The organism is Pseudomonas thivervalensis (assembly GCF_001269655.1).
GTDB classification, from domain to species: domain Bacteria; phylum Pseudomonadota; class Gammaproteobacteria; order Pseudomonadales; family Pseudomonadaceae; genus Aquipseudomonas; species Aquipseudomonas thivervalensis.
This window is the reverse complement of sequence record NZ_LHVE01000007.1, coordinates 402,030-459,700: the sequence shown is the minus strand read 5'-3', so window position 1 is coordinate 459,700 and position 57,671 is coordinate 402,030. Positions and strand designations below refer to the sequence as shown.

Below are 57,671 nucleotides of genomic sequence, written 5' to 3'. Positions count from 1 at the left end.
TCGCCATTGAAACAATCCTCATAAGTAATAACGGCCGGCACTTTACCAGTTTGGCGCGTCGAATGCCCGACTCATCGGGCATGTCTGCCTACCGCCGGTAAAAAAATACCGCTTCGCTGGGCTTGGGCACGGCACATGCCGTTGCGCCTTGGGGCATAATGCCGACACTTTCATGACCGTTGAGGACGTTCATTTTCATGTCCTCGTTTTTTTCCCCCTCGCCCGTAGGGTTTTATTTCAAATGATCAAATCTTTGCGTCCACTGCTTCTGGCCAGCCTTCTTCTTCCCCTGGCCCTCCCTGTCACCACCCATGCCGCCACGATCAACACTGCCCTGTCGCCCAATGTGCAAAAGGCCCTGAAGAACAGCAAACTGCAGGACGACGCCCTGTCCCTGGTGCTGGTACCGCTCAACGGCCCCGGCACCCCGACCCTGTACAACGCCGACGTTTCGGTCAATCCGGCTTCCACCATGAAACTGGTGACCACCTACGCGGCCCTGGAAATGCTCGGCCCCAATCACCAATGGAAAACCGAGTTCTACACCGACGGCACCCTCAGCGGCGGGATCCTCAACGGCAACCTGTACCTCAAGGGCGGCGGCGACCCCAAGCTGAACATGGAAAAACTCTGGCTGCTGATGCGCGACCTGCGGGCCAACGGCGTGCAGCAGGTCACCGGCGACCTGGTGCTGGATCGCAGTTTCTTCATCCAGCCGCAACTGCCCGAGTTCAACGACGACGGCAACGACGAAAACAAACCGTTCCTGGTCAAGCCCGACTCGCTGCTGGTCAACCTCAAGGCCCTGCGCTTCGTCGCCCGCAATGATGGCGGCCGGGTGCTGGTGTCGGTGGAGCCACCGATTGCCAGCATTCGCATCGAAAACGTGGTCAAGGCCGTCAACGGCAAGCAATGTGCCGGCGGCGTTCGCTACAACCCCGTAGCCCAGGCCGATGGCAGCATGACCGTCACGGTAAGCGGCCAGCTCGGTGAAGGTTGCAGCTCCCAGACCTACCTGTCGCTGCTCGATCACGCCACCTACACCGCGGGCGCCGTGCGGGCGATCTGGAAGGAGCTGGGCGGCAGCATCCAGGGCCAGGACCGCCTGGCCACGACTCCGAGCAATGCCAAGGTGCTGGCCCGGGCGTTCTCCCCGGACCTGGCGGAGATCATCCGCGACATCAACAAATACAGTAACAACACCATGGCCCAACAGTTGTTCCTGAGCCTGGGCGCACAATTTCGCAACGAAGCCGACGGTGACGACGCCAAGGCTGCGCAACGGGTGGTGCGCCAATGGCTGGCGAAGAAAGGCATCACCGCGCCGCACCTGGTGATGGAGAACGGTTCCGGCCTGTCCCGCGCCGAACGGGTCAGCGCCCGGGAAATGGCGGCGATGCTGCAAGCCGCCTGGCGCAGCCCGTACTCAGCGGAGTTCATCAGTTCGATGCCGATTGCCGGCACCGACGGCACCATGCGCAAACGCCTGAAGACCACCGCCATGGCGGGCGAGGCCCACGTCAAGACAGGGACCCTGAACACCGTCCGCGCCATCGCCGGCTACAGCCGCGACATCAATGGAAACACCTGGGCGGTGGTGGCGATCCTCAACGATCCGAAGCCATGGGGCGCTTCGTCGGTGCTGGACCAGGTGCTGCTGGACCTGTACCGCCAGCCGAAACTGCCGCAGACGGCTTCGGTGCTCTGAGCCAGCGCATACCCAATGCGGGGGCCTGCTCGCGATTCGGTCGGTCAGTTGATAGGAATGTGACTGACCTGGCGCCATCGCGAGCAAGCTCGCTCCCACACTGGATTTTCAGTGGGCACAACATTTGTGTACGACCAGATCCAATGTGGGAGCGAGCCTGCTCGCTCCCACATTTAGCTAGCGTGAAGCCTTTAGCCCAGCTGCGTCTCGACCCGATCCCGCCCGGCCTGCTTGGCCGCATACACACCCGAGTCGGCCCTTAGCAGCAGCGCATCGGCGCCCTCCCCGGCGCGCCAGGTGGCAATGCCGAAGCTGGCAGTGACAACCCCAACATCCTCGATAGGCGCAGCCCGCAAGCCTTCCCACAGCCCCAGCGCCAGGGAATAGGCGCTGTCGCTGTCAGTGTCCGGGCACAGCACCACGAACTCTTCCCCGCCCAGCCGGCAGAACACATCGGTGCGGCGCAGTCGTTGCACGATGCGCTGGCAGACCGCCTGCAACACACGGTCGCCCACCGCATGGCCGTGTTGGTCGTTGATGCGCTTGAAGTGATCGATATCGAGCATGATCACCGCCAGCCCTCCAGAACCGCGCTCGACCCGGGACATTTCCGAAGTCAGGCGCTCCTGGAAATAGCGGCGGTTGCGAATGCCGGTCAAGGCGTCGGTCACGGACAGCGCCCGCAATTCTTCTTCCACGCGCTTGAGATCGGAAATATCCGAGATATAGCCGTGCCACAACACCCCGCCGCCAGGCAGTTCCTCGGGCGTGGCCTCGCCGCGTACCCAACGCAGGCCGCGCAAGGGCAACTGCACCCGGTACTCTTCCCGCCACGGGCTCAAGGTATCGGCTGAAGCACGAATCGACGCACGGACGCGGGTACTGTCCAACGGATGAATACGGGAAAAAATCGCCTCGGCGTTCTGCACCAGCACATCAGGTTCCAGTTCATAGATGTCACGAATGCCGTCGCTGGCATAGATCACGCTGAAGCGGCCATTGAAATCCATCTTGAATTGATAGATCCCCCCAGGCACATGGGCGCTGAGTTTTTTCAGCAGCAGGTCCCGGGCGGCCAGTGCTTCGTGGACACGCTTGCGTTCAGTGATGTCGATGCAGATCGCCAGGTGCCCGACCCACAGCCCCTGGTCATCGAGCATCGGCGTGGCCAGCATGTTCACGGTCAGGTGGCTGCCGTCACGGCGCACCAGGGTCCATTCCCGCGCCTGCTGCCCACCCTGTTCGCCGCCTTCGAGCAACATCGCATGACAGGTGGGGATCGGCTTGCCAAAGCGCGCGCCAAGCTGGGCGGCCCGGGCCTGGAGTTCGCGCGGTACATGCAGGCTTTCCAGGGTCATGCTTTGCAACACCTCGCACCCCTGGTAGCCGAGCATCTGTTCGGCGCCAGCGTTGAACGTGGTAATGACGCCGCGCAGGTCGGTGGCGATGATCGCGACCTGGGTCGCGGCATCCAGCACACCGCGCAACTGGCCATGGGTACCGCGCAATTCCTGCTCCCGAGCGCGCAATTCACCGGTGCGTTGCTCGACCAGTTTCAAGGCCCGCTGGCGCTGGCTGACCAGCACATAGAGCAAGGCACTGAGCAGCAGGCTGAGCAGGCTGCCCAGCACCACCAGGCTCGTCACAGAAGAGTGATTGGAGGACAGGAACATCCGGCTGGGCCGCAACTCCACTCGGTAGCTGCGATCGGCCAGGCGCAACAGGCGGGTCGCCGACAAATCACTGTCGCCTGGCGCGTCGAGGGAATCGAACAACACTTCCTCCCGGTCGTCGGTGGACAGATCCAGAACACGCATCGACAGGTTGTCATGACCTGCGGCCGGCAAACCATCGCCGACCAACTGACGCATGTTGAGGCCCGCCACCACGTAACCGAACGGCTCCTTGGCCGAGGCTCGGGTGACCGGCGCAACCAGCAACACCCCACGCGCGAAATCCGGGCCCACCCCCATCAGGTCCAACGGCTGCGAAACCACCACCGTGCCCAGCGAGCGCGCCTGCTCAAGTGCGGCCCGACGCAATGGATGGGACAGCAGATCGAACCCCAGGGGTGACATTGAGAGCGGCTGGCTCTGGAGGTATAGCACCGGCACGTATTCGTCCCGCTCGGCGGCCTGCCGCAGGCCGCCGCCATCGCCGGTCTCACGGATGCCAAAGGAGTCGTCGCCCTGCTCCCGCGTCGCTTGTTCGAAGGATTGTCGTTGCTCCCGGGTGATCCGTGGTGCCCAGGCGAAGGCCAGGGTGCGCCGCAGCAACGGTTCGACGTAGCCATGAAATTCCGCGTTGGAAACCCCTGCCGAATTGGCAAAGAACCGCCGTAGGCCATCGAGACGTTGTTCCTCGTCCTGGAACCGTTCTTCGGTGCGGCTGAAGCGCTCCTCGGCTTGCAACTCGAAACGCTGGCGCAATTGCTGGTTGATCAGGTTCATCATCGCCCAGCTCAGCACGCCGGTCAGGCAGGTACCGGCCAGCAGCACCAGCGAAGCCACCAGCCAGGCCGACACGTCTTCGCTGATAAAGCCCAGGATCCTGGGGCGCACCTGATGCAATGCCATAAATACAACTCGCAAAGGTACCAGGCATAGGCACAGCCCTGGACACAGCCTAAGTTATAGCTATTCGCCATCACTTTGGCCAGTCCCCAAATGAGGCTAAAAGCCTTGAATTACAAGGCTCCGTGGATCCAATCGGCCTCGATCAACGCGCCATGATCTTCCAGGCACGGTGGATCTTCCCGTTGCGAGCGAAATCCGGATCGATGGTCTTGGCGGTGATTTCTTCTACCGCATAACGCTCGCCGAGGTTGTCCTCGAGCTGGAACTTGCGGAAGTTGTTGGAAAAATACAGCACACCGCCCGGCGCCAGGCGCGCCATGGCCAGGTCCAGTAACTGGACGTGGTCGCGCTGCACATCGAACACGCCTTCCATGCGCTTGGAGTTGGAGAAGGTCGGCGGGTCGATGAAGATCAGGTCGTACTCGTCACGACTGGCTTCCAGCCAGGCCATCACGTCGCCCTGCTCCAGGCGGTTCTTGTCGGAAAAACCATTGAGCGACAGGTTGCGCCGCGCCCAGTCCAGGTAGGTCTTGGACAAGTCGACGCTGGTGGTACTGCGCGCGCCGCCCTTGGCGGCGTGGACGCTGGCGGTCGCGGTGTAGCAGAACAGGTTGAGGAAGCGCTTGCCGGCCGCCTCTTTCTGGATCCGCAGGCGCATCGGCCGATGATCGAGAAACAGCCCGGTGTCCAGGTAGTCGGTGAGGTTGACCAGCAGCTTCACGCCGCCTTCGTTGACCTCGGTGAACTTGCCCTGGGCGCTCTGGCGCTCGTACTGCTTGGTACCGCTCTGACGCTCGCGGCGCTTGATCACCACGCGGTTCTTGTCGATGTTCAGTGCCTGGGGAATGGCCGCCAGGGCGTCGAACAGTCGGGCCGAGGCCTTTTCCGGGTCGATGGACTTCGGCGCGACGTATTCCTGGACGTGAACCCAATCGTGGTAGAGGTCGATGGCCATGGAGTATTCCGGCATGTCGGCATCGTAGACCCGGTAGCAATCCACGCCTTCACGCTTGGCCCATTTGCTCAGCAACTTGAGGTTCTTTTGCAGGCGATTGGCGAACATCTGCCCGCCTTCGCTCAACCGCGCCTGCTCGACCACAGGGGCTGGCGCCGGGGCAGGTTTGATCGGGTTGCCATTCTTGTTGTACTGGCGCTCTTGCGGGACTTCAGGGGCCTGATCGTAAATGGCCTGTTCACGCTCGGCCTGGCGTTGTTCCGGGGTGCGACGTTCGCCGGTGACGAACTGGTCCGGCAGGACCTTGATCAGCAGCAACTTGCACGGCAAGGCGCCGTTCCAGAACGAATACTGCTTGTGGCTGCGAATGCCCATGCGCTTGCCCAGGTCCGGCGCGCCGGTGAATACCGCCGCCTCCCAGTTCAGGCACGCCTGGCGCAGGCGCTCGCCGAGGTTCTGGTAGAGGTAAAGCAAGCTCGCTTCATCGCCCAGACGCTCGCCATACGGCGGGTTGCAGATCACCAGGCCTTTCTGATTCTGGTCCGGACGCGGTTCGAAGGTGGCGACTTCGCCTTGATAGATCTTGATCCACTCGCTCAGGCCCGCACGTTCGACGTTGTTGCGGCCCGGTTGGATCAGCCGCGGGTCGGCTTCGTAGCCGCGAATCCACAACGGTGGCTTGGCCAGCCCGGCGGCGGCGCGCTCGGTGGCTTCTTCGTGGAGTTTCTTCCACAACGCCGGCACGTGGCCGAGCCAGGCGGTGAAACCCCACTGCTGACGACGCAGGTTCGGCGCCATGTCAGCGGCGATCATGCCGGCTTCCACCAGGAACGTGCCGACGCCGCACATCGGGTCGGCCAGCGCCCCGCCTTCAGCGGCAATACGCGGCCAACCGGCACGGATCAGGATCGCGGCGGCGAGGTTTTCCTTCAGCGGCGCGGCGCCTTGCTGCAAGCGATAACCGCGCTGGTGCAGGCTATGGCCGGAAAGGTCGAGGGAGAGGATCGCTTCGCCGCGGTCCAGGCGCAGGTGAATGCGCAGGTCCGGGTTGAGCTTGTCGATGGATGGCCGCTCGCCCGATGGCGTGCGCAGCTTGTCGACGATGGCGTCCTTGACCTTCAAGGCACCGAAGTGGGTGTTGTCGATGCCCGAGCCATGGCCGCTGAACTCCACGGCCAGAGTGCCATCGGCCAGCATGTGGTCTTGCCAGTCGACATCCAGCACGCCGTGGTACAGGTCTTCGGCGTCCTTCATCGCAAAGCGCTTGAGCACCAGCAACACGCGGTTGGCCAGGCGCGACCACAGGCACAGGCGATAGGCCGTTTCCATGTCGGCCATGCCGCGCACGGCGGAGGTGTGCTCGCGCGCCTCTTCAAGGCCAAGCCCGACGGCTTCCTCGATCAGCAGGCCTTCGAGGCCCTTGGGACAAGTGAGGAAGAGTTCGAAACGATCGGACATGGGATTTCCAGAGCCTTTGGCTAAGTGGACCGGGCAACGCATTGCCGGGCCGGGTTCAGTCAGGTGCTTTTCTCAAGAGCACCCGCGTGGCACGAAAGTGTGCCGTGCCGCCCTCGCCGCTCAGGTTAAAAGAGCTTAGATGCGAAGGCAGAAAAAAAATTCTGTGCAACAAATTGTGAAAACTCGACCCTTTCGTCGAATAGTACCCGAGTGCAACGGGAGGACATTCTCATTCGAGGGAGGGCAGCCCCCTTTGGCGCAGGGCCGATCATACAGGGGTCTCGCTCAAAAGCGGTCAACGAACATCAAGTTACTTATCTCCCTAACATCTTTATTGTTACGTGCTTATGACAAAACGATCATTCCATCCCTGCGACGCTTTGGTTAGAACTCAACACAGGTTGACGTCGCAACGGCGTCAACACCTTGGCTCGTCACGCCGGCAACGAGCCCCCAACGGCAGAATGATTCTGCCCCGGCCTCGATAGAGGTCGACGCTAAGCAACAGTCAACAAGTGAGGGCAACACCCTATGAGAAGACTTAAGCGTGATCCGTTGGAAAGAGCATTTTTGCGTGGTTACCAATATGGCGTTGGTGGTAAATCCCGTGAGCTTTGCCCCTTTACTCTACCGTCGGTACGTCAAGCCTGGATCAATGGCTGGCGAGAAGGACGCGGCGACAACTGGGACGGTATGACCGGCACTGCGGGTATCCACAGACTCAACGAACTTCACGCCGTCGGCTGACACAGGGCTTAATACTCAAGAACTCGACAATTTGACATCCCTATCGATTTAACCACGCACGTCCCATCCGGACGGCGGGCTACGGCCCAGGGGGCTCCTTCGAGGAGCCCTTTTTAATGGACATCTCAAAGACAACATTCTGTGGCGAGGGAGCTTGCTCCCGCTGGGCTGCGCCCTGTAGGAGCTGTCGAGTGCAACGAGGCTGCGATCTTGTCCCAGACAATTGAGCCAAAAGCGAACGACCAAGATCAAAAGATCGCAGGCTACGCCAGCTCCTACAGAGTCCAGCGGGAGCAAGCTCCCTCGCCACAATGGATCAGCGCCGAACTTTAACCTTCGCTTCAACCCAACGCAGCAATCGCATCCACCGACTCACGAATCAACGCCGGCCCTTTGTAGATGAAGCCTGAATAGACCTGCACCAGGCTCGCCCCGGCAGTGATCTTCTCGGCGGCGTGCTTGCCTTCGGTAATACCGCCCGCCGCGATGATCGGCAAGCGCCCCGCCAATTCGGCGGCCAGCACCTTCACAGTGTGGGTGCTCTTGTCACGCACTGGCGCGCCCGACAAGCCACCCGCCTCGTCACCGTGCTCCAGCCCTTCGACGCCTTCGCGCCCCAGGGTCGTGTTGGTGGCGATCACCGCGTCCATGCCCGTCTCGATCAGGGCCTGGGCCACCTGGGTGGTCTCCTCGTCGGTCATGTCCGGGGCGATCTTGATCGCCAGTGGCACATGCCGGCCGTGGGTCAACGCCAGTTCCGCGCGACGCCTGGCCAGGTCGGCCAGCAGTTGCTTGAGCGAATCACCGAATTGCAGGCTGCGCAGCCCCGGGGTGTTGGGGGAGCTGACGTTGACGGTCACGTAGCTGGCGTGGGCGTAGACCTTGTCCAGGCAGATCAGGTAGTCGTCGACTGCGCGCTCCACCGGCGTGTCGAAGTTCTTGCCGATGTTGATGCCCAGCACGCCCTGGTACTTGGCCGCGGCCACACGGGCCAGCAGATGATCGACGCCCAGGTTGTTGAACCCCATGCGGTTGATGATCGCCTCGGCTTGCGGCAGGCGAAAGATCCGTGGCTTGGGGTTGCCCGGCTGCGGTCGTGGGGTGACGGTGCCGATTTCCACGAAACCGAAACCCAACTGGGCGAAGCCGTCGATGGCCGCGCCATTCTTGTCCAGGCCCGCCGCCAAACCGACCGGGTTGGGAAACGCCAGGCCCATGACCGTCACCGGCAATTTCGCCGGGGCCTTGCACAGCAAGCCGTTGAGGCCGAGGCGTCCGCCCGCGCCGATCAAGTCCAGGGACAGGTCGTGGGAAGTTTCCGGGGAGAGTTTGAACAGCAGTTCACGGGCCAGGGTGTACATGGGCGGCTTTGACTCGGGCGACGAAATGAGGCGGCGATTATAGCCGGGCAACGGCGGCTCAAGCGAGGCGCCCGCACAAAACGATAGCGCTGGCATATGCCTTGCACCCTTTTGGTCATCAGCACCCATGCCAGCGACGGAATGAGTGCCACACTGTTTTAAGGGACAACGGCGTCGTCGTCCGGTCTCCTGAGCCCGGACACGGCGCTTTTTTATGCGGAAGGTGATACCGATGAATGAAGTTCCAGCCAATCCCCTGGCCTGGGTCAACGGCAGCGATGCCCCGGAAAAGAGCGCGGTCAACCTCGGTTTCATGGCCTTGAGCGACTGTGCCCCGGTGGTGGTGGCCGCCACCCAGGGCTTCGCCCAACCTTACGGCCTGACCTTGAACCTCAAGCGCCAGGCGTCCTGGGCCAATCTGCGGGACAAACTGGTCAGCGGTGAAATCGATGCCGCCCACAGCCTGTATGGCCTGATCTACGCCGTGCACTTGGGCATCGGCGGGGTCGCCCCGACCGACATGGCGGTGTTGATGGGGCTGAACCAGAATGGCCAGAGCATCAACCTGTCCCATGGCTTGCAGGCCCAGGGCGTGACCAGTCCTGAAGCACTGGAACGGCACGTGCACCAAACTCGCCCGAAACTGACCTTCGCCCAGACCTTCCCCACCGGCACCCACGCCATGTGGCTCTATTACTGGCTCGCCGCCCAGGGCATCCACCCCTTGTCGGACGTCGACAGCGTGGTGGTGCCGCCGCCACAAATGGTCGCGCACCTGCAAGCCGGGCGCATCGACGGGTTTTGTGTGGGCGAACCCTGGTGCGCCAGCGCGGTGAAGCAAAACCTCGGCTTTACCCTGGCGACCACCCAGACCATCTGGCCGGATCACCCGGAAAAAGTCCTCGGCTGCACCCGTGCGTTCGTCGAGCAATACCCCAATACCGCCCGGGCCTTGGTGATGGCGATCCTCGAAGCCAGCCGCTTCATCGAGCAAAGCAACGAGAACCGTCGCAGCACCGCGCAACTGTTGAGTGCGCCGGAATACCTCGACGCCCCGCTGGACTGTATCGAGCCACGCCTGCTGGGCATCTATGCCGACGGCTTGGGCAACAGTTGGCAGGATCCCCACGCCATGCGTTTTCATGGCGGCGGCGAGGTGAACCTGCCGTACCTGTCCGACGGCATGTGGTTCATGACCCAGTTCCGTCGCTGGGGCCTGCTGCGCGAAGACCCGGATTACCTGGCCGTAACCCGGGACGTCCAGCAGCTCACGCTGTACCGTGAAGCCTGCGCGGCGCTGGACATTGCGTCCCCGGTCCAGGACATGCGCAGCAGCCAGTTGATCGACGGCACCACCTGGGATGGCTCGGACCCGGCCGGGTACGCCCGCAGCTTCAAACTGCACGCCTTGAGCGATGCGGCTCCCCTTCTCGCCAGCCGCTGACAGGAGCCACGACCATGCTGCGTATCCTGCTGATCAACGACACCGCGAAAAAAGTCGGCCGCCTCAAGGCTGCGCTGATTGAAGCCGGCTTCGAAGTGATCGACGAGTCCGGCCTGACCATCGACCTGCCAGCGCGCGTCGAAACGGTGCGCCCGGATGTGATCCTGATCGATACTGAGTCACCCGGGCGCGATGTGATGGAACAAGTGGTGCTGGTCAGTCGCGACCAGCCACGACCGATCGTCATGTTTACCGACGAGCACGACCCCAATGTGATGCGCCAGGCGATCAAGTCAGGCGTCAGCGCCTACATCGTCGAAGGCATCCATGCCGCGCGCCTGCAACCGATCCTCGACGTGGCCATGGCCCGCTTCGAAAGCGACCAGGCCTTGCGTGCCCAGCTCTTGGCCCGGGACCAGCAACTGGCCGAACGCAAGCGCATCGAACTGGCCAAGGGCATGCTGATGAAGATGAAGGAATGCAACGAGGAACAGGCCTACACCCTGATGCGCCGCCAGGCCATGAGCCGCCAGCAGAAGCTGATCCAGGTGGCGGAGCAGATCATTGCCATGAACGAACTGCTCGGCTGAAAGCCCTGTAGCGCCTGCCTTGCCCCCTACTAATGATCGTTCCCACGCTCTGCGTGGGAATGCCGCCAGGGACGCTCCGCGTTTCGCTTCACAAGGTGACGCAGAGCGTCACGGGATGCATTCCCACGCAGAGCGTGGGAACGATCATGACAGACCTGGCACAGATCTCGCTTAAGCAACCCCACAGGTAACCAACGGCGGTTGCCCCACCTACGACAAAGACGTCGCACACCCTTCTTGCCTCTCTGGCGATCCGGGTTGCGGCGTTTTTTTGTTTTGGCTCTTCGGGGCCGGTGGTGCGACCACAGGCGGCGCACTGCTCTAAGCACTGACTCATTTCTCGAGACTTTTACAGCTGAGGTGCGCGATGAATTCAAGCTTCTGGAAATCCGGCCACACCCCGACACTGTTCGCGGCCTTTCTTTATTTCGACCTGAGTTTCATGGTCTGGTACCTGCTCGGCCCACTGGCGGTACAAATCTCCGCTGACCTGCACCTGACCACCCAGCAACGCGGCCTGATGGTCGCTACGCCAATCCTGGCCGGTGCCGTGCTGCGCCTGTTCATGGGCCTGCTGGCCGACCGGATTTCACCGAAGACCGCCGGCATGGTCGGCCAGGTGATTGTGATCGGCGCGCTGTTCTGCGCCTGGAAGCTGGGCATCCACAGCTACGAACAAGCGCTGTTGCTGGGCCTGTTCCTGGGCGTGGCCGGCGCCTCGTTCGCCGTGGCCCTGCCACTGGCCTCCCAATGGTATCCGCCACAACACCAGGGCAAGGCCATGGGCATCGCCGGGGCCGGTAACTCGGGCACCGTACTTGCAGCATTGATCGCACCGGTCATGGCGGTGGCGTTCGGCTGGACCAACGTGTTCGGCTTCGCGCTGATCCCGCTGGTGCTGACCCTGGTCCTCTTCGCCTGGCTGGCCAAGAACGCCCCAGAGCGTCCAAAAGCCAAATCCATGGCCGACTACCTCAAGGCCCTCGGCGACCGTGACAGCTGGTGGTTCATGTTCTTCTACAGCGTAACCTTCGGCGGTTTCATCGGCCTGGCCAGCGCCCTGCCCGGCTACTTCAACGACCAATATGGCCTGAGCCCCGTCACTGCCGGCTACTACACCGCCGCCTGCGTCTTCGGTGGCAGCCTGATGCGTCCCTTGGGCGGCGCCCTGGCGGACCGTTTCGGTGGCATCCGCACCTTGCTGGGCATGTACACCGTGGCGGCCGTCTGCATCGCCGCAGTGGGCTTCAACCTGCCAAGCTCCTATGCGGCCCTGGCCTTGTTCGTCTGCACCATGCTCGGTTTGGGTGCGGGCAACGGTGCGGTATTCCAACTGGTGCCACAACGCTTCCGTCGCGAAATCGGCGTGATGACCGGGCTGATCGGCATGGCCGGCGGCATCGGCGGCTTCGCCCTGGCGGCAGGCATGGGTGCGATCAAGCAGAGCACCGGCAGTTATCAACTGGCGCTGTGGTTGTTCGCCAGCCTCGGCGTCCTGGCCTGGTTCGGCCTGTACGGCGTCAAGCGTCGCTGGAGAACCACTTGGGGTTCGGCCGCTGTCACCGCTGCTCGGGTCTAACCTGCAACCATGAGCCTGCAATTGAGTTTCGCCGAAGCCAGCGCCATCGGCCCACGGGAGGAAAACCAGGACGCCCTGCGCCTGGTCACCCCCGCCCCGGCCCTGGCCGCCAGCAAGGGTTACCTGTTCGCCATCGCCGACGGCGTGAGCCAATGCGCCGATGGCGGACTGGCCGCCCGTTCGACCTTGCAGGCCCTGGCCCTGGACTACTATTCCACGCCGCAAACCTGGGGCGTGGCCCAGGCACTGGACCGGCTGTTGCTGGCCCAGAACCGCTGGCTGCAGGCCAACGGCGGTGGGCAACCGCTGCTCACCACTGTCAGCGCCCTGGTCCTGCGGGGCCGGCGCTTCACCTTGGCCCACGTCGGTGATTGCCGGGTCTACCGCTGGCACGCCGATCACCTGCAACGGGTCAGCGAAGATCACGTCTGGGAACAGCAGGGCATGCAACATGTGCTCAAGCGGGCCCTGGGCCTGGATCAACACCTGATCCTCGATTTTCTCGACGGCGAATTGCGCACCGACGAAACCTTCGTGTTGCTCAGCGATGGCGTCTGGGCGGTCTTGGGGGACACGGCCATCGCCGGCATCCTTCGCGACCAGCCGGACCTGAACCTCGCCGCACAGACGCTGGTCAACGCCGCGCACCTGGCCGGCAGCCAGGACAATGCCAGCGCGTTGTTGGTGCGGGTCGATGCCCTGGGCGAGTCCAGCATTGGCGATGCCCTGATCCAGTTGCAGCAATGGCCCCTGCCGCCTGCACTGAAAGCGGGCCAAGTATTCGAGGGTTGGCAGATCGAAAGCCTGCTCGGCCAGAGCCAGCAATCGTTGCTCTACCGCGTGCGCGACGGCCAGGGTCAACCCTGGCTGCTGAAGACCTTGCCCGTGCAACTACGGGACGACAGCCGCGCTGGCCAGGCCTTGCTCTCGGAGGAATGGTTTCTCAAGCGCGTCGCCGGACGGCAGTTTCCCGAGGTGCATGGCGTTCCCCAACGTCAGCACCTGTACTACGTGATGCGCGAATATCCCGGCGCGACCCTGGCCGAGCTGTTCAACCAGGGCGGGCCGTTGCCCCTGGCCCAATGGCAGGACCTGGCGCAACGGCTGGTGCGGGCGGTGGGTCTGTTGCATCGACGGCAGATCTACCACCGCGACATCAAGCCGGAAAACCTGCACCTGGGCGACGACGGCGAATTGCGCTTGCTGGACTTTGGCCTGGCGTACTGCCCGGGCCTGTCGGAGGACCAGGCCAACGTGTTGCCCGGCACTCCCAGCTACATTGCCCCGGAAGCCTTCGGTGGCACCGCCCCCACGGCGCAGCAGGATTTGTACGCCGTCGGCGTGACCTTGTACTTCCTGCTGACTGGGCATTATCCCTACGGCGAAATCGAAGCCTTCCAGCGACCGCGCTTTGGTGTGCCGGTCAGTGCCAGCCGCTATCGGCCGGACCTGGCCGAATGGCTCGGGCAAAGCCTGGAACGTGCCGTCGCGGCAGATCCGGGCCAGCGCTTTGAAACCGCCGAGGAATGGCTGTTGCTGCTGGAACAGGGCGAGCGCCGAAGTTTGAGCGTACGGCCCAGGCCGCTGCTGGAACGAGAGCCGCTGAAGGTCTGGCGGACGTTGGCGCTGGTGTCGTTGGTGATGAACGTTGCGCTGCTGTTCCTGGTATTCCACTCATGACCGTGGCGAGGGAGCTTGCTCCCGCTCGAGCGCGCAGCGGTCGCCGTTTTTTTGGGTCTGCTTCGCAGCCCAGCGGGAGCAAGCTCCCTCGCCACAAAAGCTTTTTCTCTAGCCCTTGCGCGCTCCATTACCGGGCAACACGCTTTGATTCGGTGCAATAAATCCCCCTCCAACGCCCCCGCCCCGCGCTAGCCCCAATAAATCCGCGCCCCCGAAGCACTTGGCACAACCACTGCATAACCTCTCTCACCATACATAAAGCAACGCCTCCAACGATGAAGGCGGTGCTTCCCGAGAGAACGGGACCAGGACAAAGGCGTCCTCGCTAGCTTGTGCTAGCGGGACGCCTTTTTTTGTTTTCGTAAAAATTGCCGAGCCAGTCCGATCGCCGTGATGAAACGGACATGAGCTTGCGGAGAACCCTGATGAAAAAACTCAAACTGGTGATGATCGGCAACGGCATGGCCGGGGTTCGCACCCTCGAGGAATTGCTCAAGCTGAGCAACGAGCTGTACGACATCACGGTGTTCGGCGCCGAGCCCCACACCAACTACAACCGCATCCTGCTCTCGCCGGTGCTGGCCGGTGAGCAGACGTTCGAAGAGATCGTGCTCAACGACCTGAGCTGGTACCTGGACAACAACATCAAGCTGCTGCTCAACCGCAAAGTGGTGGAGATCGACCGGGTCAAGCGCCGCGTCATCGCCGAAGACGGCAGCGAAGCCGAATACGATCGCCTGCTGATCGCCACCGGCTCCACACCCTTCATTCTGCCGATCCCCGGCAACACCCTGGACGGCGTGATCGGCTACCGTGACATCGCCGACACCCAGGCAATGATCGACACCGCCAAGACCCACAAGCACGCCGTGGTCATCGGTGGCGGCCTGCTGGGCCTGGAAGCGGCCAACGGTTTGAAACTGCGGGGCATGGACGTGACCGTCGTCCACATCGGCGAATGGCTGTTGGAACGGCAACTGGACAAGACCAGCGGCCAACTGCTGCAAACTGCCCTGGAAAACCGTGGCCTGAAGTTCCGCCTCTGCGAACAGACCCAGGCCCTGCACGACGCCGGCAATGGCCGGGTCGGCTCGGTCCAGTTCAAGAACGGCGACATCATTCCCGCCGACCTGGTGGTGATGGCCGCCGGCATCCGTCCCAATACCGAACTGGCGGAAAAATCCGGTATCCCGTGCAACCGCGGGATCCTGGTCAACGACACGATGCAAACCTACGACCCGCGCATCTACGCCATCGGCGAATGCGCCAGTCATCGCGGCACCGCCTACGGCCTGGTGGCACCGCTGTTCGAACAGGCCAAGGTCTGCGCCAACCACCTCGCGCAACTGGGCTTCGCCACTTACAAAGGCTCTGTCACGTCGACCAAGTTGAAAGTCACCGGCATCGACCTGTTCTCCGCCGGCGACTTCATGGGCGGTGAAGGCACCGAGACCATCACCCTTTCCGACCCGATTGGCGGCGTCTACAAGAAATTGGTGATCAAGGACGACGTGTTGGTCGGCGCCTGCCTGTACGGCGATACCGCAGACGGCGGCTGGTACTTCCGCCAGATCCGTGAGAACCACGGCATCAGCGAGATCCGCGATCACCTCATGTTTGGTGAAAATGCGCTGGGCGACGTCGGCCACCAAGGCCAGGACAAAGCCATGAGCATGGCCGACACCGCCGAAGTCTGCGGCTGCAATGGCGTGTGCAAGGGCACCATCGTCAAGGCGATCCAGGAACATGGACTGTTCAGCGTCGATGACGTGAAGAAACACACCAAAGCCGCCAGTTCCTGTGGCTCCTGCGCTGGCCTGGTGGAACAGATCCTGATCAACACCGTCGGCGGCGCGGCGGACGTCAAGCCGAAAAGCGAAAAAGCCATCTGCGGTTGCAGCGACCTCAACCACGGCCAGATCCGCCAGGCGATCCGCGACCAGCACCTTTTGACCATCGCCGGGACCATGAGCTACCTGAACTGGCGCACCCCGAACGGTTGCGCCACCTGCCGCCCGGCGTTGAACTACTACCTGATCTCCACCTGGCCTGGCGAAGCCCACGACGACCCGCAGTCGCGCCTGATCAACGAACGCGCCCACGCCAACATCCAGAAAGACGGCACCTACTCCGTGGTCCCGCGGATGTGGGGCGGCGTGACCAACCCGTCCGAGCTGCGGCGCATCGCCGACGTGGCCGACAAGTACAACGTGCCGATGGTCAAGGTCACCGGTGGGCAGCGCATCGATTTGCTGGGGATCAAGAAGCAGGACCTGCCCGGCGTCTGGAAAGACCTCGACATGCCGTCCGGCCACGCCTACGGCAAATCCATCCGCACCGTGAAGACCTGCGTCGGCAGCGAGTTCTGCCGCTTCGGCACGCAGAACTCCACCCAACTGGGCATCGAGTTGGAACACGACCTGTTCAACATGTGGTCGCCACACAAAGTGAAGCTGGCCGTCTCCGGCTGCCCACGCAACTGCTCGGAAGCCGGCATCAAGGACGTGGGAATTATCGGCGTCGATTCCGGCTGGGAGATGTACATCGGCGGCAATGGCGGGATCAAGACCGAGGTCGCCGAGTTTTTCGTCAAGCTCAAGACCGCCGAAGAAGTGCGTGAATACAACGGCGCCTTTCTGCAGCTGTACCGCGAGGAAGCCTTCTACCTCGAACGCACCGTGCATTACATGCAGCGGGTTGGCATGGAGCACATCAAGAAAGCTGTGCTGGAAGACCCCGAGCGACGCAAGGCTCTCCACGAACGCCTGAAGTTTTCCCTGTCGCTGGAACAGGACCCTTGGAAGCAACGCCTGGAACAGCCTCAGTTGAAGAAAGAGTTCGAAGTCATCCCCGTGAAGAACCTGGAGGTGCCGGCATGAACTGGTTGGATATCTGCGCACTGGAAGAGATCAATGTCCTCGGTTCGCGCATCATCAATGGCCCCAAAGGCGATATCGCGATTTTCCGTACCAGCGACGATGAAGTGTTCGCCCTCGATGACCGTTGCCCGCATAAAGGTGGCCCGCTGTCCCAAGGGTTGGTCTACGGCAAGCGCGTGGCCTGCCCGTTGCACAACTGGCAGATCGACCTGGAAACCGGTCTGGCCCAGGCCCCTGACGTGGGCTGCGCCCATCATCATTCGGCCCGGGTCGAAAACGGCCGGGTGCAACTGGCCCTGCGGGACGCAAGCTGATGAACCGCCAGATCACTGCCTCGACCTGCTGTTATTGCGGGGTCGGTTGCGGCGTCCTGATCGAGCATGACGGCGAGCGCATCCTCGGCGTCAGCGGCGATCCCGCCCACCCGGCCAACTTCGGCAAACTGTGCAGCAAAGGCTCGACCCTGCACCTGACCGGCGACCTCGCCGCCCGCGCCCTGTACCCGGAGCTGCGCCTGGGCAAAGGCCTGGCCCGGGCCCGTACCGACTGGGCCAGCGCCCTGGATCATGCCGCCAGTGTCTTCGCCGATACCATCGCCGAGCATGGCCCCGACAGCGTGGCGTTCTACATCTCCGGGCAGTTGCTGACCGAGGATTACTACGCCTTCAACAAGCTCGCCCGGGCCTTGGTGGGCACCAACAACATCGACAGCAATTCGCGGTTGTGCATGTCCTCCGCCGTGGTGGGCTACAAACGCAGCCTCGGTGCCGACGCCCCACCTTGCAGCTACGAAGACTTGGAGCTGAGCGACTGCGTGATGATCGTCGGCAGTAACATGGCCTACGCCCATCCCATCCTCTTTCGCCGTCTCGAAGAGGCCAAATCCCGCCGGCCGCAGATGAAAATCATCGTCATCGACCCCCGGCGCACTGACACCTGCGACTTGGCGGACCTGCACCTGGCGATTCTGCCGGGTACCGATGTCGCCTTGTTCCATGGGATTTTGCACCTGCTGTTGTGGGAAGACTGGGTCGACCGCGACTTCATCAAGGCCCACACCGAAGGCCTGTCAGACCTGAAGAACCTGGTCCGCGACTACACCCCGGCGATGGTCGCCCAGTTGTGCGGCATCAGCGTCGAACAACTGCACCAGTGCGCCGAATGGGTCGGCACGTCGCCGAGCTTCCTGTCCTTGTGGTGCATGGGTCTGAACCAGTCCACCTCTGGTAGCGCGAAAAACAGCGCATTGATCAACCTGCACCTGGCCACCGGGCAGATCGGCCGACCGGGTGCCGGCCCGTTCTCGCTGACCGGTCAACCCAATGCCATGGGCGGACGGGAAACCGGCAGCCTGTCGAACCTGTTGCCGGGTCATCGTGAAGCCGGTAATCCGGAGCATCGCGCCGACGTCGCGCGCTATTGGGGTGTCGAGCAATTGCCCGCCAGCACCGGCTTGAGCGCCATCGAGCTGTTCGAGCAGGTGCGCAGCGGCAAGATCAAGGCCTTGTGGATCGCCTGCACCAACCCGGCCCAATCGATGCCGGACCAGACGGCGGTACGTGAGGCCCTGCAAGCCTGCCCATTCGTGGTGTTGCAAGAAGCCTTCCGGACCACCGAGACCGCCGCCTTTGCCGACCTGCTGTTGCCGGCCGCTAGCTGGGGCGAGAAAGAAGGCTCGGTGACCAACTCCGAACGGCGCATTTCCCACGTTCGTCGGGCCATTGGCGCACCCGGTGAAGCGCGTCCGGACTGGGCCATCACCGTGGATTTCGCACAACGCCTGGAGAAACACCTGCGTCCGGGCCAACCCAGCCTGTTCGCCTTTGACACCCCGGCCCAGTTGTTCGATGAATACAAACAGCTGACCCGTGGCCGCGACCTGGATTTGTCCGGCATCAGTCACGATTTGATCGACCGCCTCGGCCCTCAGCAATGGCCCTTCCCCGAAGGTGCCACGGTCGGGACGGCTCGCCTGTACGTGGACGGGATTTTCCCCACTGACAGCGGCCGGGCGCGGTTTGTAGCCGATCCCTATCGCGCCGCCAAGGAGCTGCGTGACGCCCGCTACCCATTGACCCTCAATACTGGCCGCTTGCGTGACCAGTGGCACGGCATGAGCCGTACCGGCACCGCCGCGCAGTTGTTTGGTCATGTGAACGAAGCCGTGCTCAGCCTGCATCCCGATGAACTGCTCCGGCACCGCCTGCAAGCGGGCGATCTGGTCAACCTCAAGAGCCGTCGCGGCAGCGTGATCGTGGCCGTGGACAGCGACGACAGCGTGCGCCCCGGCCAGGCGTTCCTGCCCATGCACTGGGGTGATCGGTTCCTCAAGGGCGGCGTGAATACCCTGACTCAACCGGCCTTCGACCCCCTGTCGAAACAACCGGAACTCAAGCACAGCGGCGTGCGCCTGGAACCGGTGAACCTGCCTTGGCAGCTTTTCGCCTTGATCGAAGGCGATGTTCAACAGCACCTGGAGACCCTACGACCCCTTTGTGAGGCGTTTTCCTACGTCAGCCTGAGCCTGACCGGCCGTGAGCGTCCCGCACTGCTGATTCGCGCTGCCAGCGCCGTCGCGCCCGAACCGCAACTGCTCCAGGCCATCGATGAGCAACTGGGCCTGATCGACGGACCGGTGCTGGCCTATGACGATCCACGTCGCTCTATCGGTAAACGGGTGCGCATCGAAAACGGCCGCATCACCGCCATTCGCCTGGCCGGTGAAACCCTGGCCCGGCATTGGCTGCAAAACCTGTGGCTGGAAGGCCGTGCCGATGAACAACTGCGGCGCTGGCTGCTCGCGCCGTTGAGCGCGCCGCCGGGCAATGCCGGCGCCACGTTGGGCGGCAGCAAAACGCTGTGCAACTGCATGAACGTCAGCCAGCGTGCGGTTTGCGCGGGTATCGAGCGCGGCCTGGACTTGCAGGGCCTGAAAAAAGAACTGGGCTGCGGCACGCAATGCGGTTCCTGCGTACCGGAAATCAAGCGTCTGCTGGTTGCCACTGCGCAACCGCTGGCGGCTATCTCGTGAGGAAAACACTATGAACGCAAAAGTCTGGCTGGTGGGTGCAGGTCCCGGTGACCCTGAATTGCTGACCCTCAAAGCCGTGCGCGCCTTGGGCGAGGCCGACGTGGTGTTGATCGACGATCTGGTCAACGACGCGGTGCTGGAACACTGCCCAGGCGCACGCATCATTGCCGTGGGCAAGCGCGGTGGTTGCCGTTCCACGCCCCAGGCCTTTATTCATCGCCTGATGCTGCGTTATGCCCGCCAGGGCAAATGCGTGGTGCGCCTCAAGGGTGGCGACCCGTGCATCTTCGGTCGCGGCGGTGAAGAGGCGCAGTGGTTACGCGAGCATGGCGTGGAGGTGGAATTGGTCAATGGCATCACTGCCGGCCTCGCGGGGGCGACCCAATGCGATATTCCACTGACCCTGCGCGGGATTGCCCGGGGCGTGACCCTGGTCACAGCCCACACGCAGGATGGCAGCAGCCTGAACTGGCAGGCCCTGGCGCAGACCGGGACGACCCTGGTGGTGTACATGGGCGTGGCGAAACTGAGCGAGATCCGCGAGCAACTGCTGGCCGGTGGCCTGGCGGCGAACACGCCCGTGGCCATGATCGAAAACGCCTCCCTGCCCCACCAGCGTGACTGCCGCAGCGACCTGGCCTCGATGGAGGCCGATGCCAGCGCCTTTCAGCTCAAGAGCCCGGCAATCCTGGTGATTGGCGCGGTAGCGGGTGCAGCCGAACTGGCCGCCTCTCCACCGACCTTCGCGCAGGCTTGCGCCCTCTGACAGACACCTCCAAACCTGTGGGAGCGAGCTTGCTCGCGATGGCAATGTATCAGCAACCTGAAGGGTGACTGACACACCGCAATCGCGAGCAGGCTCGCTCCCACAGAACGAACGCGATCACCCAAAGCCAGGTCGGCTGTTAGGCCGCCTCGCTCTTGATTTTGATCTGGGGCGCCCCGTTAACCACGCTGGCCGAACGCAGGCATTGCGCAGTGGGCATCCCGGCATGGATGCCGGGATAGCCGCGCTGGGCCATGGATGGCCCTTCGCGGCGGGCCCACGGAGCAATGCCTTCGTTCGGGCATGCCGAGCCTAGGCGAGGCACCGAGTGGTGGGGCATGAGCGTTTTGCTTACTTTTGCGCTTCTCAAAAGTGACCCGCCGTCAGGGCGGAACCCTAAGTAGCCGTTACCGCAGCAATGGATATGTACCCGGTCATGCCGTAAGACCGTCATCGCGAGCAAGCTCGCTCCCACAGGTCTTGTGTTTCCCCCCAGCCTCCCTGTTTTTTCATAAATCCCAGGCAAAGAAAAGCCCGGCCTAGGCCGGGCTTTTCCAAAGCTGTGGGCTAATTACTTAGCTTGGGCTTCAACCTGCGCTTCTACGCGACGGTTAACTGCACGACCAGCGTCAGTGGCGTTGTCAGCAACTGGGCGGGTTTCGCCGTAGCCAACAGACTGAACGCGGGACGATTCAACACCGTACTGGTTGGTCAGAACTTGCTTAACGGCGTTTGCACGACGCTCAGACAGTTTCTGGTTGTAAGCGTCAGGACCGACGGAGTCAGTGTGACCTTCAACAGTGGTGCTGGTGGATGGGTACTGCTTCATGAAGTCAGCCAGGTTCTTGATATCGCCGTAGCTGTTAGGCTTGACGACCGACTTGTCGAAGTCGAACTTGACGTCCAGCTCAACACGAACGACTTCAGCAACAGCTGGGCAGCCATCAGCGTCAACAGTGACGTTGGCTGGGGTGTCAGGGCACTTGTCGACGTTGTCGCACACGCCATCGTTGTCGCTGTCGGAGCAGACTTCAGCCGGGGCTGGAACTGGAGCAGCAGCAGGCTTGGAGCCGCCACCGAAGTTCACACCGATACCGACGCTTGGCGCCCACTCGGTGTCGCCCTGGTCGATGTTGTATTGAGCTTCAACGCCGGCACGGGCGTAGAAGTTCTCGGTGAAATACAGCTTGGCGCCGCCACCAACGTTGGCGAAGGTAGAACGGTTACGACCGTTGCTGCCATTCTGGTCGATGCTCTGGTCGGAGAAACCGGCCGAAACGTAAGGACGCAGCATGTCGCCTGGGTTGTTGAAGTGGTACAGAGCGTCCAGAGCGGTGTTGGCGCCCTTGACGTTGGTGCCGTCGTCGGTACGTGCGTTGTGCACTTCGTCGTAGGCCAGACGCAGTTCAACGTCGTCGGTCAGGAAGTAACCAACCGAACCGCCGAACAGGTTGCCGTTGTTCTTGAAGTTACGAGCGCTGTCGAATTGTTCTTTCTTGGCGAAGCCTTCGATTTCAACTGCGCCTTGGCCTTGTGCCAGAGCGCCGAACGAAGTGGCAGCAATCAAAGAACCAATGGCAAAGCCCAAGGTGTTTTTCAGTTTCATCCGTTAAATCCCCATCTGGTGATTGTGAAGCAGTCCCGCAAACCGGGGGACAACTCGGCGGCAAGTCTATCAGAACTTGCCTACACGTAAGAGATATTTGCGCCGAACTAAGTTTCAGCAATGCCTGCAAATTTCTCACGCAATTTGTCAAGAGCGCGCTTGTAACGCATTTTTGTCGCGCTCAAACCCATATGCATTATGTCTGCGATCTCCTGGAATTCCAGCTCTGCGACAAATCGTAGCACCAGAATTTCCCGGTCAATCGGGTTTACATAGACCAGCCAGCGATCGAGTCCACCCTTTTCCTCGGGCTTGGGCGCCTTATCTTCCGACGCTTCCTCGAGAGGGTCCAGGCTCAACGCGTCCATCAAGCGACGCTTTCGCCGTTCCTTGCGATACTGCGTGATGCATTCGTTGTACGTGATGCTATAAAGCCATGTCTTGAACTTCGATTTCCCCTCGAAGTTCTTCAGGCCATACAGCACCTTCAACATCACCTCCTGACAGACATCGTCAGCATCACGATCGTTCCCGAGATAACGCGCACAAACGTTAAATAAAGTTCTCTGGTAACGACGCATCAACTCTTCATAGGCGCGTGTTACGTGAAACAGCTCCGTATGCGCGCGCGCGACCAACTCCTCATCGGAGAGATCACGGGGGTCGTAGCGCGTGGATAGCGATTGGGGTTTGTTCAAAACAAGTCGGGCCGACAGTCTAGGTCAATGTGCGCCGCAGCCTGGGGTAACAGGCATTTTGCGGCGGCATACATTAGCAGGGTTTGCCGGGTTAGCGGCTACTCACATGCTGTTCCAGCAGGATCCGATTGGAAAGCGACACCAACTCGCCCTCCTCGGTCAGCAGTGTGGTCTTCACCGTGCCGATCTCTTCGATCTGGCCTTCGACCTCGCCAACACGCACTTGTTGCCCAACCTCATACAATTCACGCACATAGATTCCCGCAAGAATCTGGCCGGCGATTTCCCGGCTTCCCAACCCCATGGCCAGCGCAACCGCCAGACCAACGGTAATCAACACGATCACGATCACGTGGTTGAGCAGGTCAGTCTTGACCTCCAACTGGCTGATCGCCACCGAAATACTGATGATAATCACCAGGCCCTGGGCGATACGCCCCACGCCAGCGGCGTAGTCCAGCCCGACGCCTTCGGCCGCACCGCGCACCAGCCCATTGGCCAGTTGCGCCAGCAGGACGCCGACCAGCAACACCAGCGCAGCACCAAAAACCTTCGGCAAATACAACGCGAGCATATCGAGCGTAGCCGAAACTCGCTCAAGGCCAAGGGATTCCGCTGCGGAAACCAGGAAAATCAGCAATACGAACCAGTAGACGATCTTGCCGACCAGGGTCGAGATCGGCACCTGGATGCCGCCACGGGACAGCAGCTTGGTCAGGCCGGTGCCGCCCATCAGGCGATCGAGGCCCAGCTTGGCGAGCAGCTTGGACAGCAGCGTGTCCAGCAGCTTGGCCACGACAAAACCCAGCAACAGCACCACCAGTGCGCCGAAGAGGTTCGGGATGAAGTTAGCCACCTTGGTCCACAACGCAGTCATTGCCGTGACGAGGCTCTGGGTCCAGAGATCAAGTTCCATATTCAATCAGCCTTATCAGCGGTGCGAGTTACAGGTTTACGGCGGGAAACCGGCGAGACATGGGCCGATCCGTTATTCAAGGCGATCATCAGCGCGGGCAACCAGCGGCCCAGCAAGCTGAACAGATCGCCTGCGCCGACCTGGCGGTTGGCGGTTTTCAGTACACGTCCCAGGCATGCGTCGTCGTCCCGACTGGACGGCGAAGCCTTGAGCATGTCGCGCAAAGACTGTTCAAACGGATCGTGCATACGCACCTCTCGTGATGTCTGTGGAAGACGCGATCAAATTTCGTCGGGTCACATGAAACCCCATCACACCCAGCGCAAGCGGCGGAACAACCACCACTGCCCCGTCGCGACGCAGATCATCAGCAGGCAGGCGACCATGAAACCGTAGGGGCTTTCGGAAAACGGAATGCCACCGACGTTGATCCCCAAAAGGCCGGTGAGAAAACTCATCGGCAGGAAAATCCCGGTGATGATGCCGAAGCGGTACATGGTGCGGTTCATGCGCACCGAAAGGCGCCGGTCTTCGGCCTCCAGTACAAGCCCCACGCGCTCTCGGGTCAATTCCAGCTCCTCGAGGTAACGGGTCAGGCTGTTGTTCAATTCGTTCCAGTAGTCGCCGTCATCCTCCAGGAACCACGGCAGTTTGATCCGCGACATCTGGCCGAAGATATCCCGTTGCGGCGCCAGGAAGCGCTTGAGTCCGGCCGCCCGGCGGCGGATGTGCAAAATGGCGTCGTGCTCGGGAGCATACCGTTCGTCGGCATCGAGTTTTTCTTCCTCGCCATCGACGATTTCCGAGAGGCAAGTGACCAGGTCCTGCACCTTGTCGGTGAGGTATTGGGCCATATAAAGGATGAGTTCAGAGGCGTTCTCAGGCCCCTTGCCCTCGGCCAGTTGCGCCAACAGCTCATCGGTGGCGCGCAACGGCCGCAGGCGCAGGGAGATCACCCGCTGGGCGGACGCGAAGATCCGCACCGACACCATGTCTTCAGGCTCGGCGCCCGGGTTGAGGTTGATCCCCCGCAGGAACAGCAGCAGCTCGGCATTGGGCAACGGCAACAACCGCGGCCGGGTGTTCTCTTCGAGCAGCAGGTCGCAGTTGAATTCGCTCAGGCCACTGGATTTGCGCAGCCAGGTGTGGGTTTGCGGATGACTGCGATCCCAGTGCAGCCACAGGCTTTCGTGGGCCTGCAACTGCAAATCGTCGAGTTCGGTCCGGGCTATGGAACGCGCGCCGCCTTTACCGTCCAGCACCAGGGCATGCACCAGCCCCCATTGCGCGTTTTCTTCCTCGAACATCCTCATCCCTTATGGCCGTGGTGCTTTATTCAGGCATCTTCAGTGGGCTTGGCGAAACGATCACGCCGTTGTTGTCGGCATAGACATACTCGCCCGGGCGGAACGTCACGCCGGCAAAGGTCACCGCTATATTGAGCTCGCCGACACCACGGCGGTCGGTTTTCATCGGATGGCTGGCCAGGGCCTGGACCCCGAGGTCGGTCTGGGCAATGACGTCGACGTCGCGAATGCAACCATAGATCACCAGTCCTTCCCAGCCGTTCTTCGCGGCTTTTTCCGCCAGCATGTCACCCAGCAATGCCCGACGCAGAGAGCCGCCGCCGTCGACCACCAACACCTTGCCGTTGCCCTTGAGTTCAACCTGTTCCTTGACTCGCGAGTTGTCCTCGAAGCACTTGACGGTCACGATTTCGCCGCCGAAGGAATCGCGGCCACCGAAATTGCTGAACATCGGCTCCAACACCTGCACCAGATCCGGGTAGGCGTCGCACAGGTCGGGCGTGAGGTAATGGTTCATCGAACAACTCCTGAAAGGCTGGAACGTCAGACTGAATGAGCAACCGTTTGTGACTGGAACCGCTAGACGCGTCATATCTTAGCCGCAAGCAGACCAGAGCGAAATGCCCTTGTCAGAGCCTTCGCCTCAAACCGCCTCGGCCAACTGGGGCGGTTCACCCAGCAAGGGTGCCTGCTGATCCTCGAGCCAACGGGCCACCAACGGCCAGACTTCAAGGTGAGCGGCTTTGCTGACCAGCATCTCGACATGACCGAAATCATCGGTGAAACCCTGTCCCCGGCCCAGGCAGACAAACTGCTTGTGCACGGAACCGATCTGATCGAAGAGTTTGCGGCAGGCCCAGGTCGGGTCCTGGTGATCGCCCGCGGCACTCACCGCCAGTATCGGCAACTGCACATCGGCCAAGCCGGCCCACCAGTTCTTCTCGGCATCGCCGAAACGCCCGAACAGGCCGTACCAACGCATGCTTTCCAGGGCCAGGCCGATGGGCTCGTCCTCGGGGCCGCGCTTGAGCCTTGAGCCGGACAATTGGGCAAAGCGCTTGAGGATGAAGCGGCCGCTCCATTCCACCGGCGGAATCTTCAGTGGCCAGTAGGTGCGACTGACCTGGGTGCCAAAGAACGCCGCCGACGCCACTGCGGGCTCGCCCAGGTAATGGCCGCCCAAGGCTGCCGCCAGGGTGATGCCCCCCAGGGAGTGACCGATCCAGTGGGGCACCTGTCCGCTCTGCTCACGCACGAAGGCGCCAATGGCCGGCAAGTCGTAACGGGCGTAGTCGGCCACCCGATTGTGGCGATAACCCTGGTTGCGCTGGGATAAGCCATGGCCACGCATTTCGGGGATCCAGACATCGAAGCCCAGGCGCGTCAGGTACGCCCCCAGGCCCAGGCCCTTGGGTGAATACCAGAAGCGCCGGTTGGAAAAACTGCCATGCAACAGGATCACCGGAACGCCACGGGTTTCGCCGGCGTCGGCCATGCCCAACCGGGTGATGGCCAGTTCGACGCTGGCGTCCGGGCTGTTGCCGGGTTTCAAGCGATAGACGTCTTCGCTCAGATCACCGCGCCGTTCGGCGCTGATCAGGGCGACAGGAAAGAGGTTGCTGCTGCTTTGCATAATCTTCTTGCACAAAAAAAGACGACTGTGGGAGCGAGCTTGCTCGCGATAGCGGTGGGTCAGCAAAACAATCTTGACTGACACTCCGCTATCGCGAGCAAGCTCGCTCCCACATAAGGTTACCCGGCTGACATTACCGGTGAGGCCCCTTCACTCGATCAGACCGCCGCCTGACCCTCGGCCAGGAAGAACCAGGTTTCCAGCACGGAGTCCGGGTTCAACGAAACGCTTTCGATGCCCTGTTCCATCAGCCACTTGGCCAGGTCCGGGTGGTCCGAAGGGCCCTGGCCGCAGATGCCGATGTACTTGCCGGCCTTGTTGCAGGCGGCGATGGCATTGGCCAGCAGCTTCTTGACCGCCGGGTTCCGCTCGTCGAACAGGTGGGCGATGATCCCGGAATCGCGGTCCAGGCCCAGGGTCAGCTGGGTCAGGTCGTTGGAACCGATGGAGAACCCGTCGAAGAATTCGAGGAATTCCTCAGCCAGGATGGCGTTGGACGGCAGCTCGCACATCATGATCACGCGCAGGCCGTTTTCGCCACGGGCCAGGCCGTTTTCCGCCAGCAGGTCGACGACCTGGCTCGCTTCGCCCAGGGTCCGCACGAACGGCACCATGATTTCGACGTTGGTCAGGCCCATCTCGTTGCGCACGCGCTTGAGCGCACGGCATTCGAGTTCGAAGCAGTCGCGGAACGACTCGCTGATGTAGCGCGACGCACCCCGGAAGCCCAGCATCGGGTTTTCTTCTTCCGGCTCGTAGAGCTTGCCGCCGATCAGGTTGGCGTATTCGTTGGACTTGAAGTCCGACAGGCGCACGATGACTTTTTTCGGCCAGAAGGCCGCCGCCAGGGTGCTGATGCCTTCCACCAGCTTCTCGACGTAGAAACCGACCGGATCATCGTAGCCGGCAATGCGCTTGTCGACGCTGTCCTTGATGTCCTGGGGCAAGCCGTCGTAGTTCAGCAGCGCCTTGGGGTGCACGCCAATCATGCGGTTGATGATGAACTCCAGGCGGGCCAGGCCCACGCCGGCGTTCGGCAATTGCGCGAAGTCGAAGGCGCGATCCGGGTTGCCGACGTTCATCATGATCTTGAACGGCAGCTCCGGCATGGCGTCCACGGAGTTTTTCTTGATGTCGAAGCCCAGTTCGCCTTCGAAGATGTAGCCGGTGTCGCCTTCGGCGCAGGAAACGGTCACGCCCTGGCCGTCCTTGAGCAGTTGGGTGGCGTTGCCGCAACCCACCACTGCCGGGATCCCCAGTTCACGGGCGATGATCGCCGCGTGGCAGGTGCGCCCGCCGCGGTTGGTCACGATGGCGCTGGCGCGCTTCATCACCGGTTCCCAATCCGGGTCGGTCATGTCGGAGACCAGCACGTCGCCGGCCTGGACCTTGTCCATCTCCGAGACGTCCTTGATGATCCGCACCTTGCCCGCGCCGATGCGCTGGCCGATGGCCCGGCCTTCCACCAGCACGGTGCCGGTTTCCTTGAGCAGGTAGCGCTCCATGACGTTGGCCTGGGTGCGGCTCTTCACGGTTTCCGGACGGGCCTGCACGATGTACAGCTTGCCGTCGTCACCGTCCTTGGCCCACTCGATGTCCATCGGGCACTTGTAGTGCTGCTCGATGATCATCGCCTGCTTGGCCAGCTCGCTGACTTCAGCATCGGTCAGGCAGAAACGCGCGCGCTCGGCCTTGTCCACGTCGACGGTCTTCACCGAGCGACCGGCCTTGGCTTCGTCGCCGTAGATCATCTTGATGGCCTTGCTGCCGAGGTTACGGCGCAGGATGGCCGGACGACCGGCTTGCAGGGTGCCCTTGTGCACGTAGAATTCATCCGGGTTCACCGCGCCTTGCACGACGGTTTCACCCAGGCCGTAGGCGCCGGTGATGAACACCACGTCACGGAAGCCCGACTCGGTGTCGAGGGTGAACATCACGCCGGCGGTGCCGGTTTCGGAGCGGACCATGCGCTGCACACCAGCGGACAGGGCGACCAATTTGTGGTCGAAGCCCTGGTGCACGCGGTAGGAAATGGCACGGTCGTTGAAGAGGGAGGCGAAGACTTCCTTGGCGGCACGGATGACGTTTTCCACGCCACGGATGTTCAGGAAGGTTTCCTGCTGGCCGGCGAAGGAGGCATCCGGCAGGTCTTCGGCGGTGGCCGAGGAACGCACGGCGACGGCGATGTCGGGATTGCCTTCGGACAGCTTGGCGAAAGCGGTACGGATCTCGGCGTTCAGTTTCTCGGGGAACTCGGCTTCCATGATCCATTGGCGGATCTGGGCACCGGTCTTGGCCAGGGCGTTGACGTCATCGACGTCCAGGGCATCGAGCGCATCGTGGATCTGCTTGTTCAGGCCGCTCAGTTCCAGGAAATCACGATAAGCCTGGGCGGTCGTGGCGAAGCCACCTGGCACCGATACGCCGGCACCGGCGAGGTTGCTGATCATCTCGCCCAGGGATGCGTTCTTGCCCCCCACATGCTCCACATCATGGACGCCGAGCTTATCGAGGGAAACTACGTACTCTACCAAGGTGATCTCTCCACTAACTGTGTTGGAAAAGCTCAAGGCACCGGCGGCTCCAGGGGAGCGCTTGCCAGCGATATGGCCTGGACCTGGAAAATAAGTGAGAATGCGGGCCAATGGCGGCCGGCAAATCGCGCCTATCATATCCAAGAATCGTCACTAGCTCACTAGCTTAAGGCCCAAGGCGCAAATGAAACGATCTGCTTTCTTTATCTCCGACGGCACCGGCATCACGGCCGAAACGCTAGGCCAAAGCCTGTTGGCACAGTTCGAAAACATTACCTTCGCCAAATTCATACGTCCGTACATCGACAGCGTCGACAAGGCGCGGGCCATGGTACAGCAAATCAATAAAGCCGCCGAAACCGACGGTTTCCGCCCGATTATCTTCGATACCATCGTCAATCAGGACATCCGTGAGATTCTCGCAACGTCCAATGGTTTCATGATCGACATTTTTTCCACCTTCCTGGCGCCCCTGGAACAGGAACTGAGCGAGCATTCTTCCTACTCGGTCGGCAAGTCCCACTCCATTGGGCACAACTCCAACTACATGGAAAGGATCGAGGCGGTCAACTTCGCGCTGGACAACGATGACGGCGCCCGCACGCATTATTACGACAAGGCCGACCTGATCCTAGTGGGCGTGTCGCGTTGTGGTAAGACGCCGACGTGCCTGTACATGGCGATGCAATTCGGCATCCGCGCGGCCAACTATCCACTGACCGAAGACGACATGGAGCGCCTGCAACTGCCCAGCGCCCTGCGCGCCCACCAGCACAAGCTGTTCGGCCTGACCATCGACCCGGACCGCCTCACCGCGATCCGCAACGAGCGCAAGCCCAACAGTCGTTACTCAAGCTACGCCCAGTGCGAGTTCGAAGTGCGCGAGGTGGAAAATCTGTTCCGGCGGGAGAACATTCCCCATATCAACTCCACGCATTTTTCCGTGGAAGAGATTTCGGCGAAGATCCTGGTGGAGAAAGGGGTGGAGCGGCGCTTCAAATAACCCGCAGGTACACCATAAAACCTGTGGGAGCGAGCCTGCTCGCGATCGCGGTGGGTCAGTAAAGTTAATGTTGGCTGACACTCCGCTATCGCGAGCAGGCTCGCTCCCACAGGGGATTTGTAGTGTTGCTGGCTACTGCGCCAGACGCCCGACCAACACCTGCCCCACCTCCAGCGCCGACGCCGGGTTCTGGCCGGTGATCAATTCCCGGTCCGTCACCACATGGGACGTCCAGGGCGCGGCGTTGCTGCTGTATTGCCCACCCGCCTGTTCCAACGCGGTTTGTGGATAGAATTTCATGCTCCCGCCGCCCAGCAGCCCCTTGGCCAGTTCTTCTTCCTGATTGCTGATCACCGTCATCTTGTACCCGGCATAGATCCAGTCGGCCTTGGCCGAGGCCTGGCCCTTGGCGGCCAATTGGCCAACGAAGCCCTGGGCATCGGGCAAGGTCGACAGCAACGCGATCGGCCCGTGGCAGACCAGCGCGGTGGTCTTGCCCTTGTCATGGAAGTGCGTCAGCACCCGCCCCAGCGGCGCACTCGTCAGTAAATCCTGCATCGGCGCATGCCCGCCAGGGATGTACAGGGCGTCGAACCGGTCCAGGCCGATCTGCTCGGCACGGGCCAGGCTGATCACCGGTGAGTCCTTGGCCGACGTGATCTTCAACTGCGCCAGCAACGCCCGATAGCGCTCCAGCTCCGCCGAATCATTGTTGAAATACATCTTGTCCAGCGAGGAACGGTCCAGCGTCGGCGCCTTGCCCTCGGGCGTTGCGAACGACACGTGGTGACCGGCATCCAGCAACTGCTTCACCGGTTGCAGCAATTCGTTGAGGTAAAACCCGGTGGAAAAGACCTGCCCATTTTTCAGGTCCAGATGATCGGAGTCCGACAGGACCACCAGCACGTTATCGGCATGGGCCGCGACGCTGATGCCCGCCAGAACGACAGCGGTTGCCAAGGCAGTGAGCTTTTTCATGATGACTCCAGGACGCTTCGGTAAAAGATGCGCTCACTGTATTGATGCGCTTACCGGCGATAAACTGGCCACCCGGAACATCACTTGGCCTCTGGAGGCAACAATGCCCCGTCGATTCGATCATCTGGCCGACGTGGAAGCCTTCGTCACGGTCGTGGAAAAAGGCACCCTCAGCGCCGGCGCCGTGGCGCTGGGGACCACGCCTTCGGTCCTGAGCCGCGCCATCTCCCGCCTCGAAGCCCGGCTCGGCGTGCAACTGTTGCGACGCACGACCCGGCGGCTGAACCTGACCGATGCCGGCACGTTGTACCTGGAACAATCGCGCTCGGCCTTCGCCCTGATTGACGATGCCGAACGGCGAATCCAGGGCCAGGACGGTGTCTTGACCGGTCGCGTGCGCCTGAGCGTACCGACCACCTACGGTCATTACCGCTTGCCGTCGCTGCTGTCGCGTTTCGCCCAGGCGTGCCCGCAGGTGCGGGTCGAGCTGAGCATCACCAACCGCAATGTCGACCTGGTGGCCGAGGGGTATGACCTGGCGATCCGCCTCGGGCCATTGCCGGACAGCGGTCTGGTCGGCCGCAAGCTCGAAGATGCCCGCCTCTGCCTGGTGGCCGCGCCACACTACTTGGAACGCGCCGGAACGCCCCGGCACGTCGATGAACTGGCGGCCCACGCCTGCCTGCCCTTCGTGATGCCGAGCAGCGGACGCATCGCGCCCTGGCTGTTTCGCGAAAATCATGAGGATCGGGAATGGCTGCCAACGGGCAATGTGCATGTGTCCGACGATGTATTGGGCATCGTGTCCCTGGCCCAGGCCGGGATGGGGATCTGCCAGACCTATGACTTCATTGTCCGGGAGCGAATCGAGCGCGGGGAACTGGTGGGTTTGCTGGAGGACTTTGGTGGGCGTAGCCGACCGTTTTCAGTCATCTATCCGCCCCATCGGCAATTGCCGGCGGCAGCACGGGCGTTGATTGATTTTCTGACAAGAGCAGAAGCCACCTGTGGGAGCGAGCCTGCTCGCGAAAGCATCACCTAGGCCTGACTGACAAACCGAGTTGCCTGCATCGCGAGCAGGCTCGCTCCCACAAAGTCCCTGACCTACTGGGCTAATGCCGCCTGCTCTTCCATCTTCTTGCGCAGGCTCAGCGGGCGCATGTCGGTCCAGACTTCTTCGATGTAAGCCAGGCACTCCTTCTTGAACCCGCTCTTGCCAACGGTGCGCCAGCCTTCGGGGACGGCCTTGTAGTCTGGCCAGATCGAATACTGTTCTTCGTGGTTGACCACGACCTGAAAGACAATGTCCTCGCGGTCGAATACTGAAGTCATGGGTATCTCTCCATCTTTGCTCGAGGTTCGCTGCGTCACATGCGCAGCCAGGATATGAAAGGAACGTACGGGGTCCGGTGAAAATTAGGCTTCGGCGACCGCCGCATGCAGGGCTCGCCCGAAAATCTCGGCGACCCGGTCGATTTCCGCCCGGGTGATGATCAGCGGTGGCAGGAACCGCACCACGCCACCCTGCCGGCCACCCAGCTCCAGGATCAGCCCGCGCTTGAGGCATTCGCGCTGCAGGCGTGGCGCCAGCTGTGCATGCACGGGCGGATGGCCCTGGGCATCTGGCTTACCCGCAGGGTCCACCAGCTCAACGCCGAGCATCAGTCCGCGACCGCGGATATCGCCCAGTTGCGGGAAGTCCCGCTGGAGGATGTGCAGGTGCTCGCTCAAGCGCTCGCCCATGGCGGCGGCATGGGCCGGCAGGTCGTGGTCTTGCAGGTAGCGCATCACCGCGGAACCGGCGGCCATGGCCATCTGATTGCCACGGAAGGTCCCGGCGTGAGCGCCCGGCAGCCAGGTGTCGAGCCAGTCACGATAAACCACCACTGCCAACGGCAGGCTGCCGCCAATCGCCTTGGACAGCACAACCACGTCGGGAATGATCCCGGCATGCTCGAAGGCAAACATCTTGCCGGTACGGCCGAAGCCGCTCTGGATTTCGTCGACGATCAGCGCCACCCCCGCCTGCTCGGTGATGCGCCGCAAGCCGCGCAGCCAGTCCAGGTCGGCGGGAATGACCCCGCCCTCGCCCTGCACCACTTCGACGATGACCGCCGCCGGCAATTGCACGCCGGCCTCCGGATCGTTCAGCAGGTTTTCCAGGTAATGCAGGTTGGCCTTGACGCCCTCGGCACCGCCCAGCCCGAACGGGCAGCGGTAATCGTAGGGGTACGGCATGAACTGCACGCCGCTGCTGAGCAAGGCGCCCAAGGGTTTCTTCGGCCCCAGGCTGCCCATCAGGCTCAATGCCCCCTGGCTCATGCCGTGGTAGCCGCCTTGGAACGACAGCACGGTGCTGCGTCCGGTGGCGGTGCGCACCAGCTTGAGGGCGGCTTCCACCGCGTCGGTCCCGGTGGGTCCGCAGAACTGGATCCTGGCCTCGGCGGCCAATGCCGCCGGCAACAGGCCGAACAGGTCCTGGACGAACCGGTCCTTGACCGGCGTGGTCAGGTCCAAGGTATGCAACGGCAGCTCATCGGCCAGCACCTGCTGGATCGCTTCGATCACCACCGGGTGGTTGTGCCCCAGCGCCAGCGTGCCGGCGCCGGCCAGGCAGTCGATGAAGGTGCGACCCTCGACGTCCTCGACGTACAAGCCCTTGGCGCGCTTGAGGGCCAGGGGTATCCGCCGTGGATAGCTGCGGGCATTGGATTCCTGCCGATTCTGGCGAGCCAGCAGCGGCGATTCATTGAACTGGTAGAGCGTCTCGGCCGGCACGGGGCTGACCCGCGCCGGCTGTGCTTCGATAAGGCTGTTGGCGACTGACATCTCTCGACCCCGCAATAGGTAGTGACCCAAACGGCACACCGGGCAGGTGCGCATCCGGTCGGGGCGCACATGCAGGTTTCCTGATGTGGAAACGCATCAGCCACGGGGGGATTTACTCTCAGGCAGCACTTTCGCCGTCGGCGCGATCAGTGGCTTGTGCATCGCGATGGCCTTGACCCCGCCAAGGGCGAAGGTCTCGGCGCTTTGCTCGAAGCCCAGGTGTCGATAGAACGCTTGGCTGGTGCGCGTACTGTTGAGACGCACCCGGGCTACCCCGCGCCCGCGCAGCCAGGCCTCGATGTCCCGCACCAGCGCCTGACCGACACCTCGACGGAAGGATTCCGGTTGCACGTAGCAGAAGGCGATCCGGCCACTGGCCGAGGCCATGGCGACACCCGCCGGCCGCCCCTGCAAACGTGCCAGGGTCAGGCGCAACCGTGGGTCGGACAGCCAGGGGCGGATATGTGCGAGGGTGTTATTGCGCACCCAGGCGGCCACGATGCTTGGGTCGTTGCGGTGCTCGGCGGCACACCCGACCCGGATGGAGCGCTCGGCGATCCGGCTGATGATGCCGGCATCGCTGGGCGTGGCCGTACAGATTTCAATGAAGGTATCCATGGCGCGGTTTTCCTCAGTCCTTGAGTCGTGCTGAAAAAAACATAGACCCGGATAAGGCCGGGGCGCCAATGGCAGGTCGTTACAGCAGATGTACACAAGTCCGCGGTAGACCTCCGTAGGAGCTGTCGAGCGGAGCGAGGCTGCGATCTCTTGATCTTTCGCTCGAGACTCAACTGTCTGGGTAAAGATCGCAGCCTCGCTTCGCTCGACAGCTCCTACAGGGGGTTAACAAGCTTGCACCGGCATCGTCAATTCGACCCGCAACCCATCCGGGCGGCTATCGAAATGCAGGCTGCAGCCGCAACGCTGGACAATCGCCTGGACGATCGCCAGCCCCAGCCCGCAGCCGGTGCTCTGGCCGTTGCGCCAGAAGCGTTGGGTCAGGTGCTGGATGTCGTCGGCGGCGATGCCGGGGCCATGGTCGCGGACCTGGAAGCGCACGCGCTGGCCGATCATTTCCAGGCTCAGTTCCACGTCGGTATCGTCCGGGGTATGGCGCAGGGCGTTATCCAGCAGATTGCGCAAGGCGGCGATGGAGAGCACCGCTGGCATCTGCACCGGCGCGTCGGACAGCCCTGGGGCCAAGTGCAGCTTGATGCGCCGGGACTCATTGCTGGCCGAATCCTGGATCGCCAACCGCGCGACCTGCTCGGCGTTGCAGTGCACGCCATCGTCGAACGACAGGCTGCCTTCGACCCGAGCCAGCAGCAGCAATTGTTCGAGGGTGCGGTGCAAGCGGTCGGCGCCCTCCTCGGCCCGGGCCAGGGATTGGTCGCGGGCGGCGCCCTCGGTCATGCGGGCCACTTGCAGGTGCGTCTTGATGGCGGTCAGCGGGCTGCGCAGTTCGTGGGCGGCATCGCCGGTCAGCCGCCGTTCGCGCTCGATGGTCTTGCCGATGCGCTGGAACAGCTGGTTCTGGGTCTCCAGCAACGGTCGCAACTCGCTGGGCAGCGGATGGATCTGCAAAGGCTCCAGGGAATCGGCATTGCGCCGCATCAGCGCATCGCGCATGCGATTGAGCGGTGCCAAACCCTGGCCGATGCCCAGCCACAACAGGCACAGGCAACCGAGCAGCGCCACGCCCACCGGCACCGAGGCGGCCAGCAGCACCGACATGTTCAAGGCTTCCCGTTCGATCTGGCGGTCGGCGGTGGTGATGCGCAAATCGCCCCGGGCCAGGGTGAAGCTGCGCCAGGGCGCGCCGTCGATCATCTGGTCGTGGAAGCCCATTTTCTCGGCTTCCAGGACCTGTTCCGGGGTGCCATGGCTGCGGGCCAGGATCTCGCCGCGCAAGGAACTGACCTGACAGGCCATGCCCCCGGGAATGCTCAGTTGCTCGGCGCTGAAATGCGTGCCGTCGCCCTTGGTCGGCAAGGGCGGCAGCTGTTCCAGCAACCCGGCGACCATCCGCGCCGAGGCCACCAGGCGCTGGTCGAGGGAGAACATCATCTGGTTGCGCAGGTCGCTGAGCATCCACGCCGCAGCCAGGGCCCAGATCAGGGCAAAGGCCGCGCCGAGGGTCAGGCTCAGGCGCAGTCGCAGGCTCATCACTTGGAGGATTCTCCACCGTCGGCCGGCCCCAGGCGATAACCCAGGCCACGCACGGTCTCGACAATGCCGTTACCCAACTTGCGCCGCAGGTGATGGATATGGACGTTGAGGGCGTTGCTTTCCAGTTCGTCGTTGAACCCGTAGACACTGTCCTTGAGTTGCTCGCTGGACAGCACCCGGCCGCGACTGTGCAAGAGCGCCTGCAACAGCGATTGCTCGCGCCGGGACAGATCCACCGGCTGGCCGCCGAGGGTGGTTTCGCGGCTGCTGGGGTCGTAGGTCAGGCGACCGTGCTCGATCAGGTTGACGCTGCGCCCCGCCACGCGCCGCAGCAATGTGTGCAGGCGCGCCGCAAGCTCGCGCAGGTCGAAGGGCTTGAGCAGATAGTCGTCAGCCCCGGCCTGCAAGCCGTCGACCCGGTCGGTCACCGAGTCGCGGGCGGTGAGGATCAGCACCGGCGTTTCCAGTCCCTGCTGGCGCAATTGCCTGAGCAGCTTGAGACCGTCCTCATCGGGCAACCCGAGGTCCAGCACCATGACATCGAACTCCGCCACACCGACCATCGCCCGCGCCGCCGATGCGGTGGCCACGTGCTCGACCGTCAGGCCCTGCGCCGTGAGGCCGGCAACGATCCCGCTGGCAATCAACTCATCGTCTTCGCAGACCAGTACGCGCATGGTAAGCCCCGTGGAAAAAGGTACATTAGGCCGCCGGCCGATTAAGCCGACATTATGCGACGACTGCGGCCAACATGGGCGATCATTGCGGCCTGCCGGTCGTCGCCGGGTTAATCGACGGTTAATCGCCAGCCGCCATTGTGTGTCCACTTGCTTCGTTCTAAGGCTTTATCCATGCGTCGATTGTTTTTGCTGTGGCTGTTCCTGATCTCGGGCCTGGCCCAGGCCGCCAATCCCTTCGAAACCAAACCCGATTTCCTGCCGGTGGAAAAAGCGTTCGTGTTGACCTCCGAACGCCTGGATTCCGGTGAGACGCAATTGTTCTGGCAGATCGCCGATGGGTACTACCTGTATAAACAGCGGCTCAAGTTCGATGGCCTGACCGAGGCGCAGAAACCGCAACTGCCGGAGGGCGAGGCCCACAGCGACGAGTTTTTCGGCGACCAGCAAGTCTATCGCCAGGGGCTGGAACTGAAGATACCCGCCGGGGCCACGGGCAAGATCAAGGTGGGCTTCCAGGGTTGTGCCGACGCCGGCCTGTGTTATCCACCCCAGACCCAAGTGGTCGACCTGGGTGGCAGCACACCGATGGCGGCCACCGGCGAGGCGCCGGACCAGGCCCTGGCCAGCGGCCTGCAACAACGGGCTTTGGGCTGGAGCCTGCTGGTGTTCTTCGGCCTCGGCCTGCTGCTGGCGTTCACACCGTGTTCGCTGCCGATGCTGCCGATCCTTGCCGGGCTGGTGGTCGGCAGCGGCGCCGGGCCGAGACGTGGCCTGGCGCTGGCCGGCAGCTACGTGATCAGCATGGCCCTGGTGTACGCCGCCATGGGCGTGCTCGCCGCGCTGTTGGGGGCCAATCTCCAGGCGCTGCTGCAACAGCCGTGGCTGCTGGGCAGCTTCGCAGCCATCTTCGTATTGCTGGCGCTGCCGATGTTCGGTTTCTTCGAATTGCAATTGCCGGCGGCCCTGCGCGACCGACTGGAAAACGCTGGACGCCAGCGGCGCGGTGGCAGCCTGGTGGGCGCCGGTGTTCTCGGGGCGTTGTCCGGCCTGCTGGTGGGCCCGTGCATGACCGCGCCGCTGGCCGGCGCGCTGCTGTATATCGCCCAGAGCGGCAATGCGCTGCACGGCGGGCTGATCCTGTTCACGATGGGCATCGGCATGGGCCTGCCCTTGCTGCTCCTGGTGACCGTGGGCAACCGCTTCCTGCCCAAGCCCGGCGCCTGGATGAACCTGCTCAAAGGTGTGTTCGGCTTCCTGTTCCTCGGTACGGCGCTGCTGATGATTCGCCCGATCATCGACGGCTCGCTGTGGATCGGCCTGTGGGGCGCGCTGTTGTTGATCGCCGCCTACAGCGCCTGGCGCCAGACTGAAGGCTTCGGCCGCATGGCCTACCTCTGCGGCAGTGCTTCGCTGCTGTTCGGCCTGTGGGGCAGCCTGCTGGTGATTGGCGCAGCGGGCGGTGGCGATGATTTCTTTCAACCCCTGAAGGTGTACACCGGCAGCGAGGGCAGCGCGACCGTCAGCACCCACGACGCGTTCGTCACGGTCAGCGAGCCCGCCGCCCTGCAACGGGAACTGGACGCCGCCAAGGCCCAGGGCCAATGGGTGCTGCTGGACTACTACGCCGACTGGTGCGTGTCCTGCAAGATCATGGAGAAACAGGTATTCGGCCGCGCCGAGGTGTTGGACGCGCTGAACGGCGTGCGCCTGCTGCGCCTCGACGTCACCGCCGACAGCCCCGCCAGCCGCGAGCTGCTGAGCCGTTACCAGGTGCCGGGGCCGCCGAGCCTGCTGTGGATCGGCGCCGACGGTGAAGAGCGCCGCAGCCAGCGGATCACCGGGGAAGTCGACGCCAAGACGTTTCTGGCGCGCTGGAACCTCACCCGGGACGCACGCTGATGCTGACGTTCACCCTGGGCACCTTTGCCATCGCCCTTAACCATTTGCTGCTGATCAGCGCCCTGGCCCTGGCGACCTTCGTCGGCTGGCGGGTGGCCAAACGTGGCGGCGACAACCCCGAGTCGGTGCTGTTCGTACTGTTCCTGCTAGGCCTTTTGGCCGCGCGGGTCGGCTTCGTCGTTGCCTATTGGCAACACTACCGGGACGATCCGTGGCAGATCGTCGACCTGCGCGACGGCGGTTTCCTGGCCTGGCCGGGCATTGTCGCGCTGCTGATCGGCGCCTTGCTGTGGGTCCGACAACGCCCGGCCCTGCGCCGACCGCTGGGCTTCGGCGTCGGCAGTGGCTTGCTGTTCTGGCTGGTGGCGACAATGTCGCTGACGATCTATGAACAAGGCACCCGGTTGCCGGACATTGACCTGCGCACCGCCGACGGCGCGACCGTGAAACTCACCGATTACCAGGGCGGCCCTCTGGTGATCAATCTATGGGCGACCTGGTGCCCGCCTTGCCGACGTGAAATGCCGGTGCTGGAAGAAGCCCAGCAACAGCGCCCGGACCTGACCTTCCTGTTCGTCAATCAGGCGGAAAGCATGCAAAGCGTCAGCACCTACCTGGCCACCCAGGGCCTGAGCCTGACCAACGTATTGTTCGATGGCAGCGGCCGCCTCGGCGAGGCCGTGGGTTCCATGGCCTTGCCGACTACGCTGTTCTACAGCGCCGACGGTCGCCTGCTGGGCAGCCACTTGGGCGAACTGTCGAAAGCGAGCCTGGCCCGCGCCCTGGAACACTTCGAAACGCCGGACTCGTCCACGACGCCCCACTCCGCCACAAGGAAACCGCCATGCCCCGCCTCCGCCACCTGCTGACCCTGGCCGTCGCCGCCGCACTGTCGCAGGCACCGCTGCTCCAGGCCGAAGAATTGCCTGCGGCCATCAAGAAGATCGAAGCCAAGGGCGCAAAAATCATCGGCACCTTCGAGGCGCCGGACGGGCTGCGCGGTTACGCAGCGCAATACCAGAACCGTGGCATGGCCCTGTACCTGACCCCGGATGGGCAGCACGTCCTGCTGGGCAACCTGTACGACGCCGACGGCAAGGACCTGAGCGCCGAGCCGCTGCAAAAACTGGTTTATGCACCGATGGCCAAGGCCATCTGGGCGAAGATGGAAGCGAGCCACTGGATCGCCGACGGCAACAAGGACGCACCACGCACGGTGTACCTGTTCAGCGACCCGAACTGCCCGTACTGCAACATGTTCTGGGAACAGGCCCGGCCCTGGGTCAAGGCCGGCAAAGTGCAGTTGCGCCACATCATGGTGGGCATCATCCGCGAAGACAGCCCGGGCAAATCCGCTGCACTGCTGGCGGCCAAGGACCCGGAGAAAACCCTGGCCGAGCATGAAAAGGCCGGCAAGGGCAGCCCGCTCAAACCGCTCAAGGACATCCCGCCCGCCATCCAGGCAAAACTGGACGCCAACCAGCAATTGATGGACGAACTGGAACTCTCCGCGACCCCGGCGATTTTCTACCTGGATGAAAAAGGCGACCTGCAACAGCAGCAAGGCGCGCCGTCGCCGGACAAGCTGGTGAAAATTCTCGGGCCGAAGTAATCCAAAGTCCAAAACTGCTCTCGTGGCGAGGGAGCTTGCTCCCGCTGGGGTGCGAAGCAGCCCTTGGATCTCCTGCTGTGGTTCGTCAGATTCACCGCATTGGTTTTTTTGGGGCTGCTGCGCAGCCCAGCGGGAGCAAGCTCCCTCGCCACGGTTAGCCAACAGTCAGTGCTTGCGCGCCAGGAACTCCAGCAACGCCTCGCTCACGAATTCCGGATTCTCCCGGTTGGAGATGTGCCCCGCTTCCGGTATCGACACATGGGAACACCCGATCAGCTCGGCCATTTCCAGGGACTCGGACGGTGGACGCGGTTTGTCCTGGTCGCCAAACATCACCGTCGTGCGCTTGGCATCCAATGCATGCAGGCGCGGCAGGATGTCGTCCCGGCCGAAAATGATCCGCCCCAGCGGCACGATGCTGTCGCGCAGGCGCTCGGTCGGTAGCGCGGCCAACGCGGCACGGAACTGCTGGTAGAGCGGCGACTGCGGGTCGATGCCTGGCCGGAAGAAGATCGGCACGATGATGTCCAGCAACGGCTCGGGAATACTGCCGCTGGCTTCGATCTTGTCGAACAGCGAAAAGTAATAAAGCCGGGTCGGCTCCGGCTCGACGCCGACGTAGGTGTCCATCAATACCAGCGACCGCACCCGCTCAGGCGCCGCCAGCGCCAGCCGTGCGCCCCACATTCCGCCCACCGAGAGCCCGACCAGGTTGAAGCAGTCGATACCCAGGTGATCCATCAACGTCAACGCCTGGCGGGCCAGGTCGTCCAGAGAGGTCATGCCCTCGGGCAGCGGTCCGGACTGGCCGTGGCCCCACAAGTCCAGGGCGATGACCCGGTAATGCCGAGACAACACTTCGATCTGCGGCGCCCACATGCTGTGGTCCCACAGGTAGCTGCTGCCCAGCAGCACCACCGGGCCCTGGCCTTGGTCCAGGTAGTGAAGCGGTTGTCCATCGATCGTTGCAAAGGGCATCGGTGACCTCCTTGTTTGAGTCTGGGAGAAAAGCCTTGGGGAGACTGAGCCGCCAGGCGCGAGGCGTCAACCTTGGGTTTTGTGCTGTTTGTATAGCCGCCATCGCGAGCAAGCTCGCTCCCACATGGGATTTGCGTCGTTCACAAATCCCTGTGGGAGCGAGCTTGCTCGCGATGAGGCCATTACAGACACCGCAAAACTACAACCCCTCCAACTCCGCCATCAGGTCATTCAACCGATCCACCTTCTCCCCAGTGATCTCGCTGGCCGCCAGGCCTTCGATGTACTCGGCCAGTTCCTGCACCGTGCTGCATTCGAACATCGCCCGCAGCGGCACATTGCGTTGCAGGGCCTTCTGCACCCGTGAGGCGATTTGCGTCGCCAGCAAGGAATGGCCGCCCAGCTCGAAGAAGTTATCCCGCACGCCCACCCGCTCGACCTTCAGTACCTCGGCCCAGATGTCCGCCAGGGTCTGCTCCAGCTCATTGCCGGGCGCCTGGTAGTCCTGGCTTTGCAACTGGCCGATCTCCAGGGCCGGCAAGGCCTTGCGATCCAGTTTGCCGTTGGCGTTGAGGGGCAGGCGGTCGAGCCATAGCCAGTGCAGCGGCACCATGTATTCCGGCAGTTCGGCCCGCAGGCGCTGCTTGATGCGCTCCAGGCGTTCGGCGGGTTTCAGCGCGGAGTCGGTGGCCACGAGGTAGCCCACCAAGTGCTTGCCGTTGGCGCCTTCCTGCACCCCCACCGCGCCATCGCGCACTTCCGGCTGTTCATGCAAACGCGCTTCGATTTCCCCCAGTTCGATGCGGTAGCCACGGATCTTCACCTGATGGTCGATGCGCCCTACATACTCCAAGACCCCGTCGCTGCGCCGCCGCGCCAGGTCGCCGGTGCGGTACAGCCGCTCTCCCGTCGCCCCGAACGGGTTCGGCACAAACACCGGGGCGGTGCGCAACGGATCGCTGACATACCCGCGCCCGACCCCGGTGCCCGCCACGCACAACTCACCCACCGCACCCAGCGGCACCAGGTCCAGCGCGCCATCGAGCAGGTACAAACGGTTGTTGTCGGTGGGCGTGCCAATCGGCAGGTAAGTGCCGCGGGTCGACGCCTGGTCGACCCGGAAGAACGCCACGTCGTCGGAGCATTCCGCCGGGCCGTAGGCGTTGACCAAACCAATGTCCGGGTAACGCAACAACCACTGGTGAGCCAGTTCCGGTGGCATCGCTTCGCCGGTGGGCAGCATCCAGCGCAGGCCGTCCAGGCCGATGCGTTCCTGGGCGAGCATGCCCTGGATCAACGACGGCACGCTTTCCAGCACGGTAATGCCCTGCTGCTGCACATGCTCCAGCAGCCCTTGCGGATCATGGGCGATGGCGTTGGGCACGATGTCGACCCGGGCGCCGAACAACGGCGCGGCCAGGAACTGCCAGACCGAAATATCGAAGCTTTGCGAAGCGGTCTGGGCAATCACATCCGCCTCGCTCAGCGCCAGGTACGGCACTTTGCTCAGCTGGTTGTTGAGCATGCCCCGCTGTTCCACCATCACGCCTTTGGGCAGGCCGGTGGAGCCGGAGGTGTAGATCACGTAGGCAAGGTTGTCCGGCCCGCTGTAGACGCCTGGATTGTGCGGTGAAAAGTCGCTGGCCTGGACGGTTTCCCACACCAATAACTTCGGTCGTCCGGAGCAGGCGAACTCGTCCAGCAACGCCTGGGCCTGGGCCTGGCAGGCCTGGGTGCAGACCAGCAACGGCGTGCGGCTCAATTCGATGATGCGGCTCAGGCGCTGGCTCGGCAGGCCGGGATCCAGCGGCAAGTAGCCGGCACCGGCCTTGAAGCTGCCGATGATCATGCCCAGCAGTGTCGCATCCCGTTCGGCCAGCAGCGCCACCGGCTGATCCAGGCCGACGCCGGCCGCGATCAGCGCATGACCGAGGCGGTTGCTCCGCGCATTCAGCTCGGCGTAGCTGTAGGTCGCGTCCAGGCAACTGACCGCAGGGCGTTGCGGATGGGCCGCGACCCGCGCCTCGAACAGCTCGATATAGCTCTGCTCCAGCGGATAGGCATGCTCGCTCTGGTTGCAGCCTTCGATCAGGAAGTCCTGCTCTTCGCCACCGATCAGCGGCAGCTCGCTCATGTCGCCGTGCAAGCCTTCCATCAGCGCCAACAGCAAGCGCTTGAACTCGCTCAGCAGGCCTTGGACAGTGCTTTCATCGAAGTAGCGCTGGTCGTACGAAAGGTGCAGCCCCAGGTCATCCCCCGGGTAGCAGACCGCCGTCAGCGGGAAGTTGGTGTGGGTCCGGCCCGAGTCCGAAGTGGCATTGAGGCTTTGGGCGCGATCCAGCACCGAGACTTCCACCGGCGCGTTCTCGAACACGAACAGACTGTCGAACAGCGGCTGGCCCTTGGGTAGTTCGCTGGCTTCCTGGATGCTCACCAGCGGCAGGTATTCGTACTCGCGCAGTTGCATGTTGCGGTCCAGCAAATCGCCGAGCCACTGGCGCACGCCGCAGCGCTGATGGTCCTCGGGCATCTGCACGCGCAAGGCGATGCTGTTGATGAACAACCCCACGGTGCGTTGCATCTGCGGCAGCTCCACCGGGCGCCCGGCCACGGTGACGCCGAACAGCACGTCGCGATCGCCGCTGACCCGGCGCAGTACCAGGGCCCATGCCGCCTGGGCGAAGGTGTTGACCGTCAGTTGATGGGCCTGGGCCAGCTCCCGCAGCCGCGCACCGTCCCGCACGTCGAGGCGGGTGTAACAGTCGCCGACGACCATGCCGCCGCTGTCACCGGCGTGCTCGCGCAGGAACGGCCGGTCGCCAGGGATCGGCGTGGTTCGCTCGAAGCCTTGCAGGTAGTCCTTCCACCACTGCCGGGCTTCGTCCAGGCTCTGGTGCTGCAGCCAGCCGATGTAGTCGCGATAGCGCGGTGGCACGGCCAACTGCGGTTCGCGCTGCTCGCCCAGGGCGGTGTAGATCTCGAAGAAGTCGTTCATCAGCAGCGAACGGCACCAGGCATCGATGAGGATGTGGTGGTTGCTCATCATGAACCAGTAGCGCGCCGCACCGACCCGGATCAGCCGCAGGTGGAACGGCGCCTGGTTCAACAGATCGAAACCGGCCTCGCGCTCATCCTTGAGCAGGGCCTGGAGCTTGGCTTCCTGGACGTCCTCGGGCACCTCGGACCAGTCGAGGTAATCCGCCGGCGTGCGGCCCGGCTTGTGGATGATTTGCAGCATGTCCTCGCCAACGTTCCAGCAGAACGAAGCACGCAAGGCTTCGTGACGGGCAATGACCGCCTGCCAGGCCTGGGCAAACCGCTGCGGGTCCAGTTCGCTGTTGATGCGGTAGCGATCCTGCATGTAGTACAGGCCAGTGCCCGGCTCCAGCAAGGTATGCAACAGCATGCCTTCCTGCATGGGCGTCAGCGGATAGACGTCTTCTATCTGCGCGGCCGGCACGGGCAAGCTGTCGAGCTGGCCCTGGGTCAGCTTCGCCAGGGGGAAGTCCGATGGCGTCAGGCCGCCCGCCGCGTCCGTCAGGCAGTGTTCGATCAGGCCTTGCAACTCGTCGAGGTAGGCCTCGGCCAGCGTGGCAATGGCCTGGCGTTCATGACGTTCGGCACTGAAGGTCCAGCGCAGCACCAGCTCGCCGCCACTGACCTGGCTGTCAACGCTCAGCTCATTGGGCAGCGGCGCATCGGGATCGTGGATCACACCCAGCGGCGCATCCAGCGGCTGGAACAACGCCTCCTGACCCAGGGTCTGGTCGAGCTGGCCCAGGTAGTTGAAGGTGATCGCCGCGTGCGGCAGGCCGGCCATCGCCTCGCGAGTCGCCGGGTCCGCCAGGTAGCGCAGCACACCATAACCGAGGCCCTTGTGGGGCACCGCGCGCAGTTGCTCCTTGATGGTCTTGATCGAGACGCTGAAATCTTCGGCCGCTGGACTCAGGCGCACGGGGTAGACGCTGGTGAACCAGCCCACGGTACGGGTCAGGTCGAGGTCGTCGAACAGCGCTTCGCGGCCGTGCCCTTCGAGCTGGACCAAGGCCGAATCATGGCCGGTCCAACGGCACAACACCCGAGCCAGCGCCGTCAACAGCAGGTCATTGACCTGGGTGCGGTAGGCGCTCGGCGCCTGTTGCAACAATTGCCGGGTACGCTCGGCGTCCAGGCGCACGCTGACGGTTTGCGCGTGACGCTCCTGGAGTCCGCCCTCGGGGTTCGCGCATGGCAACTGCACGTGCGTCCCGCTCAACTGCGCCTGCCACCCCTCCAGTTCTTCGCGCAGGGATTCGCTGCCGGCGTAGGCCTGCAAACGCGCCGCCCAGTCGCGCAACGGGCTGGTCTTGGCCGGCAGTTGCGCCTCTTGCCCGGCGACGAGCTGGCGGTAGACGGTTTGCAGGTCGTCCATCAGTACCCGCCACGACACACCGTCCACCACCAGGTGATGGATGACGATCAGCAACCGTTGCCGACCATCCGGCAGTTGCGCCAACACGGCATGCAGCAATGGCCCAGTGGCTAGATTGAAACGGCCCTGCGCCTCGGCAAACAACGCTTCGCACGCCTGCGCGGTGTCCACGGACACCTGCTGCAACAGCACAGCGTCAGCCAGCGGCTGGTGCTCGGCGCGCCAGCGCCCGGCGGTTTCGCCGAAAACCAGGCGCAAGGCATCGTGATGCTGGAAGACACTGCGCAGCGCCTGCTCCAGCGGTTGCGGGTCCAGGGTCGTGGTCGGCTCCAGCAGCAACGCCTGGTTCCAGTGATGCCGGTTGGGAAGCGGACGGTCGAAGAACCAGTGCTGGATCGGCGTCAGCCCGGACTCACCCTGCAACTGGCCCTGCTCGGCGTGCACCTGCTGGCTGCGCGTGGCAACAGCAGCGAGGGTCTGTACGGTCTGATGCTGGAACAAATCCCGGGGCGTGAAATGAATGCCCTGCTGCCGGGCGCGGCTGACCACCTGGATGGACAGGATCGAATCGCCGCCCAGCTCGAAGAAGTTATCGTTGAGGCCCACCTGCGCCACGTTCAATACGTCGCACCAGATTGCCGCCAGGGTCTGTTCCAGGGCATTGCTCGGCGCCACGTAGTGTTGGCGATTGAGTTCAGGGTCGGGCAGCGGCAAGGCACGACGGTCGAGCTTGCCGTTGGCGGTCAGCGGCATGTTTGCCAGCAGGATCAGGTGCGTGGGCACCATGTAGTCCGGCAACTGGGCCTTGAGCTGGTTTTTCAAGGCGTCGCGCAGGGCTGCTTGTCGCTCGCTGTCCTGGCTGGCGATGTCGCTCACGAGGTAGCCGGCCAGTTGCTTGCCGCCAGGCATGTCGAGGGCCAGCACCACAGCCTCGCGCACCGCCTCATGTTCCAGCAGGCGGGTTTCGATTTCCCCCAGCTCGATACGGAAACCGCGGATTTTCACCTGATGGTCGATCCGTCCCAGGTACTCCACCAGACCGTCGGCACGCTGGCGCACCAGGTCGCCGGTGCGATACAAGCGTCCGCCTTCGGTGGCGAACGGATCGGCGACGAAACGCTCGGCGGTCATGCCCGGACGCTGGTGATAGCCCTGGGCAAGACCGGCGCCGCCGACATACAACTCACCCGTGGCGCCTGGCGGCACCAACGCCAGGTCGGCGTCGAGGATATACGCCACGCGGGCGCCGATCACGCTGCCGATCGGCACACTGGCCGCGCCCTCCTCCAATTGCTCGGGGGCCAGGCTCGCCAGTGGCATGACCACGGTTTCGGTCGGACCATAGGCGTTGAAGAACAGGCTCGGGCTGAACGCCGCGCGGATGCGCTGCAGATGCTCACCCGTCAGGGCTTCGCCGCCGGTGATGCACATGCGCACCGGCAAGGTCTGCCCTTGGGTCGCCAACCACTGCGCCAACTGGCTGCCGTAGCTGGGCGTGAAACCGAGGATGTTGATGCGGTGCTGGCGAATCAGCCCGCAGATTTCCTCGGCGTCCCACTGGCCCTGGGCCCGCAGCACCACGTGGGCGCCGCTGAGCAACGGCACCAAGAGGCGTTCGGTGGCCGCGTCGAAATTGATGGAATAGAAATGCAACTCGCAGTCGTCCGGGCGCATGCCAAAGCGCTGGATCACCGCCTGGCAATGCATGGCGATTTCACCGTGGGACACCACCACGCCCTTGGGCTTGCCGGTGGAACCCGAGGTGTAGATCAGGTACGCCTGGTGTTGCGGCAGGTTGATCAACGGCAGCGGGTGATCCGGGTATTGGGCCAGAGCCGCCGAGTCGTCTTCCAGGCACCAGCGGCCCACGCCCTCGGGCAAAGCATCCAAGGCCTGGAGCATCGCCCGGTCGCTGAGCAACAGGCTGATGCCACTGTCTTCGATCATGTAGTGCAGGCGATCCAACGGGTATTCCGGGTCCAGCGGCACGTAGGCACCGCCAGCCTTGAGGATCGCCAGCAGGCCGATGACCATTTCCAGCGAACGTTCCAGGGCCAGGCCAACCCGTACCTGCGGCCCGACGCCTCGCTCGCGCAGGCTCCAGGCCAGGCGATTGGCGCGGCTGTCCAGTTGCGCATACGTCAGGGTCTGCCCGGCGAAGGTCAGGGCCGGTGCATCGGGACGCGTCCGGGCCTGTTCGTCGAACAGTTCATGAATGCATTGGTCCAGGCGATGCTCACCCGGCTCGACACCCAGGCTGTCGAGCAATTGTTGCTGCTCGCCAGCCTCCAACAACGGCAGTTCGCTCAACCGTCGGGTCGGATCGACCAGCAGCGCTTCCAGCAGGTTGCGCCAGTGCCCGGCCATGCGCGCGATACGCGGTTCGTCGAACAGGTCGGTGCTGTAGGTCAGGCAGCAACCCAGGCGCTGGTCCAGATCGGTGACCTCCAGGTTGAGGTCGAACTTGGTGGCCCGGGCATCGTTGACCAGGTATTCGACGCTCATGCCGGCCAGCGTGCGACTCTGCTGGAATTCCCAGCGCTGCACGTTGCACATCACTTGGAACAGTGGGTTGTAGGCCGCACTGCGCGGTGGTTGCAGGGCCTCCACCAGATGATCGAACGGCAAGTCCTGATGGGACTGGCCTTCGATGACAGTGTGGCGCACCTGTTCGAATAACTCGCCCACCGACATCTGCCCGTCGAGTTGGCAACGCAGCACCTGGGTGTTGAGGAACGCACCGATCAGCCCTTCGCTTTCAGGACGGATGCGGTTGGCCACTGGCGCACCGATGCGCAGGTCAGTCTGCCCGCTGTAGCGGTAAAGCAACACGGCCAAGGCGGCGGTCATGGTCATGAACAGGGTCAGGCCCTGTTGCGCATTGAAGGCGCGGACCCGCGCGGCCAACTCATCGCTCAGATCGAAACGGAACAATTCGCCACGATGGCTTTGCACCGACGGACGCGGGCGGTCGCCAGGCAGTTCCAGCAGCGGGTGTTCGCGGCCCAGTTGCGCGGTCCAGTAATCCAGTTGCCGTTGACGCTCGCCGGACTCCAGCCACTGGCGCTGCCAGACGCTGTAGTCCAGGTACTGCACCGGCAACGGTTCCAGCGGGGATTCGCGATCGTCGACGAAAGCTTCGTACAGCGCGCTCAGTTCACGGGCGAAAATGTCCATCGCCCAGCCTTCGGTGACGATGTGGTGCAGCGTCAGCACGAAGTAATGCTCATGCTCGGCGGTCTTGACCAGGCAGGCCCGCAGCAGCGGTCCGGTTTCCAGGTCGAACGGCTGGTGGGCCTCGCTGTCCGCCAGTTGCTGCACTCGCTGCTGGCGAGTGTCGGCGACCAGCGTCGAGAAGTCCTTCCAGTCCATGCGCAAGCCCGTCTCGCTGTGCACCTGTTGGCGGGCCACGCCATCGACGCTCGGGAACGTGGTGCGCAGGGTTTCGTGACGCAGGATCAGCGCCTGCAAGGCTGCCTCGAAGCGCCCGACATCCAGCACGCCGCGCAAGCGCGCCATGCCGCCGACGTTGTAGGCCGGGCTGTCCGGCTCCATCTGCCAGAGGAACCACATGCGCTGCTGGGAATACGACAGCGGCACCGGTTGGCTGCGGTCGACCTGCTCGATGGGCGGCTGGCGGTTGGTCTGGCCGCTGGCCTGGATCAAGCGCACCTGTTCGGCGAAGGCCCCCATTTCACTGGCCTCGAACAGCGCCCGCAACGGCAGTTCCACGTCACAGGCCTGGCGAGTGCGGGAAATGATCTGGGTCGCCAGCAACGAATGGCCGCCGAGGGCAAAAAAATCGTCCCGCAGGCCGATACGCGCCAGTCCCAGCACATCGCGCCAGATGCCGGCGATTTGCTGTTCGAGGGCGCTGACCGGCTCGACGTGCTCGCGCACCTGCCATTGCGGCTCGGGCAAGGCGCGACGGTCGAGCTTGCCGCTCGGGCTCAGGGGCATGGCGTCCAGGCGCAGCAGTTGGGCGGGCACCATGTAGTCCGGCAGTTCGGCGGCCAGGGCGGCCTTGAGCCGGGTGTTCAGTTCGTCCTCGCCGTGGACAGCCTCCGGCGCGGTGTAATAACCGATCAGTTGTGGGCCGGCCGAGGTGTCGCGCACCAGCACCGCCACTTGGGCGACGCCGTCCTGGGCCAGCAGGCGCGCTTCGATTTCCTGCGGTTCGATCCGGAAGCCGCGCAGCTTGACCTGCTGGTCGAGACGGCCGAGGTATTCGATCACGCCGTCAGCGTTCCAGCGCGCACGGTCGCCGGTCCGGTACAACCGCGCCCCGGCCGGCCCCAAGGGGTCGGCGACGAAACGCTCGGCGCTCAGGCCCGGCCGCCCGAGGTAACCCCGGGCCAGGCCCAGGCCGCCGATGCACAGCTCGCCTGGAACACCGGCCGGCACGGGGTTGAGGTCGCTGTCGAGCACCCGGCAGAGGACGTTGCCCAGGGGCCGGCCGATGGGCGAGCGCTCGCCATCGGCTTCAGTGCACGGCCAATGGGTGACGTTGATCGCGGTTTCGGTCGGGCCGTAGCGGTTGTGCAATTGCACCGACGGCAGTTGCGCCAACACCCGGTTGCGCAACTCGGCCGGCAAGGCTTCGCCACCGGAGAACAGCCGGCGCAGGCTGGTGCAGCGGGCGCTCAGCGGCTCTTCGACAAACAGGCTGAGCAACGGCGGCACGAAGTGCAGCGTGGTGACGCCGAACTGCTGCACCAACTGGGCGATGCGGTGCGGGTCACGGTGTTCGCCGGGACCGGCCAGCACCAGTTGGCTGCCGGTGATCAGCGGCCAGAAGCATTCCCAGACCGACACGTCGAAACTGATGGGGGCCTTTTGCATCAGCACATCGCTGGCATCCAGCCCGTAGGTCGCCTGCATCCATTGCAGGCGCTCGGCCAGGGCCGCGTGAGTGTTGCCGACGCCTTTGGGCTGGCCGGTGGAGCCGGAGGTGTAGATCACGTAGGCCAGGTGATCGCCGTGCAGGTGCAGGCCCGGCGGATTGCTCGGCCATTGTTCCAGGTGCAGGGCGTCCATGGCGATGACACTGACGCCATCGCACGCCGGCAAACGCTCCAGCAACGCGGTCTGGGTCAGCAACAGGTCGACGCCACTGTCGTCGAGCATGTAGGCCAGGCGTTCGGCCGGGTAGTCCGCATCCAACGGCACATAGGCACCGCCGGCCTTGATGATGGCCAGCACACCGATGAGCAACTGCGGCGAACGCTCGGCGGCAATCGCCACGCAGACATCCGGGCCGACGCCCTTGTCCCGCAGGTAATGGGCCAGGCGATTGGCCTGGGCGTGCAACTCGGCATAATCGAGTTGGCCGCCGTCCCACAGCAGCGCGGTCCGCTGCGGCGTAAGGCGGGCCTGCTCGTTCAGCAGCTCCGGCAGCCATTGGCTGGCCGGCGCACACGGGGCCGCGCCCCACTGCTGCTGTTGGCGGTGTTCCTCGGTGGTCAGCAGCGGCACGTCGCCGATGGCTTGCTGCGGATCGGCACAGACCGCCCGCAACAGGTTGCAGTAATGCTCCGCGAGGCGGGCGATGGTCGTCGCCTCGAACAATTCGTCGGCGTAGTCGAACGACAGGGTCAACCGACCGTTGCGATCTTCTTCGCTGTGCAGCTGCAGGTCGAACTTGGCTTCGCGGCTGTGCCACGGCAACTCCTCGGCGAGCAGTCCCGGCAGGCGGCGCAAGGCGCTCAAGTCACGTTGCTGGTGGTTGAACATCACCTGGAACAGGCCTTGCTCGCGCGCCTCGGGAAACGCTTCGAGCAGTTGTTCGAACGGCAGGTCCTGGTGGGCCTGGGCACCGAGCGTGGCTTCCCGGGCCTGGGCCAACAGCGCGGCGAACGGTTGACGGGAATCGACCTGCCCACGCAGCACCTGGGTGTTGATGAAGAAGCCGATCAGCCCCTGGGTTTCCAGGCGTGGACGGTTGGCGTTGGGTACGCCGATGCGCAGGTCGGATTGCCCGGTGTAACGCTGCAACAGCGCCTGGAAGGCGGCCAGCAACAGCATGAATGGCGTCGCGTCATGAGCCTGGGCCATGTGGCGCAGGGCCTCGCCGAGGTCCTTGTCCAGGCGCAGGCTGTGCCGCGCGGCGCTGCGTTGGCGTTGAGCGCTGCGTGGATGATCCGTGCCCAACACCAGGGCCGAATGTTCAGCACCCAGTTGCTGCTTCCAATAGTTCAATTGACGCTCGGCCTCGCCCTCGGCGAGCCATTGGCGTTGCCAACTGCCGTAGTCGGCGTACTGCAAGGGCAATGGCGCCAGCTCAGCGATCTGGCCTTGGGAGGCGGCGGCGTACAACCGGGAGAACTCTTCGATCAACAGATTCATCGACCAACCGTCGGCGATGATGTGGTGCAGTGTCACCAACAGTTGATGCTCATCCTCGTCGAGGCGCAACAGGGTGACCCGCAGCAGTGGTCCCTTCTCCAGATCGAACAGCGTGGCCGCTTCGTCTTCGCGAACCTGCCGCGCCCGGGCTTGACGCGAATCGGCAGGCAGGTCGCCGAGGTCGATGACATGCAGCTCGAACTCGCCAGCCGGATCGACCTGTTGCAGGGCCACGCCATCGCGTTCCAGGAACCGTGTGCGCAGGGACTCATGACGCTCGATCAGTTGCTGGAAACTGGCGCGCAACGCGTCTTCGTCCAACTCGCCACGCAGGTGCAAGGCGCCGGGGATATTGTAGGCATGGCTCGTGGGATCGAGCTGCCAGGTGATCCACAATCGGTTCTGTGCCAGGGATTGCGGCAGTGGCGTATGGCGCGGCAAGGCGCTGATGGCGCCCCGGGCCTGGCCGCCGTCCTGTTGCTGGGTCGCCACCGCTGCCGTGAACGCACCCAGGGTTGGAGCCTCGAACAGCAGCCGCAGGTTGAGCGTCAGCCCAAGGGTTTCGTTCAGTCGTGCGATCACCTGGGTGGCGGCGATGGAGTTACCGCCCTGCAGGAAGAAATGATCATCCGCCTGGACTTGCTCGACCTGCAATTGCTCTTGCCAGGCCTGGCCGATGAGGGTTTGCAATTCGGAAGATGGCGCGGATTCATCAACCACGCCGGCTTCAGTTGACGGGAACTGTGCATAACTGTCCAAGCTGCCGTCGGCCAACCGAATGCGGCAGGCGGAGCGCTGCAACTTGCCGCTGGAGGTCTTGGGCAACGCACCGGGATTGAGCAGCACCACCACGCTCGGTGCCTGCTGGCAGGCCTCGGCCACCGCCTGGCGAATGGCTTTGATCAGGGCTTCGGGCGGCAGGATTTTCTGCACGCTGCGGCTGATTTCCGCGGCGATGCCGATGCCTTCCTCGCCGCCGTCGTTGACCGCGAACGCCGCCACCCGGCCCTTGCGCACCACCTCCACTTCGCGCTCGATGGTTTGCTCGATGTCCTGGGGATAAAGGTTGTGCCCGCGCACAATCAGCAGGTCTTTCAGGCGCCCGGTGATGAACAGTTCGCCGCCGCGCCGGAAACCCAGGTCGCCGGTACGCAGCCAGGTCCGGCCGTCGTGCTGGACAAAGGTCTTGGCGCTGGCTTCGGGGTTGCGCCAGTAGCCCAGGGCGATGCTCGGCCCGGCGGCCCAGACTTCACCGACCTGATGGTCGGCCAATGGTTGCAACGTCGCCGGCTCGACGATCAGTACCGCGTGCCCGGGCTGGCTGACACCGCAACTCATCACCGCGCTGCCCTGCCCCGGCTCCGCACGGTTTTGCGCCAGCGCCGCGTCGTCCACCCGCAACGAAGGAATGCCGTGGCGGCGTGGCGTGCCGGCGACGAACAAGGTCGCTTCGGCCAAGCCATAGGAGGCCATGAAATTGTCCGATGTGAAGCCGCACGGGGCGAACTTCTCGGCAAAACGTTCCAGGGTGTCGAGACGGATCGGTTCGGAGCCGGAATAGGCCACGCGCCAGCCGCTCAGGTCGAGACGCTGCAGGGCCGAGTCACTGACCCGCTCGCTGCACAGCCGGTAGGCGAAGTCCGGGCCGCCACTGATGGTGCCACCGTACTCACTGATCGCCTCCAGCCAGCGCAGCGGCCGGGCCAGGAAATAAGCCGGTGACATCAATACGCAGGGAACGCCACTGAATACCGGCTGCAACAGGCCGCCGATCAGGCCCATGTCGTGGTACAGCGGCAGCCAGCTGACGATGACGTCGTCGGGGTTCAGGTCGATGCCGAAGCCATGGCGGATCAGCAGCTCGTTGGCCACCAGGTTGCCGTGGCTGACCTGCACGCCCTTGGGCAACGCGGTGGAACCGGAGGTGTATTGCAGGAAGGCAATGTCATCGTCCTGCAACGTCGGCGCCTGCCATTGCCCGGCGCGGGCCGGGTCGAGGGTATCGACGCACAGCACCGGTGGCGCCGATTCGATGGCTTGCAACGGCTCGCGCAGGTCGCGGGTGGTGAGCAACAGGCGCGGTTCGGCGTCTTTGAGGATCGACAGCAAGCGCTCCTGATGATGGCGACGGGCGGACTCCGGCGGATAGGCCGGCACGGCGATCACCCCGGCGTAAAGACAGCCAAAGAACGCCGCGACGTAATCCGGGCCGCTGGGGAACAGCAACACGGCACGATCACCGAATGCCGCTTCGGCCTGCAAGGCCGCGGCGATGGTCCGGGCGCGCAGGTCCAGGTCGCGATAACTCAACACCACACCCTGCTCCGGGGTGTCGGCAAGGAAGCGCAGGGCCACCCGGTCCGGCGTCAACGCGGCACGGCGCTGGAGGGCATGAGCCAGGGTGGTGGGGAGTTCGAACGCGTCGGTCATGGGGGGTTCCTGCCTGGATTCGGCTTGCTGGTTGTCACCCATGGGAACGGATAGTCACGGCAAATAATTAGTCGGGAGCCGACTCACCGATGCCTCGCACCGAAGCATCCGGCAGCCAGGCGCCGCGACAACGGGTCGCGGCGCAAAGGGTGGACTTCGCCACATCAATAATTCTTCTTCTCAATTGACAATCATTATCATTCAGCCTAATTTGGCGCTCGATGTGTAGGACGGGTCCGCCATCCGGACGTCCCGCTAACTTTTTTGCAGCAAGGTGAATTCCATGACGGAACAAGTATCCACAAGCAGGTGCGACTCACCGTTACTCCAGGCGTTCGTAGACAACCGATTGATTCTGGTCAAGATCGCGGCACGCATTACCGGTTGCCGTTCCCGCGCGGAAGATGTGGTGCAGGACGCTTTTTTCCGGCTGCAATCGGCGCCACAGATCACCTCCTCGTTCAAGGCGCAGCTCAGTTACCTGTTCCAGATCGTGCGCAACCTGGCGATCGACCACTATCGCAAGCAGGCGCTGGAACAGAAATACTCGGGGCCGGAAGAGGAAGGGTTGAACGTGGTGATCCAGGGTGCTTCGCCAGAAACGTCCCATATCAACTTTTCCACGCTGGAGCACATCGCCGACGCGCTGACCGAACTGCCCAGCCGCACCCGCTATGCCTTCGAGATGTACCGCCTGCACGGCGTGCCACAGAAGGACATCGCCAAGGAACTGGGCGTCTCGCCGACCCTGGTGAACTTCATGATTCGCGACGCGCTGGTGCATTGCCGCAAGGTGTCGGGGGTTCGCGGAGATACCTTCGCCCGGCGGTAGGCTTTCAGAAAGGCTTCAGTCCCAATCGCGAGCAGGCTCGCTCCCACAAAGGTTTTGTTGTGAACACAGGTCTTGTGGACACTCACCCTCCTGTGGGAGCGAGCCTGCTCGCGATGAGGGCCTACGCAAGTTCACATCAACCCACACCGATCAAAAAACCGCTCACGCCCCAGGATCATCAGCGCCGCGCGCTTGTGGGGGAAGTCGAATTCCTTTTCACAATGGAAGCACTGGTTGTGCAGGTGCGCGATCATCCGTGCATTGTCGGCCCGGGGCTCGGCGACCACGCGCTGGGTGCGCGGGTCGTCCAGGAACAGGTAATGCACCAGCGCCGACAGCCAGCTCGCCACCTTGTGTGGCCCGCGGTGCTGTTCTTCACCCACCAGCATGTGGATACCGCGGTCGTAGTGGTCGGCCTCATAGAATGGCGCGATCCGATCTTCCTTGGCCCAATAGGCTTCGAAGTAAGCGAACGGCTGGTCATCGAAGCATCCGATCAGGGTCAGGACCCGCGGATCGGCCTGTAGCTTGTCCAGGTACTCGCGATGCTGTTCCAGGCTGCCCTCCTCCTGCCAGAAACTCGCCACCCGCGGGCTGTTCTGCCAGCGGTTGAAACGCTCCAGGTCCTGCTCGATCTCCAGGGTACGCAAGGACACCCAGGCCCCTAGCCGCGCATCGAAACGCCGGTACACCTCGCCACGGGGTTTCATTGGCCGGCGTGGATGGCGGCGGCCATCGGTGATGACCATCTGTTGCGGGTAACTGCCGCTGAACGACTCCCCCAGCCAGGGTTGCGGCAATTGCCAGAACATCGTGCGCTCGCAACGGTATTCACCGGCACGCTCGGTGCTCGTCAATAAACCGCTGAGCAAGGCTTCGCCGGGGCGCTCGTCGAGGTGCCAGGTCAGGTGCAGACATTCTGGATCGCGGGCAAACAGCCAATAGCAGGCCGCCCACAGCGCCGGGCCCACCGGGCGGTCGTTGATTTCCTGCAAATGCACATGCAACTCGGGACCACGTACAAGGCGCAGCCGGATCAGCGGCGCGCCTTCGAGCATCAGGCTCAGGTGGCGTTCGGTTTCATCGGCACCGAGGCGACGGCCACCGGGCAAGGGCAGCGTCGTCGGGGGGTTGAGGTTGGACATGGGAGGGGCTCGCGTATTCGTCGGTAGTCAACGTGTGACGTGAGCCGGTGAGGGAAATTTAGTGTCACCCTCAATGGGAATGCGTGGGCACCAGCTGGATCTGGTAGGGCTGGAAAATCTTCAGCAACTGACCGTTGTCCCGCAGCGTTTGCAGCAACTGTGCAAACGCTTCACTGGAAATGGGCGCCTGCGGCCGGATCAACGCGTAATGGTGGTAAACCTGATCGATGCGTTCGGACACCAGCAATTGCGGCCCGACTTCGGGATTGCGCAGCACGTAATCGTTGAGGTACGAACGGGTCACCAGGGCGATATCCGCCCGCCCGCGCAACACCATCAGCAGGTTACTGTCGTGGGAATACGTCAACGTGGCGTTGTACTGGCCAGCGAGGAACTTGGGGTCGGCGTTGAACTCGGCGAAGGCGTAGTGATAACCGCTGAACAGGGCCAGGCGCTTGCCCCTGAGGTCGGCGAAATAAGTTTGCTGTCGGTCCGGCTGGCGCTGGGCGACGAAAACTTCCGCATCTTCCAGGCCCATGTCCACCGAGGTGTGCGGCACATCCTGCCAACCCCATTCGGGATTTTCGAAAATCGCCATGTCGACCCGGCCCTGCTTGAAATCATTGAACCGGCGTGGGATCGAAGTGGGCACCAGCACGAACTGATAGTCGCTTTGCGACTGGTTCAAGGCCTCCACCATCTGAGGCAGCAGGCCGGTGTCGGCGCCGTTTTCGGGACGAACGGTATAGGGCGGAAAATGCGCCGCGCCGATCCTCACCAGTTGTGCGGCCTCGACCGGCAACGCGAGGAAAACGGCCAGAGCGGCCAGCAGCACACGCGAGGTCATCCCCATCGGCGAAAACGTCAAGATAACCCACTCCCCAAAAGTCCC

39 protein-coding genes (1 of these 39 only partly in view) are annotated in these 57,671 nt (G+C 63.2%); 16 read left to right on the top strand and 23 right to left on the bottom strand.

The features are described 5' to 3' along the window. Positions 1 to 7 carry the 5' portion of a YggL family protein gene (locus AD659_RS09810; protein WP_053120629.1) on the bottom strand. It extends 335 nt beyond the left edge of the window, so the window shows 7 of its 342 coding nt (coding positions 1-7); it begins with the start codon at positions 5 to 7; its stop codon lies off the left edge, out of view. 234 nt (positions 8 to 241) lie between these two features. Between AD659_RS09810 and dacB the strand changes: the two genes are divergently transcribed. Further along, the gene (gene dacB / locus AD659_RS09805) at positions 242 to 1,708 is read left to right on the top strand and encodes a D-alanyl-D-alanine carboxypeptidase/D-alanyl-D-alanine endopeptidase (RefSeq protein ID WP_053120627.1); all 1,467 of its coding nucleotides are present in this window, start codon (positions 242 to 244) and stop codon (positions 1,706 to 1,708) included. Positions 1,709 to 1,899: 191 nt separating this feature from the next. On the opposite strand, the gene AD659_RS09800 is transcribed toward dacB, so the two are convergent. Continuing rightward, the gene (locus tag AD659_RS09800; protein ID WP_053120625.1) at positions 1,900 to 4,284 is read right to left on the bottom strand and encodes a sensor domain-containing diguanylate cyclase; all 2,385 of its coding nucleotides are present in this window, start codon (positions 4,282 to 4,284) and stop codon (positions 1,900 to 1,902) included. Positions 4,285 to 4,426: 142 nt separating this feature from the next. Further along, positions 4,427 to 6,697 (bottom strand): bifunctional 23S rRNA (guanine(2069)-N(7))-methyltransferase RlmK/23S rRNA (guanine(2445)-N(2))-methyltransferase RlmL, encoded by a 2,271-nt coding sequence (gene rlmKL, locus AD659_RS09795; RefSeq protein ID WP_053120623.1) that lies wholly within the window; start codon positions 6,695 to 6,697, stop codon positions 4,427 to 4,429. A gap of 531 nt (positions 6,698 to 7,228) precedes the next feature. On the opposite strand from rlmKL, the gene rmf reads away from it, so the two are divergent. Continuing rightward, on the top strand, positions 7,229 to 7,444 hold the full coding sequence (rmf, locus tag AD659_RS29175) for a ribosome modulation factor (RefSeq protein ID WP_003223300.1): 216 nt from the start codon (positions 7,229 to 7,231) through the stop codon (positions 7,442 to 7,444). A 341-nt stretch (positions 7,445 to 7,785) separates the two neighbouring features. On the opposite strand, the gene AD659_RS09790 is transcribed toward rmf, so the two are convergent. Then, positions 7,786 to 8,805 carry a quinone-dependent dihydroorotate dehydrogenase gene (locus tag AD659_RS09790; protein ID WP_053120621.1) on the bottom strand — a complete coding sequence of 340 codons (1,020 nt, stop codon included), beginning with the start codon at positions 8,803 to 8,805 and terminating at the stop codon, positions 7,786 to 7,788. A gap of 232 nt (positions 8,806 to 9,037) precedes the next feature. Between AD659_RS09790 and AD659_RS09785 the strand changes: the two genes are divergently transcribed. The 8 genes from AD659_RS09785 (at position 9,038) to cobA (ending at position 20,774) form a co-directional block, all read left to right on the top strand. Next, positions 9,038 to 10,249: a CmpA/NrtA family ABC transporter substrate-binding protein gene (locus tag AD659_RS09785; protein ID WP_053120619.1), complete on the top strand. Its 1,212-nt coding sequence runs from the start codon at positions 9,038 to 9,040 to the stop codon at positions 10,247 to 10,249. A gap of 14 nt (positions 10,250 to 10,263) precedes the next feature. Further along, positions 10,264 to 10,839, top strand: coding sequence for an ANTAR domain-containing response regulator (locus AD659_RS09780; RefSeq protein WP_003199539.1), 576 nt, complete (start codon positions 10,264 to 10,266; stop codon positions 10,837 to 10,839). 367 nt (positions 10,840 to 11,206) lie between these two features. Then, positions 11,207 to 12,418 carry a nitrate/nitrite transporter gene (locus tag AD659_RS09775; RefSeq protein ID WP_053120618.1) on the top strand — a complete coding sequence of 404 codons (1,212 nt, stop codon included), beginning with the start codon at positions 11,207 to 11,209 and terminating at the stop codon, positions 12,416 to 12,418. A gap of 9 nt (positions 12,419 to 12,427) precedes the next feature. Beyond that, complete coding sequence (locus AD659_RS09770) at positions 12,428 to 14,098, top strand: bifunctional protein-serine/threonine kinase/phosphatase (protein WP_053120616.1); 1,671 nt, start codon at positions 12,428 to 12,430, stop codon at positions 14,096 to 14,098. A gap of 425 nt (positions 14,099 to 14,523) precedes the next feature. Continuing rightward, a complete protein-coding gene (gene nirB / locus AD659_RS09765; protein WP_053120614.1) occupies positions 14,524 to 16,977 on the top strand; it encodes a nitrite reductase large subunit NirB in 2,454 nt (817 codons plus the stop codon). Then, positions 16,974 to 17,291, top strand: a complete 318-nt coding sequence (gene nirD / locus AD659_RS09760) for a nitrite reductase small subunit NirD (protein WP_053120612.1) — start codon at positions 16,974 to 16,976, stop codon at positions 17,289 to 17,291. The genes nirB and nirD overlap by 4 nt, the downstream gene beginning before the upstream one ends. Continuing rightward, complete coding sequence (locus AD659_RS09755; protein WP_053120610.1) at positions 17,291 to 20,008, top strand: nitrate reductase; 2,718 nt, start codon at positions 17,291 to 17,293, stop codon at positions 20,006 to 20,008. The genes nirD and AD659_RS09755 overlap by 1 nt, the downstream gene beginning before the upstream one ends. Positions 20,009 to 20,018: 10 nt before the next feature. After that, positions 20,019 to 20,774: a uroporphyrinogen-III C-methyltransferase gene (gene cobA / locus AD659_RS09750; protein ID WP_053120608.1), complete on the top strand. Its 756-nt coding sequence runs from the start codon at positions 20,019 to 20,021 to the stop codon at positions 20,772 to 20,774. A 139-nt stretch (positions 20,775 to 20,913) separates the two neighbouring features. Here cobA and AD659_RS29750 read toward each other — a convergent pair whose 3' ends face one another. The 9 genes from AD659_RS29750 to ppsA all read right to left on the bottom strand — a co-directional run bounded on the left by AD659_RS29750 (position 20,914) and on the right by ppsA (position 29,468). Continuing rightward, a complete protein-coding gene (locus AD659_RS29750; RefSeq protein WP_156330585.1) occupies positions 20,914 to 21,114 on the bottom strand; it encodes a nucleoid-structuring protein H-NS in 201 nt (66 codons plus the stop codon). Positions 21,115 to 21,345: 231 nt separating this feature from the next. After that, entirely contained in the window at positions 21,346 to 22,380 is a 1,035-nt protein-coding gene (locus AD659_RS09740; RefSeq protein WP_053120603.1) for an OmpA family protein, read from the bottom strand. 107 nt (positions 22,381 to 22,487) lie between these two features. Then, complete coding sequence (gene sigX, locus AD659_RS09735; protein WP_003183614.1) at positions 22,488 to 23,078, bottom strand: RNA polymerase sigma factor SigX; 591 nt, start codon at positions 23,076 to 23,078, stop codon at positions 22,488 to 22,490. Positions 23,079 to 23,169: 91 nt separating this feature from the next. Beyond that, complete coding sequence (locus AD659_RS09730; RefSeq protein ID WP_003199523.1) at positions 23,170 to 23,994, bottom strand: mechanosensitive ion channel family protein; 825 nt, start codon at positions 23,992 to 23,994, stop codon at positions 23,170 to 23,172. Positions 23,995 to 23,996: 2 nt separating this feature from the next. Further along, on the bottom strand, positions 23,997 to 24,242 hold the full coding sequence (locus AD659_RS09725; protein WP_014337331.1) for a hypothetical protein: 246 nt from the start codon (positions 24,240 to 24,242) through the stop codon (positions 23,997 to 23,999). 63 nt (positions 24,243 to 24,305) lie between these two features. Then, positions 24,306 to 25,301: a zinc transporter ZntB gene (locus AD659_RS09720; protein WP_053120602.1), complete on the bottom strand. Its 996-nt coding sequence runs from the start codon at positions 25,299 to 25,301 to the stop codon at positions 24,306 to 24,308. A gap of 25 nt (positions 25,302 to 25,326) precedes the next feature. Continuing rightward, complete coding sequence (rraA, locus tag AD659_RS09715) at positions 25,327 to 25,818, bottom strand: ribonuclease E activity regulator RraA (protein WP_053120600.1); 492 nt, start codon at positions 25,816 to 25,818, stop codon at positions 25,327 to 25,329. A 126-nt stretch (positions 25,819 to 25,944) separates the two neighbouring features. Then, positions 25,945 to 26,934 (bottom strand): alpha/beta fold hydrolase, encoded by a 990-nt coding sequence (locus AD659_RS09710; RefSeq protein ID WP_053120598.1) that lies wholly within the window; start codon positions 26,932 to 26,934, stop codon positions 25,945 to 25,947. Between the two features lie 158 nt (positions 26,935 to 27,092). Continuing rightward, the gene (ppsA, locus tag AD659_RS09705; protein WP_053120596.1) at positions 27,093 to 29,468 is read right to left on the bottom strand and encodes a phosphoenolpyruvate synthase; all 2,376 of its coding nucleotides are present in this window, start codon (positions 29,466 to 29,468) and stop codon (positions 27,093 to 27,095) included. Between the two features lie 184 nt (positions 29,469 to 29,652). On the opposite strand from ppsA, the gene ppsR reads away from it, so the two are divergent. Beyond that, positions 29,653 to 30,471, top strand: coding sequence for a posphoenolpyruvate synthetase regulatory kinase/phosphorylase PpsR (gene ppsR / locus AD659_RS09700; protein WP_003199510.1), 819 nt, complete (start codon positions 29,653 to 29,655; stop codon positions 30,469 to 30,471). A gap of 132 nt (positions 30,472 to 30,603) precedes the next feature. Here the strand turns inward: ppsR and AD659_RS09695 are convergent, their stop codons facing one another. Continuing rightward, the gene (locus AD659_RS09695; protein WP_053120594.1) at positions 30,604 to 31,449 is read right to left on the bottom strand and encodes a type 1 glutamine amidotransferase domain-containing protein; all 846 of its coding nucleotides are present in this window, start codon (positions 31,447 to 31,449) and stop codon (positions 30,604 to 30,606) included. A gap of 103 nt (positions 31,450 to 31,552) precedes the next feature. Here AD659_RS09695 and AD659_RS09690 point away from each other — a divergent pair, with 103 nt between their 5' ends. Then, entirely contained in the window at positions 31,553 to 32,491 is a 939-nt protein-coding gene (locus tag AD659_RS09690; RefSeq protein ID WP_053120592.1) for a LysR family transcriptional regulator, read from the top strand. 62 nt (positions 32,492 to 32,553) lie between these two features. On the opposite strand, the gene AD659_RS09685 is transcribed toward AD659_RS09690, so the two are convergent. The 5 genes from AD659_RS09685 to AD659_RS09665 form a co-directional block, all read right to left on the bottom strand. Beyond that, complete coding sequence (locus AD659_RS09685; protein WP_053120590.1) at positions 32,554 to 32,781, bottom strand: MbtH family protein; 228 nt, start codon at positions 32,779 to 32,781, stop codon at positions 32,554 to 32,556. A gap of 84 nt (positions 32,782 to 32,865) precedes the next feature. Beyond that, entirely contained in the window at positions 32,866 to 34,278 is a 1,413-nt protein-coding gene (locus AD659_RS09680; protein ID WP_053120588.1) for an aspartate aminotransferase family protein, read from the bottom strand. Positions 34,279 to 34,374: 96 nt separating this feature from the next. Further along, positions 34,375 to 34,896 carry a GNAT family N-acetyltransferase gene (locus tag AD659_RS09675; protein WP_053120586.1) on the bottom strand — a complete coding sequence of 174 codons (522 nt, stop codon included), beginning with the start codon at positions 34,894 to 34,896 and terminating at the stop codon, positions 34,375 to 34,377. A gap of 225 nt (positions 34,897 to 35,121) precedes the next feature. Then, the gene (locus tag AD659_RS09670) at positions 35,122 to 36,447 is read right to left on the bottom strand and encodes an ATP-binding protein (protein WP_053120584.1); all 1,326 of its coding nucleotides are present in this window, start codon (positions 36,445 to 36,447) and stop codon (positions 35,122 to 35,124) included. Then, positions 36,444 to 37,124, bottom strand: coding sequence for a response regulator (locus AD659_RS09665; protein ID WP_053120583.1), 681 nt, complete (start codon positions 37,122 to 37,124; stop codon positions 36,444 to 36,446). Before AD659_RS09665 ends, AD659_RS09670 begins: the two co-directional genes overlap by 4 nt. Positions 37,125 to 37,298: 174 nt before the next feature. Between AD659_RS09665 and dsbD the strand changes: the two genes are divergently transcribed. The 3 genes from dsbD to dsbG are packed head-to-tail and all read left to right on the top strand — an operon-like array spanning position 37,299 to position 40,638. Further along, positions 37,299 to 39,026: a protein-disulfide reductase DsbD gene (gene dsbD, locus AD659_RS09660; protein ID WP_053120581.1), complete on the top strand. Its 1,728-nt coding sequence runs from the start codon at positions 37,299 to 37,301 to the stop codon at positions 39,024 to 39,026. Further along, positions 39,026 to 39,895, top strand: a complete 870-nt coding sequence (locus AD659_RS09655; RefSeq protein WP_053120579.1) for a TlpA disulfide reductase family protein — start codon at positions 39,026 to 39,028, stop codon at positions 39,893 to 39,895. The genes dsbD and AD659_RS09655 overlap by 1 nt, the downstream gene beginning before the upstream one ends. Next, positions 39,871 to 40,638, top strand: a complete 768-nt coding sequence (gene dsbG / locus AD659_RS09650; protein ID WP_053120577.1) for a thiol:disulfide interchange protein DsbG — start codon at positions 39,871 to 39,873, stop codon at positions 40,636 to 40,638. The genes AD659_RS09655 and dsbG overlap by 25 nt, the downstream gene beginning before the upstream one ends. Positions 40,639 to 40,803: 165 nt before the next feature. On the opposite strand, the gene AD659_RS09645 is transcribed toward dsbG, so the two are convergent. Beyond that, positions 40,804 to 41,616, bottom strand: coding sequence for an alpha/beta fold hydrolase (locus AD659_RS09645; protein WP_053120575.1), 813 nt, complete (start codon positions 41,614 to 41,616; stop codon positions 40,804 to 40,806). A 199-nt stretch (positions 41,617 to 41,815) separates the two neighbouring features. Further along, positions 41,816 to 54,802: a non-ribosomal peptide synthetase gene (locus AD659_RS09640; RefSeq protein ID WP_053120573.1), complete on the bottom strand. Its 12,987-nt coding sequence runs from the start codon at positions 54,800 to 54,802 to the stop codon at positions 41,816 to 41,818. 283 nt (positions 54,803 to 55,085) lie between these two features. Between AD659_RS09640 and AD659_RS09635 the strand changes: the two genes are divergently transcribed. Continuing rightward, entirely contained in the window at positions 55,086 to 55,634 is a 549-nt protein-coding gene (locus AD659_RS09635) for an RNA polymerase factor sigma-70 (RefSeq protein WP_024619408.1), read from the top strand. Positions 55,635 to 55,765: 131 nt separating this feature from the next. Here AD659_RS09635 and AD659_RS09630 read toward each other — a convergent pair whose 3' ends face one another. Together AD659_RS09630 and AD659_RS09625 are read right to left on the bottom strand one after the other, a co-directional pair. Beyond that, positions 55,766 to 56,779 carry a GNAT family N-acetyltransferase gene (locus AD659_RS09630; protein WP_053120571.1) on the bottom strand — a complete coding sequence of 338 codons (1,014 nt, stop codon included), beginning with the start codon at positions 56,777 to 56,779 and terminating at the stop codon, positions 55,766 to 55,768. 70 nt (positions 56,780 to 56,849) lie between these two features. After that, positions 56,850 to 57,626: a substrate-binding periplasmic protein gene (locus AD659_RS09625; RefSeq protein ID WP_053121355.1), complete on the bottom strand. Its 777-nt coding sequence runs from the start codon at positions 57,624 to 57,626 to the stop codon at positions 56,850 to 56,852. Between the last annotated feature and the right edge of the window lie 45 nt (positions 57,627 to 57,671).

Excerpts from the sequence above, each read along its gene's own strand:
- AD659_RS09680 (WP_053120588.1), bottom strand. The coding sequence starts at position 34,278 with ATGTCAGTCGCCAACAGCCTTATCGAAGCACAGCCGGCGCGGGTCAGC.
- AD659_RS09645 (WP_053120575.1), bottom strand. The coding sequence starts at position 41,616 with ATGCCCTTTGCAACGATCGATGGACAACCGCTTCACTACCTGGACCAA.
- AD659_RS09625 (WP_053121355.1), bottom strand. The coding sequence starts at position 57,626 with ATGACCTCGCGTGTGCTGCTGGCCGCTCTGGCCGTTTTCCTCGCGTTG.
- ppsR (WP_003199510.1), top strand. The coding sequence starts at position 29,653 with ATGAAACGATCTGCTTTCTTTATCTCCGACGGCACCGGCATCACGGCC.
- AD659_RS09665 (WP_053120583.1), bottom strand. The coding sequence starts at position 37,124 with ATGCGCGTACTGGTCTGCGAAGACGATGAGTTGATTGCCAGCGGGATC.
- AD659_RS09655 (WP_053120579.1), top strand. The coding sequence starts at position 39,026 with ATGCTGACGTTCACCCTGGGCACCTTTGCCATCGCCCTTAACCATTTG.
- dacB (WP_053120627.1), top strand. The coding sequence starts at position 242 with ATGATCAAATCTTTGCGTCCACTGCTTCTGGCCAGCCTTCTTCTTCCC.
- AD659_RS09725 (WP_014337331.1), bottom strand. The coding sequence starts at position 24,242 with ATGCACGATCCGTTTGAACAGTCTTTGCGCGACATGCTCAAGGCTTCG.
- AD659_RS09695 (WP_053120594.1), bottom strand. The coding sequence starts at position 31,449 with ATGAAAAAGCTCACTGCCTTGGCAACCGCTGTCGTTCTGGCGGGCATC.
- rmf (WP_003223300.1), top strand. The coding sequence starts at position 7,229 with ATGAGAAGACTTAAGCGTGATCCGTTGGAAAGAGCATTTTTGCGTGGT.
- AD659_RS09730 (WP_003199523.1), bottom strand. The coding sequence starts at position 23,994 with ATGGAACTTGATCTCTGGACCCAGAGCCTCGTCACGGCAATGACTGCG.
- AD659_RS09675 (WP_053120586.1), bottom strand. The coding sequence starts at position 34,896 with ATGGATACCTTCATTGAAATCTGTACGGCCACGCCCAGCGATGCCGGC.
- rlmKL (WP_053120623.1), bottom strand. The coding sequence starts at position 6,697 with ATGTCCGATCGTTTCGAACTCTTCCTCACTTGTCCCAAGGGCCTCGAA.
- AD659_RS09630 (WP_053120571.1), bottom strand. The coding sequence starts at position 56,779 with ATGTCCAACCTCAACCCCCCGACGACGCTGCCCTTGCCCGGTGGCCGT.
- dsbG (WP_053120577.1), top strand. The coding sequence starts at position 39,871 with ATGCCCCGCCTCCGCCACCTGCTGACCCTGGCCGTCGCCGCCGCACTG.
- AD659_RS29750 (WP_156330585.1), bottom strand. The coding sequence starts at position 21,114 with ATGCCCCACCACTCGGTGCCTCGCCTAGGCTCGGCATGCCCGAACGAA.
- AD659_RS09740 (WP_053120603.1), bottom strand. The coding sequence starts at position 22,380 with ATGAAACTGAAAAACACCTTGGGCTTTGCCATTGGTTCTTTGATTGCT.
- AD659_RS09755 (WP_053120610.1), top strand. The coding sequence starts at position 17,291 with ATGAACCGCCAGATCACTGCCTCGACCTGCTGTTATTGCGGGGTCGGT.
- AD659_RS09775 (WP_053120618.1), top strand. The coding sequence starts at position 11,207 with ATGAATTCAAGCTTCTGGAAATCCGGCCACACCCCGACACTGTTCGCG.
- AD659_RS09780 (WP_003199539.1), top strand. The coding sequence starts at position 10,264 with ATGCTGCGTATCCTGCTGATCAACGACACCGCGAAAAAAGTCGGCCGC.
- AD659_RS09790 (WP_053120621.1), bottom strand. The coding sequence starts at position 8,805 with ATGTACACCCTGGCCCGTGAACTGCTGTTCAAACTCTCCCCGGAAACT.
- cobA (WP_053120608.1), top strand. The coding sequence starts at position 20,019 with ATGAACGCAAAAGTCTGGCTGGTGGGTGCAGGTCCCGGTGACCCTGAA.
- AD659_RS09800 (WP_053120625.1), bottom strand. The coding sequence starts at position 4,284 with ATGGCATTGCATCAGGTGCGCCCCAGGATCCTGGGCTTTATCAGCGAA.
- nirB (WP_053120614.1), top strand. The coding sequence starts at position 14,524 with ATGAAAAAACTCAAACTGGTGATGATCGGCAACGGCATGGCCGGGGTT.
- AD659_RS09720 (WP_053120602.1), bottom strand. The coding sequence starts at position 25,301 with ATGTTCGAGGAAGAAAACGCGCAATGGGGGCTGGTGCATGCCCTGGTG.
- AD659_RS09635 (WP_024619408.1), top strand. The coding sequence starts at position 55,086 with ATGACGGAACAAGTATCCACAAGCAGGTGCGACTCACCGTTACTCCAG.
- AD659_RS09690 (WP_053120592.1), top strand. The coding sequence starts at position 31,553 with ATGCCCCGTCGATTCGATCATCTGGCCGACGTGGAAGCCTTCGTCACG.
- AD659_RS09710 (WP_053120598.1), bottom strand. The coding sequence starts at position 26,934 with ATGCAAAGCAGCAGCAACCTCTTTCCTGTCGCCCTGATCAGCGCCGAA.
- AD659_RS09785 (WP_053120619.1), top strand. The coding sequence starts at position 9,038 with ATGAATGAAGTTCCAGCCAATCCCCTGGCCTGGGTCAACGGCAGCGAT.
- AD659_RS09640 (WP_053120573.1), bottom strand. The coding sequence starts at position 54,802 with ATGACCGACGCGTTCGAACTCCCCACCACCCTGGCTCATGCCCTCCAG.
- nirD (WP_053120612.1), top strand. The coding sequence starts at position 16,974 with ATGAACTGGTTGGATATCTGCGCACTGGAAGAGATCAATGTCCTCGGT.
- dsbD (WP_053120581.1), top strand. The coding sequence starts at position 37,299 with ATGCGTCGATTGTTTTTGCTGTGGCTGTTCCTGATCTCGGGCCTGGCC.
- AD659_RS09770 (WP_053120616.1), top strand. The coding sequence starts at position 12,428 with ATGAGCCTGCAATTGAGTTTCGCCGAAGCCAGCGCCATCGGCCCACGG.
- AD659_RS09685 (WP_053120590.1), bottom strand. The coding sequence starts at position 32,781 with ATGACTTCAGTATTCGACCGCGAGGACATTGTCTTTCAGGTCGTGGTC.
- rraA (WP_053120600.1), bottom strand. The coding sequence starts at position 25,818 with ATGAACCATTACCTCACGCCCGACCTGTGCGACGCCTACCCGGATCTG.